Genomic DNA, 56641 nt, shown 5'->3' with positions numbered 1-56641 from the left:
GCCGGAAAGTGCCTCTGCGGCACCGTCCACTACGCGGTGGCCGACGAATTCGCCTACGCGCTGAACTGCCACTGCTCGGACTGCCGGCGCGCCACCGGCTCGGCGTTCAAGCCCTTCGCGGGCATCGCGCGCGGCAAGCTGGCGATCACGCAGGGCGAAGACCGGCTGTTGGTCTACGGCACCCCGGACGCGGGCGACATCCATTGCGGGCAATGCGGCTCGCTGCTTTGGTCGGTGGTGCGCGACGGGCAGTTCGTGCACGTCACGCTGGGCACGCTGGTCGATGCCCCCGCGATCCGGCCGAGCGCGCACATCTTCGTGGGCTCGAAGGCGCCGTGGTTCACCATCCTGGACGACCTGCCGCAGTACCAGGGGCACGCCGGCGAGGGCTGAACGCCCTGATTTGCCCGCCTCCATGAAAAAAGCCGGCCTCTTTCGAGGCCGGCCTTGCGTCCGGAGCCGGGTTGCCTGGCGATCAGAACGGAATGTCGTCGTCCATGTCGTCGAAGCCCGACGACGACTTGGCCGGAGCCTGGCGCGGCGCCGGTGCCGGCGCGCGGGGTGCTGCCGCCGGTGCGCGCGGGGCGTAGCCGCCACCACCACCACCACCACCACCGCCACCGCCACCACCGCCACCATTGCCGCCCTGCGAATAACCGCCGCCGCCGCCTTGCGAGTAGCCGCCATCGTCCTCCGGACCGCCCGACGGGCCGCCCTGGCCCGAACGGCTGCCGAGCATCTGCATCTGGTCGGCGCGGATTTCGGTGGTGTACTTTTCCGCGCCGTCCTTGTCGGTCCACTTGCGCGTGCGCAGGCTGCCTTCGACATAGACCTGCGAGCCCTTGCGCAGGTACTGGCCGGCGATTTCGGCCAGGCGGCCGTTGAAGACGATGCGGTGCCACTCGGTGGCTTCGCGCATTTCGCCGCTTTGCTTGTCTTTCCAGCGGTCGGTGGTGGCCACCGTGACGTTCGCGACCTGGTCGCCGCTTGGGAAAGTACGCATTTCGGGGTCGCGCCCCAGGTTGCCGACGACGATGACTTTATTGACCGATGCCATATGCACTGCCCCTGATAAGTAGATGAAGGAGGAGGTTGAAACGAACCCTCGATTGTGCCCGATGCCGCCCCTCCGGCCGAGCCGCCCGGCGACGTCGCCATGCCGTCCGGTGGTTCCGTCCCCCTCGCCAGGAAATTCGCCGCGGACTATCATGTCCGGTTGCCCTCGGACGATCGCCCCCTTGAATTCAAAATCCATTGAAAAAGCCGCTGCAGCAGCCCGCGAGGACCAGGCGGACCGCGAACGCGACGCCTACCTCGGCGCGGTGCTGGCGCAGCAGCGCATCAGCATCCGCGGTGCGCGCACCCACAACCTGAAGAACGTCGACCTCGACATTCCGCGCAACAAGCTGGTGGTGATCACCGGCCTGTCGGGCTCGGGCAAGTCGAGCCTGGCCTTCGACACGCTGTATGCCGAGGGGCAGCGCCGCTACGTGGAAAGCCTGTCGGCCTATGCGCGGCAGTTCCTGCAGCTCATGGACAAGCCCGACGTCGACGTGATCGAGGGCCTGTCGCCCGCCATCAGCATCGAGCAGAAGGCCACCAGCCACAACCCGCGCTCCACCGTGGGCACGGTGACCGAGATCCACGACTACCTGCGCCTGCTGTACGCGCGCGCCGGCACGCCCTACTGCCCCGAGCACCACCTGCCGCTGCAGGCGCAGACGGTCTCGCAGATGGTCGACGCCACGCTGGCGCTGCCCGGCGAGCCGCGCCTGATGATCCTGGCGCCGGTGGCGCGCGAGAAGAAGGGCGAGTTCCTCGAGCTCTTCGCCGAGATGCAGGCCGCCGGCTACGTGCGCTTTCGCGTCGACGGGCAGACCTACGAATACAACGACCTGCCCAAGCTCAAGAAGACCGAGAAGCACGACATCGACGTGGTCATCGACCGCCTGCGCGCGCGCGCCGACATGCAGCAGCGCCTGGCCGAGAGCTTCGAGGCCGCGCTGCGCCTGGCCGAGGGCCGCGCCATTGCGCTCGAACTCGGCACGAAGCCGGAGGGCAGCGCCGATGGCGCTGCGGGCGCTCCGGACAAGGAACACCTGTTCAACGCCAAGTTCTCCTGCCCGATCTGCCACTACTCGCTGTCGGAGCTCGAGCCGCGCCTGTTCTCGTTCAACTCGCCCGTGGGCGCCTGCCCCAGCTGCGACGGCCTCGGCCACCGCGAGGTGTTCGACCCGGCGCGCGTGGTGGCGTTTCCGTCGCTGTCGCTGGCCAGCGGCGCCATCAAGGGCTGGGACCGCCGCAACGGCTACTACTTCAGCATGATCGAGAGCGTCGCGAAGCACTACAAGTTCGACGTCGACGCGCCCTTCGAATCGCTGCCGGCCTCGGTGCAGCAGGTGCTGCTGAACGGCTCGGCCGCGGAAGAGATCAAGTTCAACTACGTCATGGAGTCGGGCAACTTCGCGGGCAAGAAGCTCACGAAGAAGCACCCCTTCGAGGGAATCATCCCGAACATGGCGCGGCGCTACCGCGAGACCGACTCGGTCATGGTGCGCGAAGACCTCGCGCGCTTTCGCAACCTGCAGCCCTGCCCCGACTGCGGCGGCTCGCGGCTGCGGCCCGAGGCGCGCAACGTGTTCCTGGTCGACGAGTCGAGCCGCCCCGTCGACGGCAGCGAACCGCCGCGCATGGCCATCTTCGAGTTGAGCCACCTCACGCTGCGCGACTCGCTGGCCTGGTTCCAGAAACTCCAGCTGCGCGGCGCCAAGGCCGACATCGCCGACAAGGTGGTGCGCGAGATCGGCCTGCGCCTGAAATTCCTGAACGACGTGGGCCTGAACTACCTGAGCCTGGACCGCAGCGCCGAGACGCTGTCGGGCGGCGAGGCGCAGCGCATCCGCCTGGCCTCGCAGATCGGCTCGGGCCTCACGGGCGTGATGTACGTGCTCGACGAGCCCAGCATCGGCCTGCACCAGCGCGACAACGACCGCCTGATCGGCACGCTGAAACACCTGCGCGACATCGGCAACAGCGTGATCGTGGTCGAGCACGACGAGGACATGATCCACGCCGCCGACCATGTGATCGACATGGGCCCCGGCGCCGGCGTGCACGGCGGGCGCGTGATGGCGCAGGGCACCTACGCCGAGGTGTCGGCCAACCCCGACTCGCTCACCGGCCAGTACCTTTCCGGCACGCGCAAGATCGAAGTGCCCAGGCGGCGCACCGCATGGCTGCCGGTGGTGAGCAAGCCCGCGTTCAACGAAGGCAAGAAGGCCTCGCGCTTCCCGCCGAGCCCCGCCGCCGAACGCCGTGCCGCGCGCGAGGCCGCGCACCTGGCCACGCAGACCGACCTGCAGGAGATCCGCGTGGTCGGTGCCACCGGCAACAACCTGAAGAACGTGAGCGTGGCCTTCCCGGTCGGCCTGCTGACCTGCGTGACCGGCGTGTCGGGCTCGGGCAAGTCGACGCTGGTGAACGACACCCTCTACACCGCCGTGGCGCGCACGCTGTACCGCGCGCACGACGAGCCGGCCGCGCACGAGTCGGTGGAAGGCATCGAGTACTTCGACAAGGTCATCAACGTCGACCAGAGCCCCATCGGCCGCACGCCGCGCAGCAACCCGGCCACCTACACCGGCCTGTTCACGCCCATCCGCGAGCTGATGGCCGAGACCAACACCGCGCGCGAGCGCGGCTACGGGCCGGGGCGGTTCAGCTTCAACGTGGCCGGCGGGCGCTGCGAGGCCTGCCAGGGCGACGGCGTGGTGAAGGTCGAGATGCACTTCCTGCCCGACGTGTACGTGCCCTGCGAGGTCTGCCACGGCCAGCGCTACAACCGCGAGACGCTCGAGGTGCTCTACAAGGGCAAGAACATTGCGCAGATCCTGGAGATGACGGTCGAGACCGCGCACGAGTTCCTGAAGGCCGTGCCGACCATCGAGCGCAAGCTGCGCACGCTGCTCGACGTGGGCCTGAGCTACATCAAGCTCGGCCAGTCGGCCACCACGCTGTCGGGCGGCGAAGCGCAGCGCGTGAAGCTCGCGCTGGAGCTCAGCAAGCGCGACACCGGCCGCACGCTGTACATCCTCGACGAGCCGACCACCGGCCTGCACTTTGCCGACATCGAGCTGCTGCTGAAGGTGCTGCACCAGCTGCGCGACGCGGGCAACACCATCGTCGTGATCGAGCACAACCTGGACGTCATCAAGACCGCCGACTGGCTCATCGACATGGGCCCCGAAGGCGGCGCGGGCGGCGGCACGGTGGTGGGCGAAGGCACGCCGGAAGACATCGCGGCGAACGAGGCGAGCCACACGGGGCGGTACCTGAAGCGATTGCTGCCGAACTGACCGAGCGACATGGCCCGGCCATGGTCACTCGCTCAGATCGCCAAGCAGTCCTCGCTGGCCGTTGTCGAACCACGCCGAATCGAAGCCGTCGGCCAGCAGGATCGGCTGCACGGCGCTGGTGCCGGCCTCGTTCAGTCGGCGCAGGTACTTCACCAGCGTTTGAGCGTCTTCCGTGAGGATGTGCGTCAACGACTCGCAGATTGCCTGGGCGATCAGCTTGATGTCGTCCTTGACTGCACTGCGGTCATCGCCTCCATCCCGCTTGAGATCGCGCATGAGCAGTCCCGCTGTCATGGCGTGGTCGATGTTGAAAGGCAGCACCTCGAAGTTGCGCAAGGGCAAGTCGGTCACGGCCTGCTTGACCTGGAACTCCGACGCCGCAATCGCCGAAAGATACAACGGCACGCCGCGCTTCAAGGCTTCTCGCAGATAGCTGACTGCGGCTTGATGATGGGCGCGCGCGGGGTCGGCCAGCGAGATCAGATAGCTCGTGTCGAGCAGGATCGCGCTCACTCCTTGCTTCCCCGGAGCTCGTCGACCCACGCCCCCGCATCGGGCACATCGCGCCAGGCCTTGGCGCCTCGTTGGGTCAGGCGGTCGAGGTCCTTTTCGTTGAACTGGCTTTCGTGCTCGACGAACTCCAGCAGCCTGGCGCCTCGGTACTCGCGCGTCATGACGTTGTATTCGGCAACGATCCGAATCATCGCGGGCTTGTAGAGGCGATTGGCCTTTTCATCCCGGAGCATTTCGCGGGCGGCGTCGACCAGCAGCACTTTTCCGTCCGGCAGGCGAATATGCGCGTTCGGTTTCGTGTGCCCGCCCATGTCCTCGATCTCGCCACGCACATAGCGCTCGACGCGCACCCACTGGTCCGCATCGTCGGCCCTGAAGTCGGATTCGGCACTGATCACAATGGCGGCGGGCAGGAAATCGGCCCCGATGCTCACCCGCCATCGGCGGCCACCGCGCGCACTCTTCTGCCAACGCTCGATCACCGCGCGCCGCTTCAGACCGACACCGTCCATCTCCTGATTGCTGGCCAGCTTTCGCAAGTCGTTCAACAAGACCGGATTGGCCGTAGGCGCCGTACGAATGGCGAGCGAGCCCTTTTCGACGGAGACATCGAGCGCACTGGTGTCGACGTCGTTGCTGTCGCCGCGGAGAAACTCATCCACGTCCCTTGCGAACGTACGAAGCACGGACAGCGGCACACGGTCGGGCGAGATTTCGTATCCGGCCGACTCGTCGTGCAAAGCAATCAGCAACTCTTGCGCTTCCATCAGGTGATTCTAGGTTCCGAAGCAGTTTCCTTGTAGAGGGCGTCAACGCACGCCCGGCGCATGGCCGGCACGAATGCGCGGGCCGCGCCACAATCGCGGCCCATGCCTTCCTTCACCCCGCGACAGTTCACCATCCTCGTGCTTCTCACGCTCGTCTGGGGCTTCAACTGGCCCGTGATGAAGCTCGGCGTGGCCGACTACCCGCCGCTCGGATTCCGCGCGATCTCGATCTGGCTGGGCCTTCCGGTGCTGGCGCTTGCGCTGGTGTGGCTCAAGGTGCCGTTTCGCGTGCCGCGCAGCGCGTGGCCCGAGCTGATGTGGCTGGGCGCCACCAACATGTTCGTGTGGCACGCCTGCATCATCCTGGCGGTGAAGGCGCTGTCGGGCGGGCGCGCGGCGATCCTGGGCTACACGATGCCGGTGTTCTCCGCGGTCATCGGCGCGCTGCTGTTCTCGGCCGCGCTCACGCGGCGCGCGTGGCTGGGCGTGGGGGCCTGCGCGCTCGGCGTGGGGCTGCTGCTGTGGCACGAGCTCACCGACTTCGCGGGCCGCCCGGGCTACGTGGCGCTCGCGCTGGTGGCGGCCGCCACCTGGGCGCTGGGCACGCAGCTGCTGCGCCACACGCGCATCGGGCTGCCCACGCTCGCGCTGTCGTTCTGGATGACGGCGCTCACGGCCGTGGTGATGACGGTGCTGTCGCTGCTGTTCGAGCGCGACCAGCTCTACTGGCCGAACCGCGTGACATGGGGATCGATCGGCTACAACGCGGTGCTGATCTTCGGCTTCGCGCACGCCGCGTGGTTCTACCTGGCGCGCGGCCTGCCGCCGATCGCCTCGACGCTGAGCGTGATGTTCATCCCCGTGCTCGGCGTGTTCAGCGGCGCCGTGTGGCTCGGCGAGGTCGTGCACTGGCAGGACGGCGTGGCGGTGGCGCTGATGGTGGTCGCCATCGCCTCGGTGCTGTGGCCTTCGCGCGCCGCGGCGAAAGCCTGAGCCTTCAGGCCTTCAACTGCTTCAGTTGCTTCAGTTGCTTCAGGTCGTCGTCTGCACGTGCAGGCGGCTGGTCTTGCAGCGGTGCAGCGCGCGGTAGTGCTCCAGCGGCCGGCCATTGGCACCGTAGGCGATCGACTCGATGCGCAGCAGCGGCTCGGGGTGCGGCAGGTTGAGCAGCTGGCAGGTGTCGGCGTCGGGCAGCACGGCATCGATCCAGCGCTCGGCGCGCACCAGCCGCAGCCCGTACTGGCGGCGCAGCACGTCGTACAGCGAGCGGTCGTCCAGCCGCGTGCGGTGCAGCCCCGGCGCGAGGTCGGCGGGCACCACGGTTTCCACCAGCAGGCGCAGCTCGCCGTCCACGCTGCGCAGGCGCTTGAGCGCCACCACCTGGGTGTCGTCGGTCAGGCCGAGCGACGCGGCTTCCTGCTCGGTGGGCAAGCGCAGCTCCTGCGTGAGGATCTGCGTGCGCACCGAACGGCCCTTGCGCTCCATCTCGTCGGAAAAGCCCAGCACGGTGGAGACGAAATCTTCGTCGCGCTCGCGCGCCGACACGAAGGCGCCGCGGCCCTTGATCTTGTAGATGAGGTTGTTGCGCACCAGGTCGGCCAGCGCCTCGCGCACCACGATGCGCGAGATGCCGAACTGCTCGCCGAGTTCGGCCTCGGACGGCAGCTTGGCGCCGATGGGCAACGCGCCCTGCAGGATCTGCAGGCGCAGGGCGTCGCGGAACTGGGCCCACAGGGGGGATTCGGAGCTCCGGTCGAGCACGGTCGAAATATCGTTCGGAGGGTTCACTTTAGGACTGGCCGATGGCCGAGCGGGTCGTCAATGATGCATCGAAAGGTGCGGGCGCATCGGCCGCCACCGGCGAGAGGCGCACGCCATGGCGCTCGCGCAAGGCGCTCGCACAGGCCTGCAGTTCCCTGTGCGCCTGCGCCGCGTCCCAGCCCAGCGCCTCGGCCGCGATGCCCGCCATCTCGGCGAGCGCGGCGTCGGTGACGAGGCCGCGGATCGCCAGCAGCGTGCGGCGGATCACGAGGTCGTCCAGGTGCACCACGCCGGTCTCCAGGCACAGGTAGGACAGCTCGGCGGCCGAGTAGTCGCTCGCATGCCGCAGCGGCACGTCGCCCGAAGCACCCAGGCGCTGCGCCAGCGGCATCGCCTTGGAGCCGTAGCGGCGCAGCAGCGTGTGCGCCCGCGCGCGGTCCACGCCCGAGGACGCCACCATGCGGTCGACGAAGCGCTCCACCGCCTGCGCGTCGGCCGGCAGCTCCGCGCCGCCGCCGATGGGGATCGACTCGGTCGACGCGGTGCGCGGGCGGCCCAGTTGCCGCAGCACCTCGTCAGTGGCTTCCTCGGCCAGCGCGCGGAAGGTCGTCCACTTGCCGCCGACCAGGCCCACGATGGGAATGTCGCGCGTGGCGTTCGGCGCATCGAGCACCACCGAATGGTCGCGCGAGATCTGCCCCGGCTTGTCGGCGTCGGAGCGCGCGAGCGGGCGCACGCCGACGTAGGTGTAGACCACGTCGCCACGGCCGAACGACAGGTTCGGGAACACCTCGCCCAGCACCTCGAGCAGGTAGTCGACCTCGGCCGGCTCGGTGCCGATCTGGTCGGGGTCGTCCACCGGAATGTCGGTGGAGCCCACCAGCACGCGGTCGAGAAAGGGGTAGACGATGCACACGCGCCCGTCGACCGCCTCGAAGTACGCCATGCGGCCTTCCAGCGCGTCGCGCAGCGCGGGGTGGTCGAGCACCAGGTGCGAGCCCTTGGTGCCCATCACGCGCGAGCCCGCGCCGCCCAGCACGGCCGTGCTGCGGTCCAGCCACGCGCCGCTGGCGTTCACCACGGTGTCGGCCGTCACGCGCACCAGCGCGCCGGTGAGCTCGTCGCGCAGCGTGAGGATGTTGCCCGCGCAGCCCATCACGCGGCAGTAGTTGGCCGCGGCCGAGCGCGGCTGGTCGCGGCAGGCGTCGCCGATGAGCTCGAGGACGAGCCACTCGGGGTGGCTGATCCACGCGTCGAAGAAGGTGGCGGTCCAGCGCACGGCGGCGCGGAACAGGCCGCGGTCGGCGGCCGGCACGCGGCTGATGCGGTGGTTGGGCATCACGCGCTGGCGCCGGCCCAGCAGGTCGTACAGCCGCAGGCCCGCGGCCACGGCCAGCAGGCCGCGCGTGCGTTGCGGCGGCGTGCGGCCGAAGAACTTGAGCGCGCTGCTCATCAGCCCGCCGAAGAAGCTCGACAGCGGCACCACCGTCTTCAGCGGCTGCACCAGGTGCGGCGCGTTGCGCAGCAGCAGGTTGCGCTCGCGCGTGGCCTCGGCCACCAGCGAGAAGCTGCCGTTCTCCAGGTAGCGCAGGCCGCCGTGGATCATGCGCGACGGCGCGCTGCTGGCGCCCGCGCTGAAGTCGCCCTTGTCGACGATGAGGCAGTCCACGCGCTGCAGCGACAGGTCGCGGAACACGCCGACGCCGTTGATGCCGGCACCGACGATCACGGTGGAGAAATGGCGGTCGGCCAACGCAGCCGGCCGCACGAAGGGCAGTTGCCAGGCGCTCATTGCACGCCCCCCGCCAGATGGGAAAACACAGGAGACATGGTGTCGATCAGTTCGTTGAAGCCGGCGTTGAAGTCGGCATGGGCGCGCGCCTGCGCGGCGTCGGGTTCGACCGTGTCGCAGGGCGCGAGCAAGGCGCTGCCTTGTCCGGCGTGGTCGATGCCTTGCGACATGGCCGCGTAGAGCGCGGCGCCGCGCGCGCCGGTCTCGTCGTCGGCACAGCGCTCGACCGGGCGGCCGAGCAGGCCGGCCAGCAGGTGCACGAGGCGCGTGTCGCTGGCGCCGCCGCCGAGCACGGTCGAGGCCGACACGGGCAGGCCGCAGGCGGCCAGCCGTGCCGTGTGGCGCGCATGCAATGCCGCCACCGCGTCGACCACCGCGCGCGCCATGTCGCCGCGCGTGTGGTGGCTCTTCAGGCCGACGAAGCCCGCCGTGACGCCACCGCCGCCATTCACGAACGGCAGGAAGCGCAGGCCGCCGGCGCCCAGCGGCACCGACATCGCCAGGTCGACCACGGCGCGCGCATCGGGCAGCCCGAGCACGCCGGCCAGCCACGCGATGTTGGCCATCGAAGACGGGCTGTTCTCCATGTAGAGCCGCTTGTCCGCGCGGCCGAAATTCACCACCGCCGCCACGCCGGGCTTGGGCTCGAGCACCGGGCCGATCACCGCGTTCACGCACCACGTGCCGAACACCGACACGGCGCGCCCTCGCCCTTCGGCGCAGATGGCGGTCATCGAGGCCAGCAGGTCGATCGCGCCCATTGCCACCGGAATGCCCGCGGGCAATCCGCACAGCGCGGCCTCCGCGGGCTGCAGCCGCCCGATCGCCTCGCCGCTCGGCACCAGCGGGCCGAAGGCGCGCGGGCCCAGGTCGGCGATGCCGGAGGCGTCGAAGGCCGCCTGCGACCACGTGCCCGATGCGATCGACACCAGCCCCGCGGTGCTCGCGTCGCTGGCGTCGGTGGCGATCTCGCCGGTCAGCAGAAAGCCGAGGTAGTCCTTGGCGAACAGCAGCCGGCGCACCGCGCCGCGCTGCACGGCGTCGGTGCCCAGCAGCTCGGCCGCGATCACGGTGGGCTGCCCCGGCCACGGCCTGCAGCCGACGTCCGCGAACAGTGCGTCGCCGTGGCTCAGGCCCAGCGAGCGCGCCCGCGCGTCGGCCCGCTGGTCGGTCGAGGCGATGGCCTTCCCGCCCACGAGCTCGTTGCGCGCATCGAGCGCGTAGAGCCCCGCGCCGTGGCCCGTGCAGCCGATGGCGCGGACCTCGGCCACGCGGGCGCCGAGCTGGTGGGCGACGTCGCGCAGCACGTGGGTCAGGGCGGCGCGGATGGCCCCCGCGCCCACTTCGCACCCGCCCCCGGGCAGCCGGTCGTGCGGCAGTGGCATTCGTGACAAGGCGACGGCCCGGCCGCTCCCGGCCTCGAGGGCCAGGGCTTTCAGGCTGCTCGACCCCATGTCGATGCCGATCAGTATGTTTGGCTTCATGTCATAACAGCTTCGACTGAATAAAAGCACCTTGCCAGTAGCGTTTCCCCTAGTTATCCCGCCAAACAGGCAACGCGTACATTCTAGCCTGTCATAACAACTGTCGTGACACCGAGGATCAAAGGGCTGCCTTGAAAAGCAGCATCGCAAGCTGTGCCACTCAACGTGAGGAGACAAAAAATGAGGCGTAATTTCCTGAAGTCCGCCGCGGCAGCCGGCATCGGCCTGGCGGGCGCGAGCGCATTGGCGCAGCAGGCCGCGGCCCCTGCAGCAGGTGCGGCAGGAGCCGCCGGCGGCGGCCTGCGCGGCAACCCGAGCGACGTCTACGTGATGAACGTGATGGTGTCGGGCGTGGAGTACTGGTTTCCGGTCTACGAAATGATGAAGCAGCTCGGCCGCACGCTGGGCGTTCGCACCCGCTACTCGGGCACGCCCGAGTACGACGTGAACAAGCAGCTCGCGTCGTTCGAGCAGGAACTGGCGCGCAAGCCCGCGGGCATCCTGCTGCACCCGATGAACCCCGACCCGTTCATCGAGCCCATCAACCGCGCGGCGGCCATGGGCATCCCGGTGGTCACCTTCGCGGCCGACTCGCCGAACTCCAGGCGCACCTCGTTCGTCACCTCCGACAACGACCGCGAAGGCACGCAGGCGGCCGACGCCATCGCCGCCTCGCTCAACGGCAAGGGCGAATACGCCGTGCTGGAGAACCCCGGCCAGGACAACCACGACCGCCGCATCGCCGCCTTCGTGAACCGCATGAAGGCCAAGCACCCGGGCATGAAGCTGGTCGGCCGCGCCGCCAGCAACCAGGACCCGAACAAGGCCTACCAGGCGGTGCTGAGCCTGGCGCAGGCCAACCCGAACCTGGGCGCGCTGTTCATGCCCGAGGCCAACTCGGCGCTGGGCGCGGCGCAGGCCAAGGTGGAGACCAAGAAGAACATCAAGGTGATGTGCTGCGACGTGAACGCCAAGATCCTGGACATGATCAAGTCGGGCGACGTGTTCGGCTCCATCAACCCCAACCAGGGCATGCAGGGCTACATGGGCATGATGATGCTGTTCCTGGCGAAGAACCCCACGCTCATCGACCCGATGAACGACGCCAAGCGCAACGCCACCAACCCGATGGCCGTGCCCTTCCTGGACAACGGCCTGTCGGTGGTCAGCAAGGCCAACGCCGACGACTTCTACTGGGACAAGTACCTCGCGCGCCGTGGCACCAAGGGAATCGGCGAGTGAGTGAGCAAGACGCAATGAGCCCCCTGCTCCAGTTGCGTGGCATCAGCAAGCGCTTCGGCGCTTCGCGCGCGCTCACGGGCGTGGACTTCTCGCTCGAGCGCGGCGAGATCCACGCGCTGTGCGGCGAGAACGGCGCGGGCAAGTCCACGCTGATGAACATCATCGACGGCATCCACCAGCCGGACGAGGGCGAGATCTCGCTCGACGGCCGCGCGGTGGCCATCGACGGCCCGGCCCAGGCCATGCGCCTGGGCATCGGCCTGGTGCACCAGGAAATCGCCCTGTGCGGCGACGCCACCGTGGCCGAGAACATCTTCATGCCGGAGATCAACGCCGGCAAGCACGCGTGGATGAACTACGCCAGCCTGAACGAGCGCGCCGCGAAGGTGCTGCAGCGGCTGGGGCAGGACGTCGACCCGGCGTGCCTGGTGAAGGACCTGAGCATTTCCACGCAGCAGCTCATCGAGATCGCCAAGGCGCTCACGCTCGACTGCAAGGTGCTGATCCTCGACGAGCCCACCGCCGCGCTCACCGACAACGAATCGGCCGCGCTCTTCAAGGTGCTGCACGACCTGCAGGCGCAGGGCATCGGCATCATCTACATCAGCCACCGCATGGCCGAGATCTTTGCGCACTGCACCCGCGTGACGGTGCTGCGCGACGGGCGCAACGTGCACAGCGGCCCGCTGGCCGAGCTCGACGCCGACGGCCTGGTGCGCCGCATGGTCGGGCGCGACCTGGGCAACTACTACCCGCCGAAGCAGGACGGCACGACCCACGGCGAGCCCGTGCTCGAAGTGAGCGACATCGCCGACGGCGAGCGTGTGCACGGCGTGTCGTTCACGCTCAGGCGCGGCGAGATCCTCGGCATCGCGGGCCTGATGGGCGCCGGGCGCAGCGAGCTGGCCGAGACCGTGTGCGGCCTGCGCGCCGCCACGCGCGGCAGCGTGCGGCTGCGCGGCAGGCCGCTGGCCATCCGCAAGTACAGCGACGCGCTGCGCGAAGGCATCGCCTACCTCAGCGAAGACCGCAAGGCGGCCGGCGTGTACCTGGACCTGCCCATTGCGCAGAACATCGCCTCGATGGCGCTGAAGCGCGTGAGCTCGCGCTTCGGCCTGCTGCAGCGCGCGGCCGAGCACAAGCTGGCGGTGGAGCTGGGCGCCAAGCTCAGGCTCAAGTCCGACGGCGTGGACATCGACGTGGCCAGCCTGTCGGGCGGCAACCAGCAGAAGGTGGCCATCGCCAAGCTGCTGGCCACGCACCCCTCGGTGCTGCTGATGGACGAGCCCACGCGCGGCGTGGACGTGGGCGCCAAGTCGGAGATCCATCACATCCTGCGCGAACTGGCCGGCCAGGGCGTGGGCGTGATCGTGATCTCCTCGGAGCTGCCCGAGATCATCGGGCTGTGCGACCGCGCACTGGTGATCCGCGACGGCCGGCTCGCCGGCGAAGTGCAAGACGAAGACATGACGGAAGAGGCGCTGCTGCGGCTGGCCTCCGGACTTTGCGAACAGGAAACAGCATGAACTACCCGGCACAACTCGACGCGGGGGCCACCGCAGGCCTGCCGCCACGACAGCAAGGCGGCGGCCCCGCGAAACCTTCCGGCAAGCTCACCAGCATGCGCGAGATGGGCCTGCTGCTCATCATCGCGGTGATGTGCGTGGCCATGAGCTTCGCCTCGCCCTACTTCCTCACCTGGGACAACGTGCGCGCGATGCTGCTGTCGTTCTCCATCGAGGGCATCGTGGTGGTGGGCATGACGATCCTGCTGATCGTCGGCGGCATCGACCTGTCGGTGGGCTCGGTGGTGTGCTTCGCGATGGTGGTGACGGGCAAGCTCTTCCTCATGGGCTTCGACCCGTGGACGGCCGGGCTCATTGCCATTGCCGCGAGCGCGGGCATCGGCGCGATGATCGGCGGCTGCGTCACGCGCATCGGGCTGAACCACTTCATCGCCTCGCTGGCCTTCATGGTCATCGTGCGCGGGCTGTGCCTGGCGCTCACGCAGGGCACGCCGCAGTCGCTGTTCTCGCTGCCGGCCGAGTTCAAGTTCATCGGCCAGGGCACGCTGTTCGGCATTCCGGCGGTGATCCTGATCTTCCTGGCGATCGTGGTGGTCAGCGACTTCGTGCTGCGCCGCTCCACCTTGCTGCGCCGCGTGTTCTACACCGGCAGCAACGAGAAGGCCGCGCTGTACTCGGGCATCCGCGTGGGCCACGTGAAGTTCTGGGTCACGGTGCTGTGCGCGGCCTCGGCGGGCCTGGCGGGCGTGATCTACACCGCGCGCTTCGGCGCCGCCACGCCCACCTTCGGCATGGGCATGGAGCTCAACGTGATCGCCGCCGCGGTGATCGGCGGCGCCAGCCTCAAGGGCGGCTCGGGCACGGTGCTGGGCGCGGTGCTGGGCCTGGCGCTGCTGTCGGTGGTGACCAGCTCGCTGATCCTGCTGGACGTGTCGCCTTACTGGCAGGACGTGATCAAGGGCCTGATCCTGCTCGCGGCCGTGACCATCGACCACCTCATGAACACGAGAAAGACCAAGCGATGAACAACAACAACAAGGCATCGATGAAGAAGACCACGCTCGGCCCCTCGGGCATCGAATGCTCGGCCATCGGCCTGGGCACCTGGGCCATGGGCGGCTGGATGTGGGGCGGCGGGGACAACGCCGCCGCCGTGCTGGCGATCCAGGCCTCGCTGGACGCGGGCGTGACCCTGATCGACACCGCGCCGGCCTACGGGCTCGGGCGTTCGGAAAGCATCGTCGGCACCGCGCTGAAGGGCCGCCGCCACGAGGCGGTGATCGCCACCAAGTGCGGCCTGGTGTGGCACACGCAGGAGGGAACGCACTTCTTTGAAGAAGACGGCCATCCGGTGTACCGCTACCTGGGCCGCGAGTCGATCATTCATGAGGCGGAAGAAAGCCTCAGGCGCCTGCAGACCGACTACATCGACCTGTACATCACGCACTGGCAGGACAGCACCACGCCGGTCGAGGAAACGATGGGCACGCTGCTCGAGCTCAAGAAGCAGGGAAAGATCCGCGCCATCGGCGTGAGCAACGTGAGCCCCGAGACGCTGGCCGAGTACCTGCGCTGCGGCCCGGTCGATGCGGCGCAGGAGCGCTACAGCCTGATCGACCGCGAGATCGAGCAGACGCTGGCGCCGCTGTGCACCGAGCACAACGTGGCGGTGCTGGGCTACTCGTCGCTGGCGCTGGGCCTGCTGGCCGGCCCCATCGACCCCGAGCGCCAGTTCACCGGCGACGACCAGCGCGCCGCCAACCCGCGCTTCAGCACGCAGAACCGCGCGAGGCTCAAGTCCTTCTTCGAAGAACTGGAGCCGCTGCGCCAGCACCTCGAATGCTCGTTCGGCCAACTCATGATCGCGTGGACGCTGGCGCGCGGCAGCGTCTCGGTGGCGCTGTGCGGCGCGCGCGTGAGCAAGCAGGCCGTCGAGAACGCGGCCGCCGGCGCGGTGCACCTGCGCGACGACGCACTGGCCCTCATCGACGCGGCCGCGGGCCAGCACCTGCACGCGCTGGCCTGAACGACCCCTTCACTTTCAACACAAGGATTTCTTTCGTATGTCGAAGGACAAGACCGCACGCCTGAACCGGCTGCTGAACAACGGGCGCTGCCTGGACATCGCGCTGGACCACGGCGTGTGCAACGAGCCCTCGTTCCTCAACGGCCTGGAAGACATGCCCGCGATCGTCGAGAAGCTGGTGGCCGCGGGCCCCGACGCCCTGCAGCTGAACTACGGCCAGGCCGACCTGCTGCAGGACCGCCCGGGCCGCGACAAGCCCGCGCTGGTGCAGCGCATCGACATGGGCAACCCCTACAACGCCACCGCGCACCGCGTGATGTGGGCGCTGCTGCAGAACGAGCACGACCCGGTGCTGCCGGCTGTGCAGCGCGACGCCGCCTGCGTGGTGGTGAACCTGTTCATGCTGCCGAACGAGCCCGACCTGTTTCGCCAGTGCGTGCAGAACATCGCGCGCGTGCGCGCCGACTGCGACCGCTACGGCATGCCGCTGATGATCGAGCCGCTGGTGATGCGCCCGCACAGCGAGCAGGGCGGCTACATGGTCGACGGCGACGCCGAGAAGATCGTCACGCTCGTGCGCCTGGCGCGCGAGATGGGCGCCGACATCGTCAAGGCCGACCCCACCACCGACCCCTCCGAGTTCCACCGCGTGGTGCAGGCCGCGCGCTGCCCCGTGCTCGTGCGCGGCGGCGGGCGCGAAGACCTGCAGCAGGTGTTCGCGCGCTCGCGCGTGCTCATGGACCAGGGCGCGGTGGGCATGGTGTACGGACGCAACGTGTACCAGCACGCCAACCCGTCGGCGGTGGTGGACGCGCTGATGGCCATGATCCACCGCGGCGCGAGCGCCAAGGAGGCGTGGGACATCTACGAGTCGGGCGGCACGAAGAAGAAGTGAGCTGGCGCAAGCCGAAGCAGCTGACGCGGCCGAAACGGCGATCTGGCGCCGTTAAAAAAAAGAGGTGGGAGAAGTAGGAGAGGTGGGAGAGGCTGTACGGCCGGCGGCGGACTCGCCGCCGGCCGGGGTGCGCCCTGCGCGCTCGCTTTGACAAGTGAACCTTGCACAACAACCTGGAGGCGACGATGAAGATCCGGTATTTTCTGACGGCGTTGATGGTGCCGTTCGTCACATTGCTGACGCACGCGGCGATCACGGGGGTCAGTCCGATGACGACCCTCAACAACATGGCTTCGGCGGTCTCGGCGGCCGTGGCCGACCCGCTGCCCCTGCAGGGGCCGGGCCTGGGCAACCTCACCTACACCTCGGCGGAACTGTTCAAGCCGGTGTCGATGATCACCAGCCCGGCGCACCCGCTCGATCCGGCGCACAGCAGCGCCTACGAGTCGCGCGAGGTGCCGGCCACGTACCCGGGCCGCAAGGACTACGGCATGAACGCCGGCATCATGATCAACGGCTACTTCCTCACCTCGTTCGCACCCGACAGCGGCCTCGGCCCGGGCGGCTTCCTGCTGTACGACGTGTCGAACCCGCGCCAGATCCAGCTGGTCAAGAAGATCTACGAACCCGAGGCCCGCACCAAGGAGTTCCGCGAAACGCACTCCTTCGGCACCGCGAAGATCGGCGGCAAGACGTACGTGGTGCTGCCCAGCATCAACGGCGTCGAGTTCTGGGACTTCACCGACGTCAACGACATCAAGCAGGTCAAGAAGCTGGCGCTGCCCGGCGTCAACGGCGGCGACTACGAAGACGTGAGCTGGCAGCTCTGGTGGCAGGCGCCCTACCTGTACGTGGCATCGGCGGGCCGCGGCATCTTCATCGTCGATGCGCGCGACCCGGCCAACGCCGTGGTCGCCAACCGCGGTGCGGGCAAGCCCAACCCGGTGCCCACGGGCGAGCTCGGCAACTTCCGCGTCGGGCCGATCTTCACCATGGGCAACACCATGGTGCTGACCGCGATGGAAAGCAACGGCGGCTTCTCCAGCCTGGACATCTCCGACCCGCTGAACCCCAAGGTGCTCGACGCCATCGTCGGCACCACGCCGTTCTATTACGCCACCTGCTTCGACGGCAAGAACCTGCACGCCTCGGCCCGCAACAGCGGCGCGAAGATGTACAGCTACGACCTGAGCGACCGCACGCACTTCGTCGCGCAGGACAACCGGCTGGTCATCGACGAGCAGCTGTACTGCGCCACGCAGGACAACTACGTCATCCAGGGCGCGCAGACGCGCATCCACAAGGTCGACGTGAGCAATCCGCTGAACCACGTGGAGGTGGGCCGCGGCAGCATCCTGCGCGAGGACGACCCGAACTTCACGCACTCCGACAACGGCCAGGTCGCGATGTTCGGCAACCTGGTCTTCGTGGGCAACGACCACGGCTCGGGCAGCGGCTTCGTGGTGCATGCGGTGGACCCCGACATCACCAAGCCCGAGGTCAAGCAGGTCTCGCCGGCCAACGGCGCCAGGCAGCAGGCGCTGACATCGCGCATCGGCCTGGGCATGACCGACAACGTCCGGCCCGAGAGCGTGAACGCCAACACCTTCATCGTGCGCCCGGTGGGCGGCAACACGCTGGCCGGCACCTACAGCGTGCAGCTGGGCATCGTCAACTTCTCGCCCGACCTGCCGCTGTCGCCCGGCACCAGCTACGAGGTGTTCCTGCCCGCCAACGGCGTCAAGGACTATGCGGGCAATGCCATTGCCGCGGACTACCGGTCGACCTTCAACACCGGCAACGCGACCGACATCAACCTGATGCACTACTGGACGCTGGCGGGCAACCTCACCGACCAGATCGGCAACAACAGCGGCACGCCGGGCTCGGACGCGTTCGAGAGCATCGGCCTGAACTTCGCCAACCGCACCGCGGGCGTGCCGCTGAAGAACGATTCGGTGGCCACCGTGCTCGCCGGCACCGCCTCGCTGAGCTTCTACATGAAGACCACGCAGGCGGGCGGCGCCAACTCGTGGACCGCGCCCGGCATCTTCGGGCGCGACCAGGCCAGCGGCACGGACGACGTGTTCTGGGGCTGGATCGACGGCAGCGGGCGCATCAAGCTGTCGGTGGGCAACGAGGCCGGCACCACCTCCACCGCGGTGGTGAACGACGGCACGTGGCACCACGTGGTGCTGACGCGCGATGCGGCCTCCGGCGCGCAGACCGTGTACGTCGACGGCGTGAAGACCGCCTCCGCCGGGCTCACCGGCAACAAGGGCCTTGCGAACAAGTTCAGCGTGCTGGGCCAGATCCAGGGCAACGCGGCGCTCTTCAAGGGCGCGCTGGCGGAGGTGCGCGTGTACGGCCGCGTGCTCAACGACAGCGAAGTGGCCACGCTGCGCGGGCAGGCCATCATCGGCGACCCCGGCATCGGCGGCGGGCCGAAGGTCGTCAACGGCCAGCTGGTGTTCAACCCGGCCACGCTGGGCAGCGGCGGTGCGCAGTTCCGCTGGAACTTCGGCAACGGCACGCAGACGGCCTTCTCGAACCAGCCCAACTACACCTACACCTACACCAGCCCCGGCCACTACACCGTGACGCTGACGGTGAAGGACGCGAGCGGGCGCGAGACCTACCACACCTACAACGTGACCGTCATCGCGCCGGTCACGGCCACCGCGCCCACGCACACCACCAACATCGCGGGCGACGCCAACTCGGTGTACTCGGTCAACCCCGACAGCGGCACGGTGGCCGCCATCGACGCGCAGACCCTGGCCAAGCGCTGGGAGACGCGCGTGGGCGACGAGCCCAAGACGCTGGCCGTGGGACCCGACGGCCGCATCTGGGTGTCGGTGCACGGCGAGGACAAGCTGGTGGCGCTGAACGCGGCCGACGGCGCGATCTCGGCGAGCGTGTCGCTGGCCTACGGCAGCGGCCCCTACGGCGTGGTCTTCACGCCCGACGGCAGCAAGGGCCTGCTCACGCTGGAGAGCAAGTCGGCGCTGATGAGCTTCAACCCGGCCAACGGCAACGCCACCGGCACGGTCACGCTGCAGGGCGACGTGCGCGGCATCGCGGTGAGCGCCGACTCGCAGGTGGCCTACGTGACGCGCTTCAAGTCGAAGATGACCGGCGGGCAGCTGCACAAGGTGAACCTGCAGAGCCTGGGCGCCATCGGCACCATCGCGCTGCCGGTGGACACCACCACCGTGGACACCGAGAGCCGCGCGCGCGGCGTGGCCAACTACCTCAGCCAGGTGGTGATCTCGCCCGACGGCACGCGCGCCGTGCTGCCTTCGAAGAAGGACAACATCGTGCGCGGGCGCTTCCGCGACAACAAGGACCTGGTGCACGACCAGACGGTGCGCTCCATCCTGTCGCAGGTCGACCTGCAGCAGGCCAGCGAGAACTTCGGCGAGCAGATCGACTTCGACGACCGGGCGCCGGCGCGCGCGGCGCTGTTCTCTCCGGCGGGGGACTACATCTTCGTGGCGCAGATGGAGGGCAACCGCGTGGCGATCGTCGACACCTACACCCGCTCGGTGCGCGGCGAGATCAACGCCAGCAGCGCGCCGCACGGGCTGTACCTGGACGCGGCGCGCAAGCGGCTGTTCGTCAACAACTTCCTGGCGCGCTCGGTCACGGTGCACGACGTGGCGGCGGTGCTGACGGCCGAGACCAACGCCGCCACCTTCCTGCAGAACGTGCAGACGGTGGCCACCGAGCCCATGGCCGCGGCGGCGCTGCGCGGCAAGCAGGTGTTCTACAACGCCTCCGACCGGCGCATGAGCAAGGACAACTACCTGTCCTGCGCAAGCTGCCACGCGGACGGCGGCGACGACGGCATGGTGTGGGACTTCACCCAGCGCGGCGAAGGCCTGCGCCGCACCATCAGCCTGCAGGGGCGGCGCGGCACCAGCCACGGCAAGCTGCACTGGACGGCCAACTTCGACGAGGTGCAGGACTTCGAGAACGACATCCGCAACGAGTTCGGCGGCACCGGCTTCCTGAGCAACGCCGACTTCACGGCCACCGCCGATCCGCTGGGCGCGCCCAAGGCCGGCAAGAACGCGCAGCTGGACGACCTGGCCGCCTACCTGACCTCGCTGAACAAGTACATGCGCAGCCCGGCACGCGCCGCGGACGGCAACCTCAGCGTGGAGGCGGTGCGCGGGCAGACCGTGTTCGGCACGGCGCAGTGCGCCACCTGCCACACGGGCGGCACCCTGCGCGACGGGCTGCGGCACGACGTGGGCACGATCCAGCTCTCGTCGGGCAAGGGCAGCAACCAGCCGCTGGCGGGCGTGGGCTTCGACACGCCGACGCTGTCGGGCACGTGGAATGCGACCTCGTTCTTCCACAACGGCCAGGCAGCCACGCTGCAGGACGTGCTCAACAGCGGCCACGGCAACGCCAACGGCCTGCCGCCCGCGGACGTGGTGGCGCTGCGCGAGTACGTGCGCTCGCTGGACACGGCGCCGCCGTTCGTCGCGCGCCTGCGCTCCGAGCTCAGCGGCATGTGCGTGAACATCAAGGGCGGCGCCACGGCGAGCGGCACGACCGCGGTGCAGTGGCCTTGCGGCACCGCGAGCCACGAGAAGTTCACGGTGACGCCGATCCTCGGCGGCTACGTGCAGTTCGTGGCCGAGCACAGCGGGCTGTGCCTGGCGCAGAACGGCACGGCGACCACCAACGCGCCGGTGGTGCAGGTGGCCTGCTCGGCGGGCAACACGACGCAGTGGAGCGTGGTGGGCGGCGCGCTGAAGAACCGGGCCTCGGGCTCGTGCCTGGACGTGCCGAACAGCTCGACCACGCAGGACACGGCGCTCATCACCTGGACCTGCAACGGCGGCAACAACCAGAACTGGGCGCAGCTGCCCTGACGGCCGGCATCCGTTAGAAGCCGCCCAAAGCCGCCAGAGAGCCGCCCGAAAGCCGCCCGTTTCCACGGGCGGCTTTTTTTCGTCCGCGCTGCGCGCGCCCCATGACCTCCCACGTCATGGACCGCATGCACCGCATTTGGGAAAGTACCTCCATCGACCCATCAACCAACCAGGAGAAAACACCATGACCGGCTTCAACATCCTTCCCCTCGCAGTCGCCTTGCTGATCGGCGTCGCGGCCCTCGGCTCCTGCCTCGGCATCGGCCTGGTCGGCCAGAAGTTCCTGGAGAGCACCGCGCGCCAGCCCGAGCTGGTCGACACGCTGCAGACCAAGTTCTTCCTGGTGGCGGGCGTGACCGACGGCGCATTCATCATCGCCACCGGCATCGGCCTGTGGTTCGCGACGGCCAATCCTTTCGGCTGACGGAAGCCGGCTTCGGCACCACGAAGTGACACCTTGCACTGGCACCATTCGTGCTAGCACCGTTGACACCGAATTGTTTATGGTTAAAGTATTTAGCTATCAACGGTTCGATGTCGCCGGTGCCGCATGGAGCGGGGCCGGCGCTTCGTTTCATCCTTCCCTGCCGGAGAACCCATGAGCCACCTGTCCCCGAAGTCGCCCGCGCTGCCGCGCACCCTGCTCTCGCTGCTGCTGTGCGGCGCGGCCCTCGGTACCGCGGTGTCGGCCGTGGCCGCACCGGTCAAGGTGGGCTTGGCCCTCGATATTTCAGGGCCATTCGCCGCGCTGGGCGCCGAGGCGCGCGACGGCTTCGCGCTGGGCATCAAGCAGCTGGGCGGCAAGCTCGGCGGGCAGGACGTCGAGTTCGTGCAGGCCGACATGGCCGGCAGCCCCGACCAGGCCAAGCAGCTGGTCGACCGCATGATCCAGCGCGACAAGATCGACATCTTCAGCGGCCCCATCGGCTCCAACGTGGCGCTGGCCGTGGGCCCCACGCTGTTCAACGCCAAGGTGCCGTACCTGTCGGCCAACGCCGGCCCGAGCCAGTTCGCCGGCGCGCAGTGCAATGCCTATTTCTTCGGCACCGCCTACCAGAACGACCAGTTCCACGAGGCCGCCGGCAAGTTCGCGCAAGACCGCGCGTTCAAGAAGATCGTGCTGATCGCCCCCAACTACCCGGCCGGCAAGGACGCGCTGGGCGGTTTCAAGCGCCAGTTCAAGGGCCAGGTGGCCGACGAGCTCTACACCAAGCTCGGCCAGATCGACTACGCCGCCGAGCTCGCGCAACTGCGCGCGTCCAAGCCCGACTCGATCTACTTCTTCCTGCCCGGCGCGATGGGCATCAACTTCATCAAGCAGTTCGTGGGCGCGGGCCTGTCGAAGGACATCACGCTGGTGACCAGCGGCTTCTCGGCCGACGAGGACGTGATCGGCGCCGTGGGCGACCCGATGCTCGGCCTGTTCAACACCTCGCACTGGGCGCACGACCTGGACAACGCGGCCAACAAGTCCTTCGTGGCCGCGTTCCGCAAGGAATACAACGGCCGCTACCCGTCGGTGTACGCGGCGCAGGCCTACGACGCGATCCTCGCGATGGATGCGGCCGTGAAGCAATCGGGCGGCAACGCGCAGAACCGCGAGGCCGTGGTGGCCGCGCTGAAGAAGGCCAACTACGCCTCGACGCGCGGCAACTTCAAGTACGCGAACAACCATTACCCCATCGAGAACTTCTACCTGCGCGTGATCGGCAAGGACGCGCAGGGCAAGGTCACGAACAAGCTGATCAACACGGTGCTGACCAACTACGGCGACTCCTACGCCGAAAAGTGCCCGCTGAAGTAAGGCTCGCCCCCAGGCTCCGCGGCACTGCATGTCGCTTCTCCTTCCCCCTGCCGGGGGCAACACCCGAGGCCCGGCAAAGCCGGTTCCTCGGTGTTTCTTGAATCTCGCGTGGCCAAACTCCTTCTGATCCTATGAGTGGAATTCTTGTTCTCGAGCAGCTGCTCAACGGCCTGGGCTACGGCCTGATGCTGTTCCTGCTGGCCGCGGGGCTCACGCTGGTGTTCGGCATCATGGACGTGCTGAACCTCGCGCATGGCTCGCTCTTCATGGCCGGCGCCTACGTGGCGGCCGAGGCGCACACGCGCACCGGCTCGTTCACCGCGGCCATCGTCATCGCGGTGGCGGTCACGGTGGTGGTGGCGCTGCTGCTCGAAGTGCTGCTGATGCGCCGGCTCTACACGCGCGACCACCTCGCGCAGGTGCTCGCCACCTTCGGCGTGATCCTGGTGGCCGACGACATCGTGAAGATGATCTGGGGCCCCTCGCCGGTGATGGCACCGACACCGGCCGCGCTGTCGGGACCGGTCGAGCTCATGGACGGCCTGCCCTACCCGGCCTACCGCCTCGTCATTCTCGCGGGCGGCCTGCTGGTGGCGCTGGCGCTGTACCTGCTGGTGAACCACACGCGCATCGGCATGCGGGTGCGCGCGGGCGCGTCCGACCGGCCGATGGCCGAGCTCATGGGCGTGCGCGTGGGCCGCATCTTCAACGGCGTGTTCCTGCTGGGTGCGGCGCTGGCCGCGCTGGCCGGCGCGCTGATGGGGCCGATCGTCGCGGTGCAGGTCGGCATGGGCGAGGCCATCCTGATTCCGGCGCTGGTGGTGCTGGTGATCGGGGGCATCGGTTCGGTGCGCGGCGCCTTCGTGGCCGCACTGCTCGTGGGCGTGGTCGACACCGTCGGGCGCGCCTTCGTGCCGATGCTGCTGCGCGCCACGCTGCCGCCGGCCACCGCGGCCGACCTGGGCCCGCTGTTCGCCGAAGTCGCGATGTACGCGCTGATGGTGGTGGTCTTGATCTTCCGGCCCTCGGGGCTGTTCTCGGCGCGCGCATGAAGTCCTCTCTTCTTTCTTCACGCTACCTCGGCGTCGGCCTGCTCTTCGTGCTGCTCGCGGCGTTCCCGCTGGTGGCGCCGCTGTTCGGCCTGGAGTTCTACATCGGCTTCGTGCGGCGCGTGCTCATCGTGGCGCTGGCCGCGGCCAGCCTCAACTTCGTCCTGGGCTTCGGCGGCATGGTGGCGCTGGGGCATGCGGGCTTCATCGGCATGGGCGCGTACACGGTGGTGGCGCTCAGCGACGCGGGCGTCATGTCGGGCTGGATCCTGTGGCCCGCCGCGGCCATCGTCGCGGGGCTGGTGGCCGCGCTGATCGGCACGGTGGCGCTGCGCACGCGCGGCGTGTACTTCATCATGACCACGCTGGCCTTCGCGCAGATGCTGTACTTCGTCGTCGTGTCGCTGCGCAAGTACGGCGGCGACGACGGCTACACGCTCATGTCGCGGCCCACGCTGCTGCCGGGGCTGGACCTGGGCAACGAGTCGACCTTCTACTGGGTGGTGCTGGTGGTCGTGGCGCTGGCGCTGTGGTGGCTGCACCGCGCGACGCAATCGCGCTTCGGCCACGCGCTCATGGGCATCCGCGACAACGAGACGCGCATGCGCGCGCTGGGCTACCCGGTGTTTCGCCTGCAGCTGGTGGCGTTCGCCATCGCGGGCGCCATCGCGGGCCTGGCCGGCGCGCTGCTGGCCGGCGGCAACGGCTTCGTGAGCCCGGCCACCATGCACTGGACGCAGTCGGCCACGCTGCTGGTGATGGTGGTGATCGGCGGGCTCGGCCGCAGCTGGGGCGGGCCGGTGGGCGCCGTCGTCTGGCTGGTGCTCGAGGAGGCGCTGAAGCAGCACACCGAGCACTGGCACATGCCGCTGGGCCTGCTGCTGATCGCCGTCGCGCTGTGGGCGCCCAAGGGCCTGGCCGCCCTGTCCCGCCGCCGCAAGGCCGCCCTCACCCCGAGCAAGACGACACCATGAGCCTTTTCAGGATCGAAGGGTTGGTCAAGCGCTTCGGCGGCCTGCTGGCGACCGACCATGTGAACCTCACCGTGGAGCGCGGCGAAGTGCATGCGCTGATCGGGCCGAACGGCGCGGGCAAGACCACGCTGGTGAACCTGATCACCGGGCTGCTGAAGGCCGACGCCGGCCGCCTGCTGCTCGACGAGCGCGACATCACCGCGCTGAAGGACCACCAGCGCGTGGCCGCGGGCATGTCGCGCTGCTTCCAGGTGACGCGCGTGTTCCCCAAGGAAACCGTGCACGACAACCTGATGCTCGCGGCGCAGGCCCATGCGGGCAGCAGCCTGCGCTTCATGGCGCCGCGCGCGAAAGAGCGCGACCTGGTCGACCGCGCCGTGGCGCTGGCCGAGCGCGTGGGCCTGACCAGCGAGCGCGAACGCATTGCCGGCACGCTGCCGCACGGCGCACAGCGCGCGCTCGACGTGGCGCTGGCGCTGGCGGCCGAACCCAAGCTGCTGCTGCTGGACGAACCGATGGCCGGCATGGGCCCCGACGAATCGGCGCGCATGGTGGCGCTGATCGAATCGCTGCGCGCGTCGATGGCCATCCTGCTGATCGAGCACGACATGGACGCGGTGTTCCGCCTGGCCAACCGCCTCACGGTGCTGGTGCAGGGCAAGGTGCTGATGAGCGGCACGGCCGACGAAGTGCGGGGTCACCCCGACGTACAGGCCGTCTACCTGGGCACCGAAGCGGAAGGCCACTCATGAGCGCAGCCACCACATTGCTCGAAGCGAAATCCATCGAGGCCGGCTACGGCGCCAGCCAGGTGCTGTTCGGCATCGACGTCGACATCCGCCCCGGCGAGGTGCTGGCCCTGCTGGGCCGCAACGGCATGGGCAAGAGCACGCTGCTGAAGGTGCTGACGGGCACGCTCTCGCCGATGCGCGGCAGCGTGCACTTCGGCGGCGCGGCCATCGGCGGCCACAAGCCCGACGCCATTGCGCGGCGCGGCGTGGCCATCGTGCCCGAGGGCCGGCACGTGTTCCCCAACCTCAGCGTGGACGAGCACCTGCGCGCCTTCGCGCGGCCGCGCCCGGGCAGCGCGCCGCGCTGGACCGTCGAGGCGCTGTACGGGCTGTTCCCGCGCCTCGCGGAGCGCAAGGCCAACGCGGGCAACCAGCTCTCGGGCGGCGAGCAGCAGATGCTGGCCATTGCGCGCGCGCTCTCCACGCACCCGCGCCTGCTGATCCTCGACGAAGCCACCGAGGGCCTGGCCCCGGTGATCCGCGAGGAGATCTGGAACTGCATCGCCACGCTCAAGGCCGAGGGCGAGGCGATCCTGGTGGTCGACAAGTACGTGCAGCGCCTGCTGCCGCTGGCCAACCGGCATGTGATCCTGGAACGCGGGCGCGTGGTGTGGCAAGGCGACTCGGCCGCGCTGGACGCCGACCGCTCGCTGTGGACGCGCTACCTGGGCGTCTAGGCCCCATCCCGACGGTCTAGGCTGCGCCAACCGCCGCGGCGTGCCGCGCACCCGCGGTGCGCAGCGCCAGCACCAGGACCACCGCGGCGCAGGCCGCGATGCCCGCCACCATCGGCAGCGGCTTGCCGTTGGCGAACGGCGCAACGAGCGCCACCATCACCGCGCCGCCCGCGAAGTTCATCGTGCCGATCAGGGCCGACGCGGTGCCCGCGAGCGCCGCATGCCCTTCCATCGCCAGCACGAAGGTCGCGGGCACGATCAGCCCGTTGAGGCCGTAGCCCACCATCAGCAGCAGCACCAGCACCGCGAGCCGGTCGACACCTGCCAGCGTCAGCACCAGCAGTGCCCCGACCGCCGCGGCCTGCACCATGACCGCCGTGCGCAGCACGCGCCGGATGCCGAAGCGCGCCACCAGCCAGCCATTGACCTGCGACAGCGCCAGCAGCGACACCGCGTTGAGCGCGAACAGCACCGCATACAGCCGCGGCGACACGCCGAAATGCGCGCTCATCACAAAGGGCGAATTGGCCACGTACACGAAGAAGCCCGAAACAGTGAACGACGCCATGAAGGCCAGCGTCATGAAGTGGCGGTCGCGCAGCAGCACGCCGTAGCCGGCCATCGCGCTGCGCAGGTTGCTCGACAGGCGCGCCGCCGCGGGCCGCGTCTCGGGCAGGAAGACCAGCAGCATCGCCAGCCCCGCGAGCCCCAGCGCGGCAACCACGCCGAACACCGCGCGCCAGCCCACCGATTCGGCCACGACGCTGCCGACCAGCGGCGCAAGAATCGGCGACACGCTGTAGACCATGAGCAGCAGCGACATCATGCGTGCCGCCTCGGGGCCGGTGTACAGGTCGCGCACCACGGCGCGCGGCGTGACCATGCAGGCGCAGGCGCCGAGCCCCTGCAGAAAGCGCAGCGCAATCAGCACGCCGACGCTCGGCGCCAGCGCGCAGCCGATGCTGGCCAGCATGAACAGCACAAGCCCCGCGACCATCGGCCGCCGTCGCCCGAACATGTCCGACAGCGGCCCCGCCACCAGCTGGCCGGCGCCGACCGCGATGAAGAAGGCCATCAGGCTGGCCTGCATCGCATGCGGGTCGGCGCCCAGCGCATGCCCGATGGCGGGCAGCGCCGGCAGGTACATGTCGATGGCGAAAGGGCCGATCGTGGTGAGCAGGCCCAACACGATGGCGTAGCGGGAAACTTGAGCGTTCGAGGAGGACATGCGCCCATGGTCGCGCTTCGGGCTGAATGATTGAATAATCAACAGCCCGCTTTTCTTCTTCATTCGTACAAAAACCATGGACCCCTTGTCCGATGTGCTGTCGATGCTCACGGTGAGCAGCACGCTGTCGTCGCGCTTCGAGGCGCGCGGCCGCTGGGCATTTCGCTACCCGCGCTACGCCTCGCACATCAAGCTGGGCTGCGTGCTCACGGGCCGGCTGCGCATGCAGATCGACGGCGCCGCCGAGCCGGTGCAACTGGAAACGGGCGACTTCTACCTGCTGACCAACGGCCAGCCTTTCATGGCGTGCACCGACCCGCCGGGCCCGCTGCAGGACGGCGTGCAGGCCAGCCGCGACCACCGGGGCGCCGACGGCGTGATGCGCTTCCGGGGCCAAGGCGCCGAAGTCGACGCCTCGCTCATCACCATGGCCACCGGCCGCTTCACGCTCGCCGGCGAAGCGAGCGAGCTGCTGCTGCGCCACCTGCCGCCATTGATCCACCTGCGCGCCAACGACCCCGGCGCGCGCCCGCTCGAAGGCCTGCTCGACCTGCTGGGCTGGGAAACGGCCGAGCTGCGGCCCGGCGCATCGATCGCGCGAACGAACCTGGCCGCGCTGGTGCTGGTGCAGGCGCTGCGCGTGCACCTGGCGAACGCGCCGCAGCCCGAAGGCTGGCTCGGGGCGATGGCCGATGCGCGCATCGGCGAGGCGCTGTCCCGCATGCACGGCGACATCGCGCAGCCGTGGACCGTGGAGCGCCTGGCGCAGTCGGCCGGCATGTCGCGCACGGCCTTCGCGCTGCGCTTCAAGGCGCTGACGGGATCGACGCCGCTCGACTACCTGGGCGGCTGGCGCATGACGGTGGCGCGCAACGCGCTGCGCCACAGCGACGAGGCCATTGCGCGCATTGCGCAGCGCATCGGCTACCAGTCGGAGACGGCGTTCAGCGCGGCGTTCCGGCGCACGGTGGGAGAAAGCCCGGGGCGCTTTCGCACGCTGGCGCGCGCGCGGCAGGACACCGCGAGCACCGCGGCGACCTGACGCAGCTCAGTCGGGCGCGGCGTCGAGCTGCAGCACCAGGTCGCGGCTGGCCTGGTTCATGCCGATGACGTCCACCGCGCTGCCGTGCTTGCGCAGCCGCCCGACCACCTTCTTCAGCGCGGCCACGGCCGTCACGTCCCAGAAATGCGCCTGCGAGACGTCGATGCGCACCGGCGCGCCGTCGATCTCGCGCACGTCGAAGGCGTCCACCAGCATGTCGGCCGACGCGAAGAACACCTGGCCGCTCACTCTGTAGACGCGTGTGCCGTCGTCTTCCTGCGCCGCCTGCACGTGCAGCAGCCGCGCCACCTTGAAGGTGAAGAACACGCCGCTGAGCATCACGCCCGTGGCCACGCCGGCCGCGAGGTTGTCGGTGGCCACGGTGACGGCCACCGTGGCGAGCATCACGGCGCTGGACATGCGCGGGTGCCGCACCATCGCGCGCAGCGAACCCCAGTCGAAGGTCGAGGCCGACACCATCACCATGATGGCGACCAGCGCCGCCACCGGCACCTGCGACACCCAGGGCTTGAGCAGCACCATGAGGATCAGCAGGAACGCGCCCGCGAACAGCGTCGACAGCCGCCCGCGCCCGCCGTAGCGCACGTTGCTCACGGTCTGGCCGATCATTCCGCAGCCGGCGATGCCGCCGAAGAAGCTGGCCGCCACGTTGGCCACGCCGAGGCCGCTGCACTCGCGGTTCTTCGAGCTCGGCGTGTCGGTGAGCTCGTCGACCACGCTGGCCGTCATCATCGATTCGAGCAGGCCGACCATCGCGATGGCGAACGCCGGCAGCGCAATGATGCGCAGCGTGTCCAGCGTCAGCGGCACGTCGGGCAGCGCGAAGGCCGGCAGCGCACCGGGCAGTTGCCCCAGGTCGGCCACCGTCTTCAGCGGCAGGTCCAGCCAGTGGCCCGCGAGCGTGACCACCACGATGCACACCAGCGGCGACGGCACCGCCGTGGTGAGGCGCGGCAGCAGGTAGATGACGGCCAGCCCGAGCCCGACCATGGCCCAGGTCGCGGTGTTGGCGCCGATGAAGTGCGGCATCTGCGCCGCGAAGATCAGGATGGCCAGCGCATTGACGAAGCCCGTGCGCACCGACGACGACACGAAGCGCATCAGCACGCCCAGGCGCAGCAGGCCGAACACGATCTGCATGGCGCCCGCGAGCACACCGGCCGCCAGCAGGTACGGCAGGCCGTGCGCATGCACCAGCGGCGCGGCCACCAGCGCCACCGAGCCGGCCGCGGCCGACACCATGGCCGGGCGCCCGCCCGTGAAGGCGATGACGATGCCGATGACGAAGGAGGCGAACAGCCCCACCGCCGGATCGACGCCGGCCACGAATGCGAAGGCGATGACTTCGGGAATGAGCGCGAAGGTGGCGACGGCGCCGGCCATCAGCTCGCGGGGAATGCTCGGGCACCACTCGGTGCGCAGGCGGCTGTGTGGGGAAGACATGAGGAAAAAGGAAAGCAGCCCGCATGCCGCATCGGTGGATGTGCGGCAGTGCGAGGCGGGAGGCAGGACGGCGGGGCCGGCGCGCGGCCCCACGGAGGTTGCGGCGGCCGGGGCCGCCGCGCGTCACTGCGCCCGCGTCAAGGAGGCGTCGGCCGCGAGCAGCCCGACTGCCGGCGGCGAATGGGAAAGCGGGGCATCCTCGGGCACATGGGCCGCGATTGTAGGCAGCGGCCTTTTCCTGCGCCCGTTGTCAGGCTTCAGACCGCGCGCGTGATGCCGCCATCCACGCGCAGGTTCTGACCCGTGATGTAGCCCGCGCCCTCCGACGCGAGGAAGCCGATGACCGCCGCGATCTCGCTGCTCTTGCCGTAGCGGCCCATCGGAATGCGCGAGCGGAACTCGGCCTTCTCGGGCAGGCTGTCGATGAAGCCGGGCAGCACGTTGTTCATGCGCACGTTCTGCGCGGCGTACTTGTCGGCGAAGAGCTTGGTGAAGGCCGCCAGCCCCGCGCGGAACACGCCCGAGGTGGGAAACACCGGGTCGGGCTCGAAGGCGGCGAAGGTCGAGATGTTGATGATCGTGCCGCCGCCCTGCTGCACCATCAGCGGCGCCACCAGCCGCGCGGGGCGCACCGCGCTCAGCAGGTACACGTCCATGCCGCGGTGCCAGTCCTCGTCGGTGATGTCCAGGATGGGTGCGCGCGGGCCGTGGCCGGCGCTGTTGACCAGCACGTCGACGCGGCCCCACTGGCGCACGACGTCGTCCACCAGCCGCTTCACGTCCTCGTTCGACTGGTTCGAGCCGGTCACGCCGATGCCGCCGAGCTCGGCGGCCAGCGCCTCGCCCTTGCCCGAGGACGACAGGATGGCCACGCGAAAACCATCTTCCGCGAGTTTGCGCGCCGCGGCCGCGCCCATACCGCTGCCGCCGGCGGTGACGATGGCTACCTTCTGATCTGACATGGGGAGTTCCTTGGTTGCGATGAACCCCCGAATTTAGCCAGGCCGGGCCCCCGCCCGCGCGGCCATGGCTATTCGCCGATCTCCCAGCGCGGCTTCACGGGGAAGGCTTCGGCGTGCGGCCGCTCGAAGCGCAGGAGCTCCTCGTCCATCCGGTCCTGCGGGATCAGCGAGGGCACCGGCTCGGGCCGCGCGCGCGGGCCGGCCTTGTAGGGCCGCTGTTCGATCGGCAGGCGGCTCAGGGCCTGCAGCCAGGCCGCGGTGCCTGCGTCCATGAAGGCCGATACGGCGGCCACGTCGGCGACGACGCGTTCGGCCATCTCTTCTTCCGACAGGTCGGACTCCTCGAGCCAGCTCATGTCGGCGAAGGTCTGCAGGAATTTCGCGCAGACGAAGTCGGAGAACGACGCATGTTCGATGCGGCTCTCCTCGGCGTCGTGCCACACGAAGGCCACGCCCACGGTGTCACCGCCGCCGGTGCCGGTGCCGGTGCCGTCCAGCGGCATCAGGCAGTAGGCGTCGCCCGCGCCCGACTGCGCGAAGGGCAGGAAGCGGCGGCCGTCCTGCCACTTCGCGTCGAGCCATTCGTCGACGGTGCCGGCCGCCTCGGCGGCGTCGATCCATTCGAAGTCGCTGAAGCTGGCCAGCGCGGGCGGGCCGCCGGCCAGCAGCTGCGCGAGCAGCGGCGGAATCTCGATGCCGGTGCGGCGCGACAGGTCGTCGAAACTCATCCCACTCACTCCGCTCACTCCGCTCATTCCATCCACCTCGCTCAGACCGAGGGCATCGTCGCCTGCATCGACGCGCGCTGGTTGAACGCGTCGAACCACTTCGCGCTGTTCGGCGCCTCGGCGCGCCAGTTCACGTCGGGGAAGCGGAAGTCCATGTAGCCCAGCGCGCAGCCGAACGCGATGGTGCCGATGTCCACGCGCTCGCCGAACGACGGCGCCGCCGTCTCCAGCCATTCGAGGCCGGTGCGCACCTTGGCCAGCTGGCCGTCGGTCCAGTCGGCCCAGCGCAGCTCTTCGGGGCGCAGCACGTTCTCGTAGCGCGCGAGCAGCGCGGCGCCGGTCATGCCGTCGGCCAGCGCGAGCTCGCTCAGGCGCGACCAGCGCGCGGCGCCGTCGGCCGGGAACAGCTTGCCGCCGTGCGTGGCGTCCAGGTATTCGCAGATCACGCGGCTGTCGAACAGCACCTGGCCGTCACCGGTGAGGAAGGTCGGCACCTGGCCGAGCGGGTTCTTCGGAATGATGGTCGCGTCGCGCTTCACCGGGCCGGCCGCGCTGGGCAGCTTCTCGATGCGCTCGGCCACGCCGAGTTCGTGCGCCACGACCATGCACTTGCGCACGAAGGGGGATGCGGGGGAAAAGAAGATTTGCATGAAGAGCTTTTCGTTCGGAAGACGGGGTTCAGACGTTGGCGTGGGTGTTCGCGGTCACAGGGGCGCTTGCATCGGTGTTCACGTTGGCGTTCGGGCCGTGGGCCAGGTGCATGCCGGCCACCCAGCCGAAGGTTAGCGCAGGGCCGAGCGTGATGCCCGGCGCAGGATACTCGCCGCCCATGACCGAGTGCATGTCGTTGCCGGCCACATAGAGCCCGGCGATGGGCGCGCCCTGCGCGTCGAGCGCGCGCGCGTTGCCGTCGGCGCGGATGCCCAGCGCGGTGCCGATGTCGCCGGGGTACACCTTCACGCCATAGAACGGCCCCTGCCGCACCGGCGCAAGGCAGGCGTTGGGCTGGTGCTCCGGGTCGCCGAGGTAGCGGTTGTAGGCGTCGCCGCCCTTGCCGAACGCCGGGTCCTGCCCCTGCGCGGCGAGCGGGTTGTACGTGGCCACGGTGCGCGCGAGGCCGGCGGCGTCCACGCCCGCCTGCTTCGCGAGGCCTTCGAGCGTGTCGGCACGGTAGAGATAGCCGGCGCGCACCAGGTGCTCGCGCGAGCGGCCGCCGGGCAGCGCGAGGCCCAGGCCCCACTTCTCCATGAAGGGGCTGTCGCACACCAGCAGCGCCGGAATGCTCGCGGCCTGGCCGTTCGCGCGGTACATGCCGCGCACGAACTCGTGGTACGAGGTCGACTCGTTGACGAAGCGCTCGCCGCGCGCATCGACCGCAATCAGCCCGGGCTTCGCGCGGTCCCACACCAGGTGCGGATAGCGCAGCACGCTGCCGTCGGGCCGCGTGAGCATCGACACCGGCGCCCACAGCGCCGGCCCCGCGTGCCCCGTGCCGAGCACGCCACCGGCCTGCTGCGCGATCGCGATGCCTTCGCCCACGTTGTCCTGCGGCGACATCGAATACGGCCCGGTCGGCGCCGGATAGTGCTGCCCGCGCATCGCCGCGTTCCAAGGGAAGCCGCCGGTCGCGATCACCACGCCGCGCCGCGCCTGCACGGTGAGCGCCTTGCCGTCGCGGCGCAGCTGCACGCCCGTGACCTTGCCGCTCGCGTCCTTCTCCAGGCCGAGCGCCGGCGTGTCGAGCCAGAACGGAATGCCCTGCTGCAGCATGCTGTGAAAGAGCCGCCCCGCCAGTGCATTGCCCAGCAGCAGCCGCGTGCCGCGGTGATGGCCGCCGAGCCGGTCGCCCGCGTAGCGCAGCACCATCTTCACGCCGTGCTTCCACGACGCGAACGAGCGCCACACGCCCAGCAGATGCTTCACGTCGGTCATGTTGACCATCATCCCGCCGAGCACGCAGAACTCGGGCAGCGGATCGCGCAGGGTCTTGAAGTACGCGCCCAGCAGCCGGCCGTCGAACTCGATCGGGTCGAGCGAGCGCCCGCCCATGGCCGCGCCCGCGCGGTCGGGGTAGTAGTCGGGCGAGTAGGTGCGCGCGGCCAGCTTCACGTCGGTGCGCTCGCGCAGGTAGCGCAGCGCTTGCGGGCCCGCGTCGAGGAAGGCGTGGCGCAGCTCCTCGTCGCCGGCCGCGCCCACCGTGTGGTGCAGGTAGGTCAGCGCCTTCTCGCGCGTGTCGGGGTGGCCGGCCGCCTCGGCCTGGTCGTTCAGCGGCACCCACACCGCGCCACCCGAGATCGCGGTCGAGCCGCCGATGCGGTCGGTCTTCTCGACCACCAGCACGTCCAGGCCCTCGAGCTTCGCGGTGAGGGCGGCGCTGAGCCCGCCCGCGCCGCTGCCGATGACGACGACGTCGTACGCGGTCTTTTCCTGTGGCTGAGCCATCACGACCCCGAGCCGCCGAGCGACTTGCCGCCGTCGACGAAGAGCACCTGCCCGGTCACGAAGCAGGTGGCGGGCGACGCGAAGAACACCACCGCGTTGGCGATGTCTTCCGGCGTGCCGGCCGCGCCCGTGGGCTGCAGCGCAAGCTGCGCGGCCAGCCGCTCGGGCGACAGCGCGCGCAGCAGCGGCGTGTCGATGAGCCCCGGCGCAATGGCGTTGACCATGATGCCGCGCGCGGCCAGCTCCATGGCGCTGGCGCGCGTGTAGCCCACCAGCGCGGCCTTCGAGGCCACGTAGTGCGCGTGGTTCTTCGCGCCCAGGTAGGCGCGCGAGGCGATGTTCACGATGCGCGCGCCGTTCGCCATCTTGCGCGCGGCCTCCTGCGTGAGCGTGGCCACGGCCAGCAGGTTCACCTCGTACATGCGGCGGAAGTCGGCCGAGCTCACGTCGAGGAAGGCGCGCTCGTCGAAGATGCCCGCGTTGTTGACCAGCGCCGTGAGCGGCGGCAGCGCCTGCACCATGGCGCGCACCGCGGCCTCGTCGGTGAGGTCGATGGCGCGGCATTCAACGTCGAGGCCCGCGGCGCGCAGCGCCTGCGTCTCGCGCTCGGCGAGTTCGCCGTTGTAGTCGGCCATGACCACGCGCCAGCCGTCGCGCGCCATGCGCTCGACGATGGCGCGGCCCATGCCGCTGGCGCCGCCGGTGACGAGCGCGATCCGTTTGTCTTCACTGCTGTTGTTCATGGTTGTTCCGTTGAAGCGCGGTGCTCAGACCGCCAGGTAGCCGCCGTCGACCGGCAGCACCACGCCGTTGACGTAGCTGGCCATCGAGGACGCGAGAAAGACGACCGGCCCGGCGATCTCGTCGGCCTCGCCGTGGCGCTTGACGGGCACGCGGCTCAGGTACCAGTCGGTGCCGTGCTCGGTCTCGCGCTGGCCCGCCGTCATGTCGGTCATCATGAGGCCCGGCGCCACCGCGTTCACGCGCACGCCGTAGGGCGCCAGGTCGCGCGCCAGCACCTGCGTGAGCGACCGCACGCCGCCCTTGGCCACCACGTAGCCGGCCGACGAGATGCCCGCGCCGAAGGCCACGATGGACGACAGGTTCACGATGTTCCCCTGCGTGCGCTTGAGCGCCGGCACGAAGGACTGCGTGACGTTGAACACGCCCTGCAGGTTGACCGACATCACGCGGTCCCAGGCCTCGCGCGCGCCAGGCTCGTCGAACTTCGAACGCTGCGAGATGCCCGCGTTGTTCACCAGGATGTCGATGTCGCCGTGCGACGCCGCAACGCGCGCGGCGAGCGCATCGACCGCCGCCGCGTCGCTCACGTCGACGCTCTCGGCGTCGGCGCGCCCGCCCGCTTCGCGGATCGACGCGGCCACCTGCTGCGCGACGCCGAGGTCGCGGTCCACCACCAGCACGCGGGCGCCTTCGCTGGCCATGCGGCGCGCGATGGCCTCGCCCAGGCCGCGCGCGGCGCCGGTGACGAGCGAGAGTTTGTCTTGAAGAAGCATGAAAGATTCCTTCGTTGAAGCGGCGTCTGACGCTTGAATCAGACGCCGAGGTAGGCGCGGCGCACGGCCTCGTCGCTGGCGAGCCGCGCGGCGGGGCCGTGCAGCGAGATCTCGCCGTTCTCCAGGATGTAGCCGTAGCTGGCCACCGCCAGCGCGAGCTGCACGTTCTGCTCGACCAGCAGGATGGTGATCTTCTGTTCGCGGTGCAGCCGCTCGATGATTCCGAACATCTGCTCCACCAGCAGCGGCGACAGGCCCATCGAGGGTTCGTCGAACAGCATCACGCGCGGCCTGGCCATCACGGCCCGGCCGATGGCCAGCATCTGCTGCTCGCCGCCCGAGAGCGTGGCCGCCATCTGGCCCTGGCGCTCCTTCAGGCGCGGGAACATCGCGTACACCGCCTCCAGGTCGTTGCGAATGCCCGCGCGGTCGCGCCGCAGGTAGGCGCCCAGGTCGAGGTTCTCGCGCACGCTCATGTCGCGAAACACCTGGCGGCCTTCGGGCACCTGCACGATGCCGCGCTTGACCAGCGCGTCGGAGCCGAGCCGGTCGATGCGCTCGCCGCCGAGCCGCACCTCGCCCTCGGTGCAGTCCACCAGGTTGGAGATGCAGTTCAGCGTGGTGGTCTTGCCCGCGCCGTTGCTGCCGAGCAGCGCGACGATCTCGCCCTCGGGCACGTCGACCGACACGTTGCACAGCGCCTGGATGCGGCCGTACGCGGCCGAGATGGCGCGCAGGGACAACAGTGCTTCAGCCATGCGCGGCTCCCATCGCGTTTGCATTTGCGTTTGCGTTTGCTTTTCCCTTGCCCAGGTAGGCCTCGATGACACGCGCATTGCTGCCGATTTCCGAAGGCGTGCCCTCGGCGATCTTCTCGCCGAAGGCCATCACGGTGATGCGGTCCGAGATGGACATCACCAGCTGCATCACGTGCTCCACCAGCAGCACGGTGATGCCGTCGCGCGCCACCAGCTCCTTCAGCAGCCGGTCGAGGCTTTCGATCTCGCGGTTGCGCAGGCCGGCCGCGGGCTCGTCGAGCAGCAGCAGCTTGGGCTTGATGGCCAGTGCACGTGCCAGCTCCAGCAGCTTCTGGCGGCCGAAGTCGAGGTCGCGCGCGGGCTGGTGGCGCTCGTCGGCCAGGCCCACGCGCTCCAGCAGGTGCAGCGCGAAGTCTTCGGTCTCGCGGTCGGGCCGGCGCAGCAGCCGCCCCAGCGTGTTGGCGCCGCGCGAGTGGGTGCCCAGCAGCACGTTCTCCAGCACCGACAGCTCGGCGAACAGCTCCAGGTTCTGGAAGGTGCGCGCGATGCCCAGCGAAGCCATGCGGTGCGGCGACACGCGCGTGAGCTCCTGGCCTTCGAAGGTGACGCTGCCGCTGCTGGGCGTGTAGAAGCGCGAGATGCAGTTGAAGGTGGTCGACTTGCCCGCGCCGTTGGGCCCGATGAGCGCATGGATGCGGCCCTGTTCCACCTGGAACGAGAGGCCGTTCACCGCCTTCAGGCCGCCGAACACCACGCTGATGTCGCGCACGTCGAGGAATGCGGTCGCGCTCATGCGGGTTTTCCTTCGGCGGTCGAAGCCACGGTGACGGAGGTCGAACGCTGCGCCTTGCGCCGCGCCACGAACAGCGAGGCCATGCCCTTGGGCAGGAACATCATGAAGAGCATGAGGATGCCGCCGTAGATGATTTCCTGGTACGACGGGGCCTGGCGCAGCAGCTCCGACGCCAGCCCGAACACGATGGCGCCGGCCACCGCGCCGCGCACCGAGCCGAGGCCGCCCACCACCACCATCGTGAGGATCAGGATGGTGGTCTGGAAGCCCAGGCTCTCGGGATGGATGAACGAGGTGAACAGCGTGTACATGCCGCCCGCCACGCCCGCGAAGGCGGCCGACAGCACGAAGGCCGTGACCTTCACCGTGCGCGTGTTCACGCCCATGGCCACCGCCGCCACGTCGCTCTCGCGCACCGCGCGGAACGACGAGCCCAGCCGCGAGCGCGCGAGCGCCACGGTCAGCCACAGCATCAGCGCCGCGATGGCCACCACGAAGGGATAGGCCTGCAGGTCGTTCAGCAGCTGGTAGCCGCCGAGCGACGCCGGCTTCATCTGCAACCCGTTCGAGCCGTTGGTGACGGACTCCCAGTTCAGGAACACCCACTGCATGGCCTCGCCGAAGGCGAAGGTGGCCAGCGCCAGGTAGATGTCGCGCATGCGCAGCGCCAGCAGCCCGATGACCCAGCCCAGCGCGGCCGACAGCACCGCGCCCGCGAGGATGGAGACGAAGAACGGCGGCTGCCAGTGGTTGTTGATGAGGCCGGCGGTGTAGATGCCGATGCCGAAGAAGGCCGCGTGCGACAGCGCGAACTGCCCCGTCTCGCCGATGACCAGGTGCATGCCCAGCGCGAGCACCGAGAACACCATCAGCAGGTTGACCACGTACAGCACGTAGCCGCTGGTGGTGAAGGGCAGCACCGCGAGCACCACGGCCATGCCGAGCAGCACGGCGCGGTCCCACCACGGGGAAGCGGCGGAGGAAGCCATGGGGGAGGAAACCGACGACGGCGTGCTCATACCTTCTTCACCTGGGGCTTGCCGCCCAGCAGCCCTTGCGGACGCACCAGCAGCACCACCATGATCGCCACGAAGGGCGCCACCACGATGGCATTGGACGAAATGAAAAGCCCCACCAGGTTCTCGACGATGCCGATGATGAAGCCGCCGACCACCGCGCCCGGCAGGCTGGTGAAGCCGCCCACGATGGCCGCCGCGTAGGCCAGGATCGCGATGTGGCCGATGTCGGGCGTGATGAGGATCTTGGGCGTGATGAGCAGCGCCGAGATGGCCGAGATGACGCCCGTGAGCGCCCAGATCTTCATGCGGATGGTGCCCAGCTTCACGCCCACGATCTGCGCGCCGCGCGGGTTCATGCCCACCGCGCGCATGGCCTGGCCGGTGCGGGTGCGCGTGAACATCAGGTACAGCAGCACCATCACCACCACGGCCGAGCCGAAGATGGCCAGGTCGAGCAGCGTGAGCGAGGCCTGGCCGATCATGATCGGGTCCTGCGGCACCAGCGAGGGCAGCGAACGCGGCGTGTCGCCCAGGCCGGTCTTGCGCACCAGGCCCTTGAGCAGGTACGCGAAGCCCAGCGTGGCGATGACCAGCTGCACGCCCACGCCGCGCGAGGCGGTCACGCGCTGCATCACCACGCGCTGGAACGCCGCGGCCAGCAGTGCGGTGACCACGATGCTCGCGAGCACCGCGGCCCAGTAGGGCCAGCCCCACACCACCAGCGGGAAGAGCGCGGCGTAGCCGCCGGCCATGAAGATTTCGCCTTGCGAGAAGTTCGGCACGTCGGTGGTCTTGAAGACCATGACGATCGCCACCGCGAGCAGCGCGTAGACGCTGCCCGTGACGATGCCGGACAGCACGCCCTGCTGCACGAAAAGCCAGATGTCGGAGAGGCTCATGAATTGCCCGCCGCCCTCAGGGCTTGTACTTCCACACGCTCTTGTAGCTGCCCGGCACCAGTGCCATGTTGCTGCCGTCGAACTTGATGTAGATGGCCGATTCCTGCGCGGCGCGATCGTCCGGGCCGAACTCGATCGGGCCGGCCATCACGCCGGAGTCGAACTTCATGGTCGACAGCGCCGTGAGCACCTTCTCGCGCGTGGGGCTGGGGCCGGCGGCCTTCAGCGCGTTGACCACGGCCATGGCCGAAGGGATGCCGTACGGCATGTAGGCCTGCGGGTAGCCGGGCTTGGCGGCCAGCTCGGGGTAGGCGGCCTTGTACATGTCGTACACCCACTTCAGCTTGGGACCGCCGGGCACGTCGGCCAGCACTTCCTGGATGTAGACGTTCTTGAAGGCGTCCTTGTTGCCCACGTTCTCCACCAGCTGCTTCAGGTCGGCGGTGGAGTTCACGGCCAGCACGATGGGCTTGTTGAAGCCGAGCTCGAAGGCGCGCTTGACGATCAGGCTCACCGGGCGTGCGTAGGTGGTGAGCAGCAGCACGTCGGGGTTGGCCGCCTTGATCTTCAGCATGGGCGCCGTGACGTCGGTGATGTTCGGGTTGACCGACTGCACCTGCAGGTCGATGCCGCCGAGCGCCTTGGCCTGCGCCTGGGCCGACTCGAGGTTCCAGCCGCCGTAGGCGTCGTCGTGGTTGATGTAGCCGATCTTCTTGGCCTTGAGCTGCTCGCTGGCGAACTGCACCATGGAGCCGCCCACGGCGTGCTGCGAGATGGAGAACGCGCCGTAGATGTACTTCGACGGCGGGTACAGCGCGCCGTCGCCCGAGGCGTTGAGCATGACCAGCGGGATCTTCGCGCGCTCCACGTATTCGCGCGCGCCCACCACCGCGGCCGAGCAGGAGCCGCCGTTCAGCAGGAACACCTGGTCCTGCTCGGTGAGCTTCTTCACCGCGGCCAGCAGGTCGTTGGCGTTGCAGCGGTCGTCTTCCACCACGAGCTCGATCTTGCGGCCGTTCACGCCGCCTTCCTTGTTGATCTTGTCGTAGTACATCTTCGCGGCGTTGATCACGTCGAAGCCGTAGTTCATCGAGGCGCCCGACATCGGCGAGAACATGCCGATCTTGATGGTCTTGTCGGTGAGGCCGGGTTCGGCCTGCGCCAGCGCCGCGGGGGCGAGCGCGCACAGTGCCGCACCCATGGCCCAGGGTGCCATGGCCGAAATCAGGAAGTTCTTTTTCATGAGCTGTCTCCGTTGGAATGAAGGGGTGGAAGGACTGCGCGGGGTCACTGCATGCGGTAGCCGCCGTTGACGTCGATCACGTTGCCCGTGATGTACGCCGCCTGCTCGGACACGAGGTAGTCGACCGCGCCGGCCACGTCGCCGACCGTGCCGATGCGACCGAGCGGAATGTTGGCCGCCGCCGCCGCGAGCGCGCCGCTGCTCTGCACGGTGCCGCGCAGCATGTCGGTGTCGATGAGGCCCGGGGCCACCGAATTCACGGTGACGCCCATGTGCGCCGACTCGCGCGCCATGGCCTTGGTGAGGCCCAGCACCGCCGACTTGGCGCCGATGTAGGTGGCGCTGGAGCGGTAGCCGCCGAGCTGCGCCGCCACCGAGCCGAAGGTGACGATGCGCCCGTGCGCCACGGGCGCGGCCTCGCGCCGGCGCAGGTAGGCGCGCCCGCACAGGAACACGCTGCGCGCGTTCACGGCGAAGGTGCGCTCCCAGTCCTCCAGCGAGGTGTCCTTGATGAGCGAGCGTTCGCCGCCGGGCATCAGCAGGATGCCGGCCACGCAGACCAGCGCGGCCACGGGGCCGATGCTGCCTTCGATGTCGTCGAACGCGGCCTCGACGGCGGCTTCGTCGCTCACGTCGAACTGGCGGAAGTGATGGAAGCCGGGTTCGGCGCCCAGCGCTTGCGCCACGGCGCGGGCGTTGCCGCCGTCGATGTCGGCCACGACGACGCGAAAGCCGCTGGCCGCGAGGCGCCGGCACACGGCCTCGCCGATGCCCCGGCCGCCGCCGGTCACGAGGGCCAGCCGGCCGTGGGGTTGTGCATGATGGTCCGCCATGGGCTGCAAGGTCTCCGGGCCGCTTCGGGGGCGGCTTGAAAGTTGATCGAGGATCGCATTGTGTATACATGGTCACATCCGTGCGCCCTCGTTTTCCCTAATAACTTGAACTATCGTCCCAATTTACGGGCATCATGTATACCTGACATGGACACACTCTCCCAACAAGTCACAGAGACGCTGCGCACCTGGATCCTTCACGGGCGGCTCGCGCCGGGCATGCGCGTGGAGGAGGTGCCGATCGCGGAAAGCCTCAAGGTGTCGCGCACGCCGGTGCGCGCCGCGCTGGCCGCGCTGGCGATGGAAGGGCTGATCGACCACCAGCCGAAGAAGGGCTACCTGGTGCGCTCGTTCGCGCTGGAGGACATCCTCGCGGCGTACGAGGTGCGTTCGGTGCTCGAGGGGCTGGCCTGCCGGCGCTTCGCGGCGCTGGGGGTGGACGACGCCACGGCCGCGCTGCTGCGCGAATGCCTGCGCGAAGGCGACGACATACTTGCGAAGGGCCAGCTGCTGCTGGACGACCTGGCGCCCTACCAGCAGATGAACGTGAAGCTGCACAACACGCTGATGCACGGGGCGCGCAACCCGTGGGTGATGCGCTTCGGCGCGCAGGCGCAGGCCGTGCCGTTCGCGTCGGACCGCATCATGCTGTGGAACGACCACGGCGTGATCCTGCGTTCGCACGACGACCACCACCGCATCGTGCAGGCGGTGATTTCAGGAGACTCCGCGCGCGCCGAGCAGCTGATGCGCGAGCACGTGTACTACGCGGGCATCCTGCTGCGCGACAACTACCAGCGGCTGCTGGACGAGCGCAGCCGCGAAGGGCTGCTGCCCACGCTCATGAACGAGCGGCCGGCTTCCTGATGCGCAGCATGCCCTCCTGCGCGGCCGAGGCCACCAGGCGGCCGTCGCGCGAGTAGAGGCTGCCGCGGCACAGGCCGCGCGCGCCGCCGGCGCTGGGCGAGTCGAGCACGTACAGCAGCCAGTCGTCCATGCGGAAATCGCGGTGGAACCACATGGCGTGGTCCAGGCTGGCCGGGCGCACCTGGCCGCTCATGAAGCTCAGGCCGTGCGGCAGCATGGCGGCGCGCAGCAGGCCGTGGTCGGAGGCATAGGCCAGCAGCGCGCGGTGCACCATCGGGTCGTCGGGCAGCGGCGCGATGGCGCGCATCCAGATGGCGCTCTGCGCCGAGGTGGGGCGCGCCAGCGGTGCGATCAGGTCTTCGGCGTCGACGCGGCGGTACTCGATGCCGTGCGGCTGGGTCGCCTTGGCGCGCCAGGGGTCGGGCAGGCGGTCGCCCAGGGCGATGCGCTGGTCGAGCTCGCTCACGAGGCCGTCGGGGCCTTCCACCTCGGGCATGTCGAACTGGTGCTCGACGCCGTCGTCCACGGTCTGGAACGAGGCCGACATCTCGAAGATGATGCGCTCCTGCTGGCGCGCCACCACGTGGCGGGTGGTGAAGCTGCGGCCGTCGCGCACGCGGTCCACGCTGTACTCGATGGGCGCATGTTCGCCCGGCAGCAGGAAGTAGGCGTGCATCGAATGCACGGGGCGCTCGGCGCCCACGGTGAGGCTGGCGGCCATCAGCGATTGGCCCAGCACCTGGCCGCCGAACACGGCGGGGGTGCCGATGTCCTCGCTCTGGGCCAGGAAGCGGTCGCCGCCCAGTGGCTCGAGCTGCATGAGCGCGACGAGTTCGTTGACGAGGTGGGAGGCGGTGGCGGGGTCGATGATCATCGGGGGAACATTCCGGGGCTGGCAAGAAAGCAACCCTCAACCATAGCAAAGCCCGGGCCCGGGGGCTGTCGCGGGCCGGTCAGCCGGGCTCCAGGCCCGCTCTCCCCCTGCTTTCGCCCCTGCTTTCGCCCCTGCTTTCGCCCCTTGTTTCGCCCGGCCTACTTGTAGAAGCACACGCCCATCAGGCGCGCGCTGCAGCCGGCGTCCGTGCCGCCCTGCACCACGCGCACCGGCACGCCGCCCAGCAGCATCGAGCCGTCGTCGGCATACACCAGCGGCGAGGGCGCGGCCTTGCTGAAGGGGCCGCTGAGGGTTTCCTGCTCGACGTACTTGAGGTACTGGCGCCGCGAGAAATCGACCTTGTCGGCCGACTTCAGCGGTGCCGCCTCGTAGCGCTTGCCGTAGACGGTGCCGAAGTAGCGCAGCGCCGGTCCGGTGCGGTCGCCGTACTTCACGTCGGCCTTCGCGAAACCGGTCTGGACCAGGAAGCTGCGGTCTTCGGGCGTCAGGTCGGCGTCGAAGGCCATCAGCACGTACTGGCCCTCGAAGCTCTGGTTGCGCGCCACCTTGAATTCGCCGATCAGCGCGGGCACGACCTTGGCGCGGCCGTCCCAGCGCAGCAGCGCCGCCACCGAAGGGTCGCCGTCGAACACGTAGTGGTAGTTCTCGCCGGCAAGGGCGACCTTGCGGCCGTCCTTGGCCGCCACGAAGCTCAGCAGCCGGTCCTTGCCGTGGACGGGGTCGCCTTCGGGGGTGCTGGCACAGCCCACCTGCAACAGGCCGAGGGCGGCGCAGGACAGCGCCAGGAAGATGCGACGCGCGGGGGTCGGCAACGAAGGGAGGTGCACGGTTCGTCCGGGGTTGGAGTTCATCAAGCCCCGGACTCTAGCGCGCCGCCGCTTCGTCCTGGATTTACCGTCAGCGGTCGAGGTCGGCGCCGTCGGCCGCCAGCTTCGTCTGCAGCGCCGCCACGTCCACGTGGGCGAACGTGCCACCGCCCAGCGAGGCGGCCGCCGTGCCCGCGGCCTGCCCCATGACGAAGCAGCCGCCGCTGGCGCGCGCGGCCGACTGGCCTTCGTGCGTCATCGACGCGCAGCGGCCCGCCACCAGCAGGTTCTCCACCGTCTGCGGCACCAGCATGCGCCACGGCAGGTGGTTGTAGGCATTGGCTTCGTCGCGCGGGAAAGCCCACTCGATGCGGCCGTCGGCGTGCATTTCCATCGGCCAGGCGTTCAGGCCGATGTTGTCGTCGAACCTGGCCGAACCCAGGATGTCCTCGCGCTGCAGCGCGTACAGCCCCTGGATGCGCCGCGTCTCGCGGATGCCGACCTGCGGCGCGATCTCCACGATGGCCGACTGCGCGAAGCCCGGCACCTCGGCCTTGAGGAACTGGAAGTACGCGGCGATCTGGCGGCGGCCCTCGAGCTCGCCCTCGGTCAGCTCGCGCGCGTCGACGCCGTTCATCGCGTGGCCCTGGGCGTTGCGGATCTGCGTGACGTTGGCGCGCCACTCGCGCGGGTCCTTGTTGGGCCGCAGGATGGCGCCTTCGCGCGGGAACTTGTAGACGCCCGGCTTCTGCGCCTCGGTGCGCGCCATGTAGTCGTTGATGGCCTTGAACTCGCCCACCGCTTCCAGCGCGGCCGGCGCGTCGACCTGGCCGATGCGGAACATGGTGGTCGGGAACAGCCCGCTGCCGTGGCCGTCGCCCACCTCGAAGGGCACGCCCGCGAAGGCGGCCACGTCGGCGTCGCCGCTGGCGTCGACGAAGGCGTTGGCGCGAATGGCCTGGCGGCCCGACTTGGTCTCGACCACCAGCGCGGCCATGCGGTTGCCGTCGCGGATCACCGCGGCCGCGTAGGCATGGAACAGCAGTTTCACGCCGGCGCCGTCGAGCAACTGGTCGGCGGCCAATTTGTACGCCGAGGTGTCGTACGAGCGCACGCAGATGCGCCCGCCCATGCCGTTCTGCGGATCGTTCATGCCGTTGAGCGCGGCGATGCGCTCGATCAGCTCGTCGACCACGCCGTGCACCAGCTGCGTCATCTCGCCCTTGCGCTTGCCGTACAGGCCCGCGAAGTTGGTCACGCCGCCGGCGGTGCCCATGCCGCCGAGGAAGCCGTAGCGCTCCACCAGCAGCGTGTGGGCGCCATGGCGCGCGGCGCTCACGGCCGCGGCAATGCCGGCGGGGCCGCCGCCGACCACCACCACGTCGTAGTCGCCGAACACCGGCAGCTCGCGCGCCGGCTCATGCAATGTCTGGGCGCTCATCACTGCAACTTGATGCCGCGGGCCGAGATGATCCTGGTCATGATGGCCGCCTCGTCGTTCACGCGCGTGCGCATGCCGTCCGGCGAGGTGCCCACGGCCTGCCAGCCTTGCTCGAAGAGCTTGCGGCGCACGTCCGGGTCCTTCATGACCACTTCGAGTTCGCGGCTGATGCGCGCCTGCGCGGTCTTCGACAGGTTGGCCGGGCCCAGCAGCGCCACCCACACCTCGAGGTTGAAGTCCTTCACGCCGGCGTCGGCCAGCGGCGGGATCTCGGGCACCAGCGCGCTGCGCCCGCCCGTGAGGCCGATGGCCTTGAGCTTGCCGGCCCTGATCTGGGGCATGGCCACGCCCGGCGGGATCAGGCCCATCTGCACCTGGTCGCCCAGCATGGCGGTGATGACCTGCGGGTTGCCCTGATAGGGCACGTGCTCGGGCTTGAAGCCGTTCACGCGGGTCTTGAGCAGTTCCATGCCCAGGTGGCCGACCGAGCCGATGCCCACCGAGCCGTAGTTCCACTTGTCGCCGCCCTTGCGCGCGGCGTCGAAGAAGGCGGTGCCCGAGGGCAGGTTGTTCTGCGCCACCAGCACCAGCGGGGCCGTGGCGATCAGCGACAGGTAGGTGAAGTCCTTGACCGGGTCGTACGGCAGCTTGGGGTACAGCATCTTCGACGACGTGAGGTTGCCGTTGATGACGATGCCCAGCGTGTGGTCGTCGGTGGCCTTGGCCACCTGGTCGGCCGCGATGTTGCCCGAGGCGCCGGCCTTGTTGTCCACCACGATCGGCTGGCCCAGCGCCTTGGACAGCGGCTCGGCGATGGTGCGCGCCGCGATGTCGGGGGTGGAGCCGCCCGGGAAGCCCACCAGCAGGCGGATCGGCTTGGTCGGCCAGGCGGCGTTCTGTGCGCTGGCGGTCATCGGCAACGCGGTGGCGGCGGCCAGGCCGCAGGCAATCAGGAGGGCTCTCTTGGTGGCTTGCATGGAAATGTGAAAAATTGTCAAAAAAACGAAGGGGCCAGCTTAACTGCCGAACGGAACACAGGGCAAGGCGAGCCCCCCGTCACGGCCCTAGTCGAGGCTGATGTTGCCCCTGCGCACCAGCTCGCCGTACACCTTCGACTTGGCCTCGGCATTGCGCTCGATCTCCTCGGGCGACCAGGCCAGCGGCTCGAAGGCGAAGGTGTCGAAGCGGGCGCGGATCTCGGGGTCGGCGATGACCTTGGCCACGTCGGCATTGATCTTCGCCTTGATGGCCGCCGGCACGCCCTTGGGCGCGAGCAGCGACACGAACGAATTGACTTCCAGCGAGGCCGGACCGCCCGCCTCGGCCATGGTGGGCACGTCGGGCATCTGCGGAATGCGCCTGGCCGCGGCCACCGCGATGTAGCGCAGCTTGCCGGCCTTGTAGATGCCCTGGCTCGAGGGAATGCTGGCGAAGGCCCACGGCACGTCGCCGGCGCCCACGTTGGCGTACAGCTGCGACACCTCGCGGTACGGCGCGTGGCGCATGCGGATGCCGGTGAGCGCCTCCAGCTGCTGCGCGCCCAGGTGGCCGGGGCTGCCCACGCCCCAGGAGCCGTAGACCACCGCGTCGGGCTCGGCCTTGGCGGCGGCGATCAGGTCGGCCATGGTCTTCCACTTCGACTCGCTGCCCACGGCCACGAAGAAGGGCGTGCGAAACAGCGAGGCCACCGGGTCGAAGTGCTGCAGCGTCACGAAGTTCTTCGACTTGTACAGGTGCGGCAGCGCGGCGATGTGCTCGCTGTCCAGCTGCAGCAGGGTGTAGCCGTCGGGCGCGGCGCGGCGGGCCTGGTCGATGGCGATGAAGCCGCCGCCGCCGGGCTTGTTGTCGATCAGCACGCGCTGGTTCCACAGGCGCGAGAGCTTGTCGGAGACCAGGCGCAGCACGGCGTCGGGGCCGCTGCCCGCGGCAAAGGGCGTGACCACGGTCACGGGCTTGCTGGGGTAGTCGGACTGGGCCAGTGCCCCCGTGGCCGCTGCCAGGCCCCAAAGGCCGGTCAGCAGTGCGCGCGAAAAGTTCATGTCGTTTGTCTCCTGGGCGTTCACCTGAATGGTGGCCTCGTTGGTTATGAATGATGAAAGAAACAGGTGTCAGTGCGGCGAAAGCACCGCGGCGGTCTCGGCGTCGGCCTTGGCCTCGGCCGTCGCCGTCACGGGACGCAGCGTCCCGGGCGCGTCGTCCAGGCAGTGTTCGGGCCGCCAGGCATAGAGCCACTCGACGGCATCGTAGAAGCGTTCGGGCGAGCGCCCGGTCCACAGGCTGTTGCGCACCAGGCGCTCCACGCCCTTGGCGTGGTACAGCCGCCCCATTTCGCGCACCGACAGCACCACGCGCGCCGTGCGGGCGACGCGCGCCGCCTCGTACAGCTTGAACGCGGCGGGCATGTCGAAGCCGCAGGCCTTCACGGCCTCGCCGAGGGTCACGGCGTCCTCGAGCGCCATGCAGGCGCCCTGCGCCAGGTACTGCATCATGGGATGCGCCGCGTCGCCCAGCAGCGTGGCCGCGCCGTCGCTCCAGCGGCCGACCGGGTCGCGGTCGGCGGTGCTCCAGCGGCGCCACGAGGTCGGGCGGTCGAGCAGCTGGCGCGGGCGCGCATGCACGCCCTCGAAATACGACAGCACTTCTTCCTTGCTGCCGTCGGTCACACCCCACTCTTCCGCTTCGCGGCTGTGGAAGGTGACGACCAGGTTGTACTGCTCGCCATGGCGCAGCGGGTAGTGCACCAGGTGGCAGTCGGGGCCGGCCCAGACCACGGGCGCGTTCCAGCGCAGGTCGGCCGGCATGCAGTCCGCCGGCACCACGGCGCGGTAGACCACGTGGCCCGACACGCGCGGCGCATCGCCGATGAGCCTGGCGCGCACCACCGACTTCACGCCGTCGCAGCCGACGATGGCGTCGGCCTTGAACTGGCGGCCGTCCTTGGTGACCGCCGTGACGCCCTGCCCGCTCGTGTCGATAGCCTCGACCTGCGCGGAGGTGTGGAAGCGGATCAGCGGATGCTGCTTCACCGCCTCGTGGATCGCGCCATGCAGGTCGGCGCGGTGGCTCACGGCATACGGGTTGCGAAAGCGCGCGCGAAAGGCCTCGCCCACCGGCACCGAGGCCACCTCGGCGCAATCGACGGCGTCCATCATCACCAGCCGGTCGGTGAACACCGAGCCCTTGCGCACCGCCTCGCCCACGCCCAGCGCGTCGAGCGCGGCGAAGGCGTTGGGGCCGAGCTGCAGGCCGGCGCCGATCTCGCCGATGGAGGCACTCTGCTCCAGCAGGTCGATGGCCACGCCCAGGCGCGCGAGCGCCAGCGCGGCGGCCATGCCGCCGATGCCGCCGCCGACCAGCAGCACGGTGGGCGGGTTCTTCGTCGTGGATGCGTTGGTGGCGGTGCTGGCGGTCATGGGCGGCCTCTGCTTTCTCTTTTCTTGTGCGGAATCAGTCGATGCGAACCGTGAGCGACGGCAGGCGCTCGATGCTCACCTTGATCGTCTGGCCGGCCTTGACCGCGCCCACGCCTTCGGGCGTGCCCGTGAAGATCAGGTCGCCGGGCTGCAGCGTGAAGAGCGTCGACAGGTTGGCGATGACCTCGTTCACCGACCAGATCAGGTGCGTGATGTCGCTGCTCTGGCGCACCTGGCCGTCGACTTCGAGCGTGATGGCGCCGGCGCTGATCTCGCCCACGTCGGCCAGCGTGCGCAGCGGCGCGATGGGCGCGGAGAAGTCGAAGGCCTTGCCGATTTCCCACGGGCGGCCCTGCTCGCGCATCTTCATCTGCAGGTCGCGGCGGGTCATGTCCAGGCCCACGGCATAGCTGTGGATGTGGCTGGCGGCCTGCTCGACCGGAATGTCCTTGCCGCCCTTGCCGATGGCCACCACCAGCTCGGCTTCGTAGTGGTAGTTGCTGGTGAGCGGCGGGTACGGCACGGCGCCGGTCGCGCCTTCGGCCACCGGCACCACCGAGGCGTCGTCGTTCGGCTTGCAGAAGAAGAACGGCGGCTCGCGGTCGGGGTCGAAGCCCATCTCGCGTGCGTGCGCGGCGTAGTTGCGGCCCACGCAGTAGACGCGGCGCACGGGGAACTGCTTGTCGGAGCCGGCGATGGGCAGGCCGACGATGGAAGGGGGCGTGAAGACGAAGGACATGGAGGCTCCTGCCGCGCGGGGCGGCAACGGTCGAACAAAAACGGGAAGAACGAAAAAAGAAGGGGCGCCTGCGTTCAGGCGCCGGGGATCAGGCTTCTTCCAGGAAGGCTTCGCGCAGGATGCCCATGGCCTGCTGCACGGGGCGGTCGGAGAAGCTGAAGAGCACAGTGTCTTCGCCGGGCGACGACAGCCGCAGCGGCGCCCACGACGGCACCACGAAGGTGTCGCGCGGACCGAAGTCGAAGCGCTGGCCGGCGATCTCCGCCGTGCCGTGGCCCTCGACCACGCTGTACACCGTGCCGTCGGTGGCGCGGTGCGTCTTGCCGGCGAAGCCCTGGGGCAGCAGCTGCAGCTGGGTCGAGATGGTGGGCATCGGCGAGCCGCCCGTCAGCGGGTTGATGTAGCGCAGCTTGTGGCCGAGCCAGGCGTCGGGCGCCTCCTGCTTGTGCAGCTGGGCCAGCGCCTCGCGGCTGCGCGCGTACGGGTAGTTGAAGATGGGCGAGGTGGCCGAGACGTGGTCGTGGCGCACCGGCACCATGTTGTGGCCGAAGCGCGCCAGGCTGTGGCCTTCGGGGCGCGACACGTGCTGCACCTTGGCGTCGTCGTTCTCGGCGAAGCCGGCGTCGAAGAAGCGCAGCATCGGGATGTCGAGGCCGTCGAGCCACACCACCGGCTCGACCGTGCCGCCGATGCCTTCGTTGCCATGGTCGTGCCAGGCCCAGGACGGCGTGATGATGAAGTCGCCGGGGTACATGGTGGTGCGCTCGCCGCCCACCGTGGTGTACGCGCCCTTGCCGTCGACGATGAAGCGCAGGGCCGACTGCACGTGGCGGTGCGACGGCGCCACCTCGCCCGGCATGATGAGCTGCAGCCCGGCGTAGATCGACTGCGTGATCGACGAGTTGCCCGGCAGCGCCGGGTTCTCCAGCACCAGCACGCGGCGCACGGCCTCCTCGGCGGTGATGAGATCGGCCGACTCCATCAGCAGCGGGCGGATCTCGTCGTAGCGCCACAGCGCGGGCACGCAGGGCGTCTGCGGTTCGCGCGGCACCAGGGCATGCAGCGATTCCCACAGCGGGGTGAGGTGCAGCGGGGCGATGCGGGCGTAGTAGTCGCGGCGTTCGGCCGCATTGGTTGGCGCGGGTTTCATGGCGTGGTGTGTCTCCGTGGCGGCATTCTTCACCCGCACCACTATTTCCTCAAGACCGGTAGCCAATACACGGAATTCGAAATTTCGATAATGGTGTCTTTCGCCTGAAGAAGCCCCTTTCCATGTCCAAGCTCGATCTCGAATGGCTCGCCGTGTTCGACGAGGTCTACAAGACCGGCAACGTCTCCAGGGCGGCCGAGCGGCTGGGCATGGCGCAGGCCGCGGCCAGCACCGCGCTGAACAAGCTGCGCGCCCACTTCGACGACCGCCTGTTCACCCGCACCGCCCAGGGCATGCAGCCCACGCCGCATGCCGAGCGCATCTACCCGAACCTGCGCGAGGCGCTGGCGCAGCTGGCGCAGGCGCAAGGCAACCGCAGCAGCTTCGAGCCCGCGCAGGCGCAGCGGCGTTTTCGCATCTGCATGACCGACATCAGCGAGGTGGTGCTGCTGCCCGGCCTGCTCGACCACCTGCGGCGCGCGGCGCCGGGGGTGCACATCGAGACCGAGATCATCTCCACGATCAGCGGGCGGCGCCTGCAGGACGGCGAGGTCGACCTGGCCGTGGGCTTCATGCCGCAGCTGGACGCGGGCTTCTACCAGCAGACGCTGTTCATGCAGAACTTCGTCTGCCTGGCGGCGCAGAACCATCCGCGCATCGGCGCGCGGCTCACGCGCAAGCGCTTCGAGGCCGAGGCGCACGCGGTGGTGTCCACGTCGGGCACGGGGCATGCCATCGTCGACACGACCATCGCCCGGCTGGGCCTGAAGCGCGACGTGGTGGTGCGGCTGTCGAGCTTCCTGAGCGTGGCGCGCATCGTGGCGCACACCGAGCTGATCGTGGTGGTGCCGCGCATTTTGGGCAAGGTGCTGGCCACGCAGGAGCCGGTGAAGCTGCTGGAGCCGCCGTTCGCCCTGCCGGCCTACGCCGTGAAGCAGCACTGGCACGAGCGCTTCCATGCCGACCCGGGCAACGCCTGGCTGCGGCGCACGCTGGCGCAGTTGTTCAGCGGGAGCTGAGCGCGCACGCCGGGGCGACGGGCGGCGACAGGCGGTGATCGGTGCCGACCAGCGGCGACAGGCGGTGATCGACGCCGACCAGCGGCGTCTGGGGGGCATCCGGGCGCTCGCATAATCGCGGCTCCCTACCCCCACAGCCCATCGAAAAGGCGGCCTTCCATGTCCTCGATCACCCTGCGATTCCTCGCAGAACCCAGCACCGTCAACTTCGGCGGCAAGGTCCACGGCGGCACGGTCATGAAGTGGATCGACGAGGCCGGCTACGCCTGCGCGACCAGCTGGGCCAAGCGCTACTGCGTCACCGCCTTCATCGGCAGCATCCGCTTTCACCGCCCGATCATGATCGGCGACCTGGTCGAGGTGGAGGCCCGCCTGGCCTACACGGGCAACACCAGCATGAACATCTCGGTGGAGGTGCGCAGCGGCGACATGAAGGGCGGCGTGATGGAAAAGACCACCGAATGCCTGATCGTGTTCGTCTCGGTCGACTCGCACGGCCGGCCGCTGCCGGTGGAGAGCTTCGCGCCCGGCACGCCCGGCGAAATGGCGCTGGCCGAGCGCGCCAAGGCGCACCTGGACGCCAGCCGCGCCGCCGGCGGCACGCCCTGATCGAACTGGCGGGGCGGACCGTGCGGGCTGTGCCGGCTGCCCAGACTGCAGCCGGCGCGCCACGCGGCTAGGCGGAAAGCTCTAACGGTGGAGGGTCCGGGCGGCTAGAGTCCTGCGCTCGCCCCCTGACTCTTCGCTCCCTCGCTCCCTTTCCAGGAACATTCCGCCATGGCCTCCTCCTCTTCCGACGACGACAACAACAACGGCAAGTCCTCCGACCGCATCAAGGACTCCGCCCAGCAGATCTGGCTGGCCGGCCTCGGCGCCTTCGCCAAGATGCAGCAGGAAGGCAGCAAGGCCTTCGAGGCGCTGGTCAAGGACGGCGCCGGCATGCAGAAGAAGACCCAGGCGGCCGCCGAGGAAACCCTCGCCCAGGCCCAGCAGCGCATGAGCGGCTTCGCCAGCGAGTTCGGCACCAAGGCCGCCGGCCAGTGGGGCAAGCTGGAGAACATCTTCGAGGAGCGCGTGGCGCGCGCGCTCGAGAAGCTCGGCACCCCGAGCGCCGCCGACATGGCCGCGCTGCAGGCGCGCGTCGAGGCACTCGAAGCGCAGCTGAAAAAGCAGCAGCACGCGCAGGCCGCCGCGCCGCGCAAGACCCCCGCCCGCAAGACGGGCAAGGCCGCCGCGCCGGCCGCCAAGAAGACCCTGCGCCGCAGCAAGGCCGGCTGAGCCCCTGGCCGGCCGCGCCGGCCGGCCCGCGATTGCGGCACTGCACAACGAAAACTGTGTCGCAAAACATGTCCCGCACCGTTCATGGTGCGGTGCACATAGGCTAGAGTGTCCCCAAGAGACCACGAGACATACGGGGGCACCGACATGGCAAAGAAGGCGCCACGCCGCACAGCGCAACGCATCCTCGAAGCCGCCTTGGACCTGTTCAACCGCTTCGGGGAACCGAACGTGTCCACCACGCTGGTGGCGGGCGAACTCAACATCAGCCCCGGCAATCTCTACTACCACTACCCCGCCAAGGAAGAGCTGATCAACAAGCTCTACGAAGGCTACGAGGCCGAGCTCAACGAGCTGCTGCACGCCAGCGAGGGCGTGAACGACGTGGAGGACGCGTGGTTCTTCATGCACACGCTGTTCGAGCTGATCTGGCGCTACCGCTTCCTGTACCGCGACCTCAACGACCTGCTCAGCAAGAACCGGCGCCTGGAGACGCAGTTCCAGCTGGTGCTGAAGAACAAGGCCCGCGCCATCCGCCAGCTGATTGCCGGGCTGAGCCGCGCCGGCCACCTCGAGATCGACGTGCACGAGGTCGACACGCTCGCCCAGAGCATGGTCGTCGTGCTGACCTACTGGCTGAGCTACGAGTACGTGCGCAACCCGCGCGAGGCGCTGGAGCCCGCGCATGCGCAGGGCGCGCTGATGCGCGGCGCCCACCACACGCTGCACCAGCTCGCCCCCTACCTCGAGCGCGAGCAGCGCCGGCATCTGCTGACACTGAGCCACGCCTACAACGGTGAAGATGCCGGCCAGAACAGCAGCGGCAACGGCAGCAACAACGCGAAACCACCTGTCGACATGGCGGTCTAGACACATGCCCCACCCCGACTTCAAACCGCTCTCGCTGATGTCCGCCCACCCGGTTGTCGCCAACGCGGACCCGTGGACGCCCTTCCCCTGGTCCGACGTGCCCCGTTACGACGCCCGCAGCGTGGCCTCGCACTGGCCGCGCCTGCATGCCGGCCACGACCTGCCGGTGCCGCCCGAGAGTTCGGCGCTGGCCGAAGGCTGGGCGCTGTACCACAGCGGCGAGTTCGAGCGCGCCGCCGCCGTCGGCCTGCTGCACGGCGCCGAAGGGCTGGCGCTGGCCAACCAGTCGACCGCCGTCTACGCCAACTACCTGGAGCCGCGCGAGGCCGTGCGGCTCGCGATGTTCCGCCAGGTGATCGAACGCGCGGGCGCGCAGGCCGCGGCCGAACCCGAGAACTGCCAGGCGCTGTACTGGCAGGCCTATGCGCTGGGCCGCTACAGCCAGGGCATCAGCGTGGCGCGCGCGCTGGCGCAGGGGCTGGGCAGCAAGCTCAAGGGCGCGCTGGAGCGCGTGATCGAGCTGCAGCCGCGGCACGCCGACGCGCACCTCGCGTTGGCCTCGTTCCATGCCGAAGTCATCGACAAGGTGGGCGCGCTGGTCGGGCGCATGACCTATGGCGTGCGGGCGGAAACGTCGATCGACCTGTTCGAGCGCGGGCTCGAGCTGCACCCGCATTCCGCCGCCGGCATGATGGAATTCGCCCGCGCGCTGCTGATGCTGCACGGCGATTCGCTGATGGGCGACGCAACCAGGCTCTATGAGCGGGCGGCGGCGCTGAAGCCGGCGGACGCGCGGGAGCGGCTGGACGTGGAACTGGCGCGCGCCGGGCTGAAGGACTGAAGGGCTGAAAGCGCGAAGGGCCGGCCTGGTACCAACGTGTACCGCGCGATTTAAGATGCACGGTCTGCGTTTTCATTTCCGTTTTTCTCTCATCCGACCGCCATGTCCGACCTCAACGCCCCATTCGAAGCCGCACAGGCCAACTCCAAGCTGCTCGCCGAGCGCCCCGACAACCCGACGCTGCTGAAGATCTACGGCCTCTTCAAGCAGGCCACCGAAGGCGACAACACCGCCAAGAGGCCCAGCTTCAGCGACATCGTCGCGCGCGCCAAGTGGGACGCGTGGACGGCGCAAAAAGGCGCCAGCGCCGACGAGGCCAAGCAGAAGTACATCGACCTGATCGAGTCGCTGCGCGCAGGCTAGGCTCTCCCCCGAGCTGCGCGCACGTCGCGTCGCTGCGCCAACCCCCTTCCGGGGGCGGCACCTGCGGCCCGGCAGAGCCGGCTCCGCGGTGTCTCACGACGCAGAGCCCACGATCCCGCGCGCATGCAGCGCGGCGATCTGCTGTGCGCTCAAGCCGATTTCCTTCAGCACCGCGTCGGTGTCCGCCCCCAGCGCCGGCGCGTTGTACCGGTGGCTGGCCGGCGTGAGCGACAGCTTGGGCACGAAGCCAGGCACCGCGAGCGCGCTGCCGTCGGGCATGCGCAGCTGCTGCAGCATGCCGCGCGCGGCATAGTGCGGGTCGGCCGCGATGTCGGCAATGGAATAGATCCGCCCGGCCGGCACGTGCGCCGCGTCCAGCGCGGCCAGCACCTCCTCGACCGTGCGCTGCGCGGCCCAGTCGCCGATGGCGGCGTCCAGCATTTCCACCTGCGCCACCCGTCCCGTGTTGCCCGCCAGCGCCGGGTCGGCCGCAAGGTCGGGCCGGCCGATGCATTCCATCAGGCGTCGAAAGATGCTGTCGCCGTTGCCCGCGACGATGGCGTAGCCGCCGTCCGCGCAGCGGTAGGCGTTGGTGGGCGCGATGCCCGGCAGCGCGCTGCCCGCGGCCTCGCGCACAGCTCCGAACTCGCCGTACTCCGGCAGCAGGCTTTCCATGCAGTTGAAGACCGCCTCGTAGAGCGCCACGTCGATCACCTGGCCCTTGCCCTTGGGATGCTCGGCGCTCACGGTCGCGTGGCGGTGCTGCATCGCCATCAGCACGCCGATCACGCCGTGCAATGACGCCAGCGTGTCGCCGATCGACACGCCCACACGCACCGGCACGTGGCCCGGCTCGCCCGTGAGGTGGCGCAGCCCGCCCATGGCCTCGGCCACCACGCCGAAGCCGGGGCGGTCGCGGTAGGGCCCGGTCTGGCCGTAGCCGCTGATGCGCAGCATCACCAGCGCCGGGTTGGCGGCCAGCAGCGCGTCGGGGCCCAGGCCCCAGCCTTCCATGGCGCCGGGGCGGAAGTTCTCGACCAGCACGTCGGCCTCGGCCGCCAGCTGCCGCACGATGGCCTGTGCCTCGGGCTGGCGCAGGTCGAGCGCCAACGAGCGCTTGTTGCGCGACTGCACCTGCCACCACACCGAGGTGCCGTCCTTCAGCAGCCGCCAGGTGCGCAGCGGGTCGCCCGTGCCGGGCGGCTCGATCTTGATGACTTCGGCGCCGAAGTCGCCCAGCGTGCGCGCCGCGAAAGGCCCGGCAATGAGCTGTCCGAGTTCGACGACCTTGAGGCCGGCCAGCGGACCGGCCGCCGGGGAAGAAGAGCTTGTCGTTGTCATGGCGCCCGAGTGTGCCGTGCCCGCGCGCCGCCCTCGCGGCGCCGGGGTGGGCGGGAAAACACCTATGAATTCTTGACCGCGCAATTTCGCCGCCTGCCGCAGCGCAGCAATTGCCGCCCGCATGCGCTCTTCCCCCGAGGAGAAA

52 protein-coding genes (1 of these 52 running past the window's edge) are annotated in these 56641 nt (G+C 69.3%); 23 read left to right on the top strand and 29 right to left on the bottom strand.

Annotation, left to right across the window (positions count from 1 at the left end):
- A protein-coding gene (locus BM004_RS15315) for a GFA family protein (protein ID WP_093127443.1) crosses the window boundary here: on the top strand, window positions 1–393 show its 3' portion. It extends 6 nt beyond the left edge of the window; only the last 393 of its 399 coding nucleotides appear in the window; the start codon falls outside the window, past its left edge; the stop codon is at window positions 391–393.
- Between the two features lie 82 nt (window positions 394–475).
- Here BM004_RS15315 and ssb read toward each other — a convergent pair whose 3' ends face one another.
- Window positions 476–1057: a single-stranded DNA-binding protein gene (ssb, locus tag BM004_RS15310; RefSeq protein ID WP_093214543.1), complete on the bottom strand. Its 582-nt coding sequence runs from the start codon at window positions 1055–1057 to the stop codon at window positions 476–478.
- Between the two features lie 151 nt (window positions 1058–1208).
- On the opposite strand from ssb, the gene uvrA reads away from it, so the two are divergent.
- On the top strand, window positions 1209–4355 hold the full coding sequence (uvrA, locus tag BM004_RS15305; protein WP_093214541.1) for an excinuclease ABC subunit UvrA: 3147 nt from the start codon (window positions 1209–1211) through the stop codon (window positions 4353–4355).
- A 24-nt stretch (window positions 4356–4379) separates the two neighbouring features.
- On the opposite strand, the gene BM004_RS15300 is transcribed toward uvrA, so the two are convergent.
- Window positions 4380–4868 carry a type II toxin-antitoxin system VapC family toxin gene (locus BM004_RS15300; RefSeq protein ID WP_093214539.1) on the bottom strand — a complete coding sequence of 163 codons (489 nt, stop codon included), beginning with the start codon at window positions 4866–4868 and terminating at the stop codon, window positions 4380–4382.
- Entirely contained in the window at window positions 4865–5635 is a 771-nt protein-coding gene (locus BM004_RS15295) for a hypothetical protein (RefSeq protein WP_093214536.1), read from the bottom strand. Before BM004_RS15295 ends, BM004_RS15300 begins: the two co-directional genes overlap by 4 nt.
- Before the next feature lie 102 nt (window positions 5636–5737).
- Here BM004_RS15295 and BM004_RS15290 point away from each other — a divergent pair, with 102 nt between their 5' ends.
- The gene (locus BM004_RS15290; protein ID WP_093214980.1) at window positions 5738–6628 is read left to right on the top strand and encodes a DMT family transporter; all 891 of its coding nucleotides are present in this window, start codon (window positions 5738–5740) and stop codon (window positions 6626–6628) included.
- Window positions 6629–6667: 39 nt separating this feature from the next.
- Here the strand turns inward: BM004_RS15290 and BM004_RS15285 are convergent, their stop codons facing one another.
- The 3 genes from BM004_RS15285 to BM004_RS15275 are packed head-to-tail and all read right to left on the bottom strand — an operon-like array spanning window position 6668 to window position 10672.
- Window positions 6668–7423, bottom strand: coding sequence for a GntR family transcriptional regulator (locus tag BM004_RS15285; protein ID WP_093127451.1), 756 nt, complete (start codon window positions 7421–7423; stop codon window positions 6668–6670).
- A gap of 1 nt (window position 7424) precedes the next feature.
- A complete protein-coding gene (locus tag BM004_RS15280; protein WP_093127454.1) occupies window positions 7425–9188 on the bottom strand; it encodes a glycerol-3-phosphate dehydrogenase/oxidase in 1764 nt (587 codons plus the stop codon).
- Complete coding sequence (locus tag BM004_RS15275) at window positions 9185–10672, bottom strand: FGGY family carbohydrate kinase (RefSeq protein WP_093214533.1); 1488 nt, start codon at window positions 10670–10672, stop codon at window positions 9185–9187. The genes BM004_RS15280 and BM004_RS15275 overlap by 4 nt, the downstream gene beginning before the upstream one ends.
- A gap of 180 nt (window positions 10673–10852) precedes the next feature.
- Here BM004_RS15275 and BM004_RS15270 point away from each other — a divergent pair, with 180 nt between their 5' ends.
- From BM004_RS15270 to BM004_RS15215, 12 genes are all read left to right on the top strand, one after another.
- Window positions 10853–11914, top strand: a complete 1062-nt coding sequence (locus tag BM004_RS15270) for a substrate-binding domain-containing protein (protein WP_093127458.1) — start codon at window positions 10853–10855, stop codon at window positions 11912–11914.
- Window positions 11915–11928: 14 nt separating this feature from the next.
- Window positions 11929–13440 (top strand): sugar ABC transporter ATP-binding protein, encoded by a 1512-nt coding sequence (locus tag BM004_RS15265; RefSeq protein WP_093214532.1) that lies wholly within the window; start codon window positions 11929–11931, stop codon window positions 13438–13440.
- Complete coding sequence (locus tag BM004_RS15260) at window positions 13437–14465, top strand: ABC transporter permease (RefSeq protein ID WP_093214530.1); 1029 nt, start codon at window positions 13437–13439, stop codon at window positions 14463–14465. The genes BM004_RS15265 and BM004_RS15260 overlap by 4 nt, the downstream gene beginning before the upstream one ends.
- The gene (locus BM004_RS15255; protein ID WP_093214527.1) at window positions 14462–15466 is read left to right on the top strand and encodes an aldo/keto reductase; all 1005 of its coding nucleotides are present in this window, start codon (window positions 14462–14464) and stop codon (window positions 15464–15466) included. Before BM004_RS15260 ends, BM004_RS15255 begins: the two co-directional genes overlap by 4 nt.
- Window positions 15467–15503: 37 nt before the next feature.
- Entirely contained in the window at window positions 15504–16361 is an 858-nt protein-coding gene (locus BM004_RS15250; RefSeq protein WP_093214525.1) for a class I fructose-bisphosphate aldolase, read from the top strand.
- Window positions 16362–16546: 185 nt separating this feature from the next.
- A complete protein-coding gene (locus BM004_RS15245) occupies window positions 16547–21250 on the top strand; it encodes a LamG-like jellyroll fold domain-containing protein (RefSeq protein ID WP_093214978.1) in 4704 nt (1567 codons plus the stop codon).
- Between the two features lie 184 nt (window positions 21251–21434).
- Window positions 21435–21674 (top strand): F0F1 ATP synthase subunit C, encoded by a 240-nt coding sequence (gene atpE, locus BM004_RS15240; protein WP_012745530.1) that lies wholly within the window; start codon window positions 21435–21437, stop codon window positions 21672–21674.
- A 174-nt stretch (window positions 21675–21848) separates the two neighbouring features.
- Window positions 21849–23054 (top strand): ABC transporter substrate-binding protein, encoded by a 1206-nt coding sequence (locus tag BM004_RS15235; RefSeq protein ID WP_093127473.1) that lies wholly within the window; start codon window positions 21849–21851, stop codon window positions 23052–23054.
- A 131-nt stretch (window positions 23055–23185) separates the two neighbouring features.
- Window positions 23186–24106 (top strand): branched-chain amino acid ABC transporter permease, encoded by a 921-nt coding sequence (locus BM004_RS15230; protein WP_093127476.1) that lies wholly within the window; start codon window positions 23186–23188, stop codon window positions 24104–24106.
- Window positions 24103–25077: a branched-chain amino acid ABC transporter permease gene (locus BM004_RS15225; RefSeq protein ID WP_093127479.1), complete on the top strand. Its 975-nt coding sequence runs from the start codon at window positions 24103–24105 to the stop codon at window positions 25075–25077. Before BM004_RS15230 ends, BM004_RS15225 begins: the two co-directional genes overlap by 4 nt.
- Entirely contained in the window at window positions 25074–25829 is a 756-nt protein-coding gene (locus tag BM004_RS15220) for an ABC transporter ATP-binding protein (RefSeq protein WP_093214522.1), read from the top strand. Before BM004_RS15225 ends, BM004_RS15220 begins: the two co-directional genes overlap by 4 nt.
- A complete protein-coding gene (locus tag BM004_RS15215) occupies window positions 25826–26545 on the top strand; it encodes an ABC transporter ATP-binding protein (RefSeq protein WP_093127484.1) in 720 nt (239 codons plus the stop codon). Before BM004_RS15220 ends, BM004_RS15215 begins: the two co-directional genes overlap by 4 nt.
- 16 nt (window positions 26546–26561) lie before the next feature.
- Here BM004_RS15215 and BM004_RS15210 read toward each other — a convergent pair whose 3' ends face one another.
- Window positions 26562–27773, bottom strand: coding sequence for a multidrug effflux MFS transporter (locus BM004_RS15210; protein ID WP_093214520.1), 1212 nt, complete (start codon window positions 27771–27773; stop codon window positions 26562–26564).
- A 76-nt stretch (window positions 27774–27849) separates the two neighbouring features.
- Between BM004_RS15210 and BM004_RS15205 the strand changes: the two genes are divergently transcribed.
- The gene (locus BM004_RS15205) at window positions 27850–28815 is read left to right on the top strand and encodes an AraC family transcriptional regulator (RefSeq protein WP_093214517.1); all 966 of its coding nucleotides are present in this window, start codon (window positions 27850–27852) and stop codon (window positions 28813–28815) included.
- A gap of 6 nt (window positions 28816–28821) precedes the next feature.
- Here BM004_RS15205 and BM004_RS15200 read toward each other — a convergent pair whose 3' ends face one another.
- From BM004_RS15200 to BM004_RS15140, 13 genes are all read right to left on the bottom strand, one after another.
- On the bottom strand, window positions 28822–30279 hold the full coding sequence (locus BM004_RS15200) for a SulP family inorganic anion transporter (RefSeq protein WP_093214513.1): 1458 nt from the start codon (window positions 30277–30279) through the stop codon (window positions 28822–28824).
- A gap of 257 nt (window positions 30280–30536) precedes the next feature.
- Complete coding sequence (locus tag BM004_RS15195; RefSeq protein ID WP_093214510.1) at window positions 30537–31241, bottom strand: SDR family oxidoreductase; 705 nt, start codon at window positions 31239–31241, stop codon at window positions 30537–30539.
- A 68-nt stretch (window positions 31242–31309) separates the two neighbouring features.
- Window positions 31310–31969, bottom strand: a complete 660-nt coding sequence (locus BM004_RS15190) for an SMI1/KNR4 family protein (RefSeq protein WP_093214508.1) — start codon at window positions 31967–31969, stop codon at window positions 31310–31312.
- Window positions 31970–32010: 41 nt separating this feature from the next.
- Window positions 32011–32619, bottom strand: coding sequence for a glutathione S-transferase (locus BM004_RS15185; RefSeq protein WP_093214506.1), 609 nt, complete (start codon window positions 32617–32619; stop codon window positions 32011–32013).
- Window positions 32620–32647: 28 nt separating this feature from the next.
- Entirely contained in the window at window positions 32648–34411 is a 1764-nt protein-coding gene (locus BM004_RS15180; protein ID WP_093214974.1) for an FAD-dependent oxidoreductase, read from the bottom strand.
- Window positions 34411–35154 carry an SDR family NAD(P)-dependent oxidoreductase gene (locus BM004_RS15175; RefSeq protein ID WP_093127506.1) on the bottom strand — a complete coding sequence of 248 codons (744 nt, stop codon included), beginning with the start codon at window positions 35152–35154 and terminating at the stop codon, window positions 34411–34413. The genes BM004_RS15180 and BM004_RS15175 overlap by 1 nt, the downstream gene beginning before the upstream one ends.
- Window positions 35155–35178: 24 nt before the next feature.
- On the bottom strand, window positions 35179–35928 hold the full coding sequence (locus tag BM004_RS15170; RefSeq protein WP_093214503.1) for an SDR family NAD(P)-dependent oxidoreductase: 750 nt from the start codon (window positions 35926–35928) through the stop codon (window positions 35179–35181).
- Between the two features lie 38 nt (window positions 35929–35966).
- Window positions 35967–36686 carry an ABC transporter ATP-binding protein gene (locus BM004_RS15165; protein ID WP_093214501.1) on the bottom strand — a complete coding sequence of 240 codons (720 nt, stop codon included), beginning with the start codon at window positions 36684–36686 and terminating at the stop codon, window positions 35967–35969.
- On the bottom strand, window positions 36679–37479 hold the full coding sequence (locus tag BM004_RS15160; protein ID WP_093214499.1) for an ABC transporter ATP-binding protein: 801 nt from the start codon (window positions 37477–37479) through the stop codon (window positions 36679–36681). Before BM004_RS15160 ends, BM004_RS15165 begins: the two co-directional genes overlap by 8 nt.
- Window positions 37476–38468, bottom strand: a complete 993-nt coding sequence (locus BM004_RS15155) for a branched-chain amino acid ABC transporter permease (protein WP_093214495.1) — start codon at window positions 38466–38468, stop codon at window positions 37476–37478. The genes BM004_RS15160 and BM004_RS15155 overlap by 4 nt, the downstream gene beginning before the upstream one ends.
- 26 nt (window positions 38469–38494) lie before the next feature.
- A complete protein-coding gene (locus BM004_RS15150) occupies window positions 38495–39397 on the bottom strand; it encodes a branched-chain amino acid ABC transporter permease (RefSeq protein ID WP_081270710.1) in 903 nt (300 codons plus the stop codon).
- A 16-nt stretch (window positions 39398–39413) separates the two neighbouring features.
- Window positions 39414–40640, bottom strand: a complete 1227-nt coding sequence (locus BM004_RS15145; RefSeq protein WP_093127520.1) for an ABC transporter substrate-binding protein — start codon at window positions 40638–40640, stop codon at window positions 39414–39416.
- Window positions 40641–40684: 44 nt separating this feature from the next.
- A complete protein-coding gene (locus BM004_RS15140; protein WP_093214970.1) occupies window positions 40685–41473 on the bottom strand; it encodes an SDR family NAD(P)-dependent oxidoreductase in 789 nt (262 codons plus the stop codon).
- A 147-nt stretch (window positions 41474–41620) separates the two neighbouring features.
- Between BM004_RS15140 and BM004_RS15135 the strand changes: the two genes are divergently transcribed.
- Complete coding sequence (locus BM004_RS15135; protein ID WP_093127526.1) at window positions 41621–42340, top strand: GntR family transcriptional regulator; 720 nt, start codon at window positions 41621–41623, stop codon at window positions 42338–42340.
- Here the strand turns inward: BM004_RS15135 and BM004_RS15130 are convergent.
- The 8 genes from BM004_RS15130 to gtdA all read right to left on the bottom strand — a co-directional run bounded on the left by BM004_RS15130 (window position 42315) and on the right by gtdA (window position 50784).
- A complete protein-coding gene (locus BM004_RS15130) occupies window positions 42315–43214 on the bottom strand; it encodes an acyl-CoA thioesterase (protein ID WP_093127529.1) in 900 nt (299 codons plus the stop codon). The two genes, BM004_RS15135 and BM004_RS15130, sit on opposite strands and share 26 nt — an antisense overlap.
- Window positions 43215–43372: 158 nt before the next feature.
- Entirely contained in the window at window positions 43373–44062 is a 690-nt protein-coding gene (locus BM004_RS15125; protein WP_256219907.1) for a hypothetical protein, read from the bottom strand.
- A 70-nt stretch (window positions 44063–44132) separates the two neighbouring features.
- Window positions 44133–45482, bottom strand: coding sequence for an FAD-dependent oxidoreductase (locus tag BM004_RS15120; RefSeq protein ID WP_093214493.1), 1350 nt, complete (start codon window positions 45480–45482; stop codon window positions 44133–44135).
- The gene (locus BM004_RS15115; protein ID WP_093127537.1) at window positions 45482–46459 is read right to left on the bottom strand and encodes a Bug family tripartite tricarboxylate transporter substrate binding protein; all 978 of its coding nucleotides are present in this window, start codon (window positions 46457–46459) and stop codon (window positions 45482–45484) included. The genes BM004_RS15120 and BM004_RS15115 overlap by 1 nt, the downstream gene beginning before the upstream one ends.
- Window positions 46460–46546: 87 nt before the next feature.
- Entirely contained in the window at window positions 46547–47521 is a 975-nt protein-coding gene (locus BM004_RS15110) for a Bug family tripartite tricarboxylate transporter substrate binding protein (protein WP_093127540.1), read from the bottom strand.
- Window positions 47522–47590: 69 nt separating this feature from the next.
- A complete protein-coding gene (locus BM004_RS15105) occupies window positions 47591–48895 on the bottom strand; it encodes a 3-hydroxybenzoate 6-monooxygenase (protein WP_093214490.1) in 1305 nt (434 codons plus the stop codon).
- Between the two features lie 34 nt (window positions 48896–48929).
- Window positions 48930–49634 (bottom strand): fumarylacetoacetate hydrolase family protein, encoded by a 705-nt coding sequence (locus tag BM004_RS15100; protein WP_093127546.1) that lies wholly within the window; start codon window positions 49632–49634, stop codon window positions 48930–48932.
- Between the two features lie 88 nt (window positions 49635–49722).
- Window positions 49723–50784: a gentisate 1,2-dioxygenase gene (gene gtdA, locus BM004_RS15095; RefSeq protein WP_093214964.1), complete on the bottom strand. Its 1062-nt coding sequence runs from the start codon at window positions 50782–50784 to the stop codon at window positions 49723–49725.
- Between the two features lie 122 nt (window positions 50785–50906).
- Here gtdA and BM004_RS15090 point away from each other — a divergent pair, with 122 nt between their 5' ends.
- The 6 genes from BM004_RS15090 to BM004_RS15065 all read left to right on the top strand — a co-directional run bounded on the left by BM004_RS15090 (window position 50907) and on the right by BM004_RS15065 (window position 55155).
- Window positions 50907–51803 carry a LysR family transcriptional regulator gene (locus tag BM004_RS15090; protein WP_093127549.1) on the top strand — a complete coding sequence of 299 codons (897 nt, stop codon included), beginning with the start codon at window positions 50907–50909 and terminating at the stop codon, window positions 51801–51803.
- Between the two features lie 159 nt (window positions 51804–51962).
- Window positions 51963–52412 carry an acyl-CoA thioesterase gene (locus BM004_RS15085; RefSeq protein WP_093127552.1) on the top strand — a complete coding sequence of 150 codons (450 nt, stop codon included), beginning with the start codon at window positions 51963–51965 and terminating at the stop codon, window positions 52410–52412.
- Window positions 52413–52580: 168 nt separating this feature from the next.
- Window positions 52581–53081: a phasin family protein gene (locus BM004_RS15080; protein WP_093127555.1), complete on the top strand. Its 501-nt coding sequence runs from the start codon at window positions 52581–52583 to the stop codon at window positions 53079–53081.
- Between the two features lie 147 nt (window positions 53082–53228).
- Window positions 53229–53951, top strand: a complete 723-nt coding sequence (locus tag BM004_RS15075) for a TetR/AcrR family transcriptional regulator (protein ID WP_093214487.1) — start codon at window positions 53229–53231, stop codon at window positions 53949–53951.
- Window positions 53952–53955: 4 nt separating this feature from the next.
- Window positions 53956–54792: a tetratricopeptide repeat protein gene (locus tag BM004_RS15070; RefSeq protein WP_177206511.1), complete on the top strand. Its 837-nt coding sequence runs from the start codon at window positions 53956–53958 to the stop codon at window positions 54790–54792.
- 102 nt (window positions 54793–54894) lie between these two features.
- Window positions 54895–55155, top strand: coding sequence for an acyl-CoA-binding protein (locus BM004_RS15065; protein WP_093127560.1), 261 nt, complete (start codon window positions 54895–54897; stop codon window positions 55153–55155).
- A gap of 93 nt (window positions 55156–55248) precedes the next feature.
- Here BM004_RS15065 and BM004_RS15060 read toward each other — a convergent pair whose 3' ends face one another.
- Window positions 55249–56496 carry a CaiB/BaiF CoA transferase family protein gene (locus BM004_RS15060; RefSeq protein ID WP_093214482.1) on the bottom strand — a complete coding sequence of 416 codons (1248 nt, stop codon included), beginning with the start codon at window positions 56494–56496 and terminating at the stop codon, window positions 55249–55251.
- Between the last annotated feature and the right edge of the window lie 145 nt (window positions 56497–56641).

Source organism: Variovorax sp. OK212, from assembly GCF_900112425.1.
In the GTDB taxonomy this organism is placed as follows: Bacteria; Pseudomonadota; Gammaproteobacteria; order Burkholderiales; family Burkholderiaceae_C; genus Variovorax.
The sequence above is the reverse complement of the archived record's forward strand: the minus strand, read 5'-3'. Positions and strand labels throughout refer to the sequence as shown.

Coding starts and splice junctions, on each gene's coding strand:
- ssb (WP_093214543.1), bottom strand. CDS start 1,057: ATGGCATCGGTCAATAAAGTCATCGTCGTCGGCAACCTGGGGCGCGAC.
- uvrA (WP_093214541.1), top strand. CDS start 1,209: ATGTCCGGTTGCCCTCGGACGATCGCCCCCTTGAATTCAAAATCCATT.
- BM004_RS15295 (WP_093214536.1), bottom strand. CDS start 5,635: ATGGAAGCGCAAGAGTTGCTGATTGCTTTGCACGACGAGTCGGCCGGA.
- BM004_RS15290 (WP_093214980.1), top strand. CDS start 5,738: ATGCCTTCCTTCACCCCGCGACAGTTCACCATCCTCGTGCTTCTCACG.
- BM004_RS15280 (WP_093127454.1), bottom strand. CDS start 9,188: ATGAGCGCCTGGCAACTGCCCTTCGTGCGGCCGGCTGCGTTGGCCGAC.
- BM004_RS15275 (WP_093214533.1), bottom strand. CDS start 10,672: ATGAAGCCAAACATACTGATCGGCATCGACATGGGGTCGAGCAGCCTG.
- BM004_RS15270 (WP_093127458.1), top strand. CDS start 10,853: ATGAGGCGTAATTTCCTGAAGTCCGCCGCGGCAGCCGGCATCGGCCTG.
- BM004_RS15265 (WP_093214532.1), top strand. CDS start 11,929: ATGAGCCCCCTGCTCCAGTTGCGTGGCATCAGCAAGCGCTTCGGCGCT.
- BM004_RS15260 (WP_093214530.1), top strand. CDS start 13,437: ATGAACTACCCGGCACAACTCGACGCGGGGGCCACCGCAGGCCTGCCG.
- BM004_RS15255 (WP_093214527.1), top strand. CDS start 14,462: ATGAACAACAACAACAAGGCATCGATGAAGAAGACCACGCTCGGCCCC.
- BM004_RS15250 (WP_093214525.1), top strand. CDS start 15,504: ATGTCGAAGGACAAGACCGCACGCCTGAACCGGCTGCTGAACAACGGG.
- BM004_RS15245 (WP_093214978.1), top strand. CDS start 16,547: ATGAAGATCCGGTATTTTCTGACGGCGTTGATGGTGCCGTTCGTCACA.
- atpE (WP_012745530.1), top strand. CDS start 21,435: ATGACCGGCTTCAACATCCTTCCCCTCGCAGTCGCCTTGCTGATCGGC.
- BM004_RS15235 (WP_093127473.1), top strand. CDS start 21,849: ATGAGCCACCTGTCCCCGAAGTCGCCCGCGCTGCCGCGCACCCTGCTC.
- BM004_RS15230 (WP_093127476.1), top strand. CDS start 23,186: ATGAGTGGAATTCTTGTTCTCGAGCAGCTGCTCAACGGCCTGGGCTAC.
- BM004_RS15225 (WP_093127479.1), top strand. CDS start 24,103: ATGAAGTCCTCTCTTCTTTCTTCACGCTACCTCGGCGTCGGCCTGCTC.
- BM004_RS15220 (WP_093214522.1), top strand. CDS start 25,074: ATGAGCCTTTTCAGGATCGAAGGGTTGGTCAAGCGCTTCGGCGGCCTG.
- BM004_RS15215 (WP_093127484.1), top strand. CDS start 25,826: ATGAGCGCAGCCACCACATTGCTCGAAGCGAAATCCATCGAGGCCGGC.
- BM004_RS15210 (WP_093214520.1), bottom strand. CDS start 27,773: ATGTCCTCCTCGAACGCTCAAGTTTCCCGCTACGCCATCGTGTTGGGC.
- BM004_RS15205 (WP_093214517.1), top strand. CDS start 27,850: ATGGACCCCTTGTCCGATGTGCTGTCGATGCTCACGGTGAGCAGCACG.
- BM004_RS15200 (WP_093214513.1), bottom strand. CDS start 30,279: ATGTCTTCCCCACACAGCCGCCTGCGCACCGAGTGGTGCCCGAGCATT.
- BM004_RS15195 (WP_093214510.1), bottom strand. CDS start 31,241: ATGTCAGATCAGAAGGTAGCCATCGTCACCGCCGGCGGCAGCGGTATG.
- BM004_RS15190 (WP_093214508.1), bottom strand. CDS start 31,969: ATGAGTTTCGACGACCTGTCGCGCCGCACCGGCATCGAGATTCCGCCG.
- BM004_RS15185 (WP_093214506.1), bottom strand. CDS start 32,619: ATGCAAATCTTCTTTTCCCCCGCATCCCCCTTCGTGCGCAAGTGCATG.
- BM004_RS15180 (WP_093214974.1), bottom strand. CDS start 34,411: ATGGCTCAGCCACAGGAAAAGACCGCGTACGACGTCGTCGTCATCGGC.
- BM004_RS15175 (WP_093127506.1), bottom strand. CDS start 35,154: ATGAACAACAGCAGTGAAGACAAACGGATCGCGCTCGTCACCGGCGGC.
- BM004_RS15170 (WP_093214503.1), bottom strand. CDS start 35,928: ATGCTTCTTCAAGACAAACTCTCGCTCGTCACCGGCGCCGCGCGCGGC.
- BM004_RS15165 (WP_093214501.1), bottom strand. CDS start 36,686: ATGGCTGAAGCACTGTTGTCCCTGCGCGCCATCTCGGCCGCGTACGGC.
- BM004_RS15160 (WP_093214499.1), bottom strand. CDS start 37,479: ATGAGCGCGACCGCATTCCTCGACGTGCGCGACATCAGCGTGGTGTTC.
- BM004_RS15155 (WP_093214495.1), bottom strand. CDS start 38,468: ATGGCTTCCTCCGCCGCTTCCCCGTGGTGGGACCGCGCCGTGCTGCTC.
- BM004_RS15150 (WP_081270710.1), bottom strand. CDS start 39,397: ATGAGCCTCTCCGACATCTGGCTTTTCGTGCAGCAGGGCGTGCTGTCC.
- BM004_RS15145 (WP_093127520.1), bottom strand. CDS start 40,640: ATGAAAAAGAACTTCCTGATTTCGGCCATGGCACCCTGGGCCATGGGT.
- BM004_RS15140 (WP_093214970.1), bottom strand. CDS start 41,473: ATGGCGGACCATCATGCACAACCCCACGGCCGGCTGGCCCTCGTGACC.
- BM004_RS15135 (WP_093127526.1), top strand. CDS start 41,621: ATGGACACACTCTCCCAACAAGTCACAGAGACGCTGCGCACCTGGATC.
- BM004_RS15130 (WP_093127529.1), bottom strand. CDS start 43,214: ATGATCATCGACCCCGCCACCGCCTCCCACCTCGTCAACGAACTCGTC.
- BM004_RS15120 (WP_093214493.1), bottom strand. CDS start 45,482: ATGAGCGCCCAGACATTGCATGAGCCGGCGCGCGAGCTGCCGGTGTTC.
- BM004_RS15115 (WP_093127537.1), bottom strand. CDS start 46,459: ATGCAAGCCACCAAGAGAGCCCTCCTGATTGCCTGCGGCCTGGCCGCC.
- BM004_RS15110 (WP_093127540.1), bottom strand. CDS start 47,521: ATGAACTTTTCGCGCGCACTGCTGACCGGCCTTTGGGGCCTGGCAGCG.
- BM004_RS15105 (WP_093214490.1), bottom strand. CDS start 48,895: ATGACCGCCAGCACCGCCACCAACGCATCCACGACGAAGAACCCGCCC.
- BM004_RS15100 (WP_093127546.1), bottom strand. CDS start 49,634: ATGTCCTTCGTCTTCACGCCCCCTTCCATCGTCGGCCTGCCCATCGCC.
- gtdA (WP_093214964.1), bottom strand. CDS start 50,784: ATGAAACCCGCGCCAACCAATGCGGCCGAACGCCGCGACTACTACGCC.
- BM004_RS15090 (WP_093127549.1), top strand. CDS start 50,907: ATGTCCAAGCTCGATCTCGAATGGCTCGCCGTGTTCGACGAGGTCTAC.
- BM004_RS15085 (WP_093127552.1), top strand. CDS start 51,963: ATGTCCTCGATCACCCTGCGATTCCTCGCAGAACCCAGCACCGTCAAC.
- BM004_RS15080 (WP_093127555.1), top strand. CDS start 52,581: ATGGCCTCCTCCTCTTCCGACGACGACAACAACAACGGCAAGTCCTCC.
- BM004_RS15075 (WP_093214487.1), top strand. CDS start 53,229: ATGGCAAAGAAGGCGCCACGCCGCACAGCGCAACGCATCCTCGAAGCC.
- BM004_RS15070 (WP_177206511.1), top strand. CDS start 53,956: ATGCCCCACCCCGACTTCAAACCGCTCTCGCTGATGTCCGCCCACCCG.
- BM004_RS15065 (WP_093127560.1), top strand. CDS start 54,895: ATGTCCGACCTCAACGCCCCATTCGAAGCCGCACAGGCCAACTCCAAG.
- BM004_RS15060 (WP_093214482.1), bottom strand. CDS start 56,496: ATGACAACGACAAGCTCTTCTTCCCCGGCGGCCGGTCCGCTGGCCGGC.